Below are 55,364 nucleotides of genomic sequence, written 5' to 3' on the forward strand. Positions count from 1 at the left end.
GCCGATCGCGGGCAGGATCCGGTCATCGAGATGGACGTAAAGTGTGATCAGGAGGGTGTTGAGGTCGGTATTCACACATTGGGCTTAACACCCTCTGCCAACGATTAACAGCCTCCACGCCGTTCACAGCCAATCGGACTCACTCATCTAGTGTCCCGCGCCGTTGATTCGTTGTAGAAGTCGTCCGATGGAGGTGAGAATCTCGTCGGCGGTCTTGGTCCAGATGAAGGGTTTCGGGTTCTCGTTCCATGCTTTGATCCAGCCGCGGAGGTCTTTCTCCAGTGCTTGCACGCTGCGGTGATCTGAGCGTTGGAGGAGTTCGCGGGTGACTTCGGCGAAGAGCCGCTCGACTTGATTGATCCACGATGAGTACGTCGGCGTGAAGTGCATGTGGAACCGGGGGTGCTTTTCGACCCACGCTGTCACGGCCGGGTGCTTGTGTGTGCCGTAGTTGTCGCAGACAACATGCACATCCAGATGCTCGGGCACGTTCTGATCGATTTTCTGCAGAAACTTCTTGAACTCCACCGCACGGTGTCGGCGATGCGTGGACGCGATCACCGTGCCGTCAGCGACATTCATCGCCGCGAACAGGCTCGTCGTGCCGTGTCGGAAGTAGTCGTGCGTGCGCTTTTCGGGCATGCCCGGCATCATCGGGAACGCGGGCTGTGACCGCGACAGCGCCTGCACTTGAGATTTTTCATCCACCGAAAGAACGACGGCGGATTCGGGCGGGTCGAGGTAGAGGCCGACGATGTCGTAGACCTTCTCCACGAACAGCGGGTCGTTAGAGAGCTTGAATCCGTCCGCCTGGTGAGGTCTCAAACCGAACGCCTTCCATACCCGTCCGATCGTGGACTTCGACAGTCCGGTGCGCTCGGCCATCTTCGCCCGCGACCAATGCGTCGCGTTCGCGGGCGTCGACTCCAGCGTCGCGACCACGACATCCTCGACCTGCTCCGCAGTGATCGTCGCCGGGCGCCCCGGGCGAGGATCATCAACGAGACCGTCCAGACGGGCCTCCACGAACCGAGAGCGCCACTTCGTCACCGTGGGATCCGAGCAACCCACCAACGCGGCCACGTCCTTGTTCGACATGCCATCCCCACACGCCAACACGATCCGCGAGCGCAACGCGAGCGCCTGAGACGACTTACGACGCCGAGTCCAGCGCTCAAGCTGCTCCCGCTCCTCATCCGTCAGGATCAGTTCGGCCTTGGGTCGTCCAGTTCGCGCCATACTCCAATCCTACAACTTACAGACCGAATTTAAGGCGCAGGACACTAGCCGTCGGCCTCAACCTAACCCGCGGGGATTTCCATCACATCCCCACTCGCGAAGGCTCGTTAGCGTGACGGTGTCAACGGAGGGCAATTTCACTCTGATCGATCGTGCGCTCACAAGATACTGCGCGACCATCCAGAAGGGGTCGTGGTCAACATCGATGCCACAGCTTGATCTTCCCGTTTTCAACATGCACCCCTGTGGCATGCCTCACCACAACCCGCACCTAGCCCACTACACACGCCGACAGCATTGATCTTCCCCTTGTTCTTCTGAATGAACGTATGCTACCGTGTTAGATACACTGATTTCTGTAGTAGAAACATTTGGTGGTGAGCCTCATGCACGGCGGCGTGATCCTGTTCCGGGGAACCGGAGCCGACGCACGCCGCTATGTCGAGGCCGACCGCTCCCGCGCCGATGACTATTACCTCGGCGCGGATGCGTCTGTGGCCGCGTTCACCGCGCTCGACAACGTCGGGAACGTGACCGCCGCGCTCGGGCTCGACCCGGAAGCATATGCGGCGTGGGTGGATTGGGTGAACCCGGTCACGGGCGAGTCGATGGGCACGCCCCGTTTACCGGGTGTCGGGAAACAGGGGTCGCCGCGGTTTGCGGAGATGGTGGTGAACGCCCCGAAGTCGCTCTCGATTGCCGCAGCGCTCCACCCGGAGGTGTCCGCAGTTCTCGACCGGTCGCAGCAGGATGCGGTGGCGGAGATTCAGGCGTGGCTCGCCCTGCATTCCGTGACCCGTGTCGGGCCGCGGGGTAGGCAGGAGGTGGTGCCCGTCCAGCAGTTGCAGACGGTGGCGGTGTCGCATCGCACGTCGCGTGCGGGTGATCCGCACCGGCATATCCACTTTCAGATCGGCACCCGCGTGTGGGCGGCTGGGAAGTGCCGGGCGCTGGACACGGCGGCGTTGTTCCGGCAGCAGGGCGCGATCCGCGCGCTCGGCACCGCTGTGATCGCCGCGCACCCGGAGCTTGCGGAGGTGCTGGATCGGCACGGCTTGACCCTTGATCCGGTTTCGGGCGAGGTGGTCGAGCTCGAGCGGTTCAACGGCGTGATGAGCAAACGCGGCGAGCAGGTGCGCAGGCACTTGGAACGCTTCGAGGCGGAGTGGGAGGCGGCACATCCGGGCGAGACTGTGGGGCCGGTCGTCTCGGCCCGACTCGCGGCGAAAGCGTGGGCGTATGAACGGCCCGCGAAGAAGCCCACCACGCTCAGCGAAGAGCAGGCGTGGGCGACGGAGTTGCGAGAGGCCGGCTACGACCCCGAGACGTTGCGCCAGCCCGTGCGTCGTGCGCAAGTATCGCTGGATGACCTCTCCGTGCAGACCATCGCGAACCGGGCGCTGGATCGGTGCGCCGCAGGCAGTTCGGCGTGGACGCGGCACACGGTGCAGGAGCACGCGACCCGGATCATGACCGAGTACGGCATGCACGCTGCACCCGCCGAGATACGCGAGTTCGTGCGCATCACTACGGCGTTGGCGATGGAAGATTGCTTCTCGATCCTCCCACCTGGCGCACCGGCTCCGGAGCATGTGGCGCACCTGACGAGCCTGCGCGTGGTGCAGGCCGAGACGGAACTGCGCGACCTCCTGACCGCACGAGTGCCGAAGCGGGAACCGAAGCACCCCGACGTGCACGACGCAGCAAGGGCGCGGGGCCTGGATGCCGGGCAGGAGCGCGCCGCCGCTGCCGTTGCATCGACTGATCCGCTCGTGGTCGTGGAGGGTGCAGCGGGCGCGGGCAAGACCACGATGCTCGGTGTCGCAATCGAAGTCGCGGCGCAGCACGGACGTGCCGCACGGGTGGTTGCGCCGACGTTGCGCGCCGCGCAGGTCGCGCAGCAGGAACTCGGCGTGCCCGCGAGCAGTGTAGCGGCGCTCGTGCACGCGCACGGGTGGCGCTGGAACAGTGACGGCGTATGGACGCGCCTCGCACCCGGCGACACCGACCCCGAAACGGGCCGCACCTACCGCGGCCCGACCGAGGACGCGCGGCTCGTGCGGGGTGAGCGGGTGATCGTGGACGAGGCCGGGATGCTCGACCAGGACACCGCCCTCGCCCTCCTGACCGTCACCGCCGAGGCGGGCGCGACGGTCGCGCTGGTCGGGGATCGCGCGCAGCTCGCCGCGGTCGGTCGTGGCGGGGTGCTCGATATGGCCGCGCACATTCGGGGGCGCACGTTCGATATGGCCGAGGTGCACCGCTTCGCTGACCCCGCCTACGCCGAGGTCACAGTACGGATGCGCGACGGTAACCAGCCCGGCGAGGTGTTCGAGCAGCTTGCCGGGCTCGGTCTTGTTCGCCTGCACGACAGCGGCGACGAGGCGCGCGAGCACATCGCGCAGGAGCGGCAGGACAGCGACGCGATCACCGTCAGCACGAACGACGAGGCCCGCACCGTCAACGCCCGCATCCGCGAGGAACGAGTCTCCCACGGTGTCGTCGACGACACGACGACCGTGTACGGCAGCGACGGCCTGCCCATCGGGGCCGGGGATGTGATTCAGACGCGGAAGAACAACACCAGCATTGGGGTGGCGAATCGGCAGCAATGGGTCGTGCAGCACGTCGAGGACGACGGCGCACTCTCCGTACGCGAGGCAGGAAGCGGCCGGAAGCGGCAGCGCACCGTCAGACTCCCCGCCGACTATGTGGCCGAGCACGCGCACCTGTCGTATGCGGCGACCACTTACGGGGTGCAGGGCGCGACCGTGGCGGGGTCGCACACGCTCCTCACCGACGCGACCAGCGCCGCGGGTGTGTATGTCGGCATGACCCGCGGCCGCGAGGCAAACCTGTTGCACATCGTCGCCGAGAACCATGCCGACGCACGGGCGCAGTTCATCGAGGCGATGGAGCGCGACCGCGCCGACCGCGGACTTGCCGACGCGACCCGCCGCGCCGTCGAGGAAGTGGCCGGGCTGATCGAGAACGGCCCCGCGCGGTTCGTGAACGACGAGATAACGGCGCTCGACAAGCGTGCGGCAACGGCTGAAGCGCAAGCCGAACGCTGGCAACAGGTCAGCACCGCCCTTGCCGACCTCAGCGACCGCGAGACCGAGGTACGGGAGAGGGCGCGAGCGGCCGAGCAGACCGCACGGCAGCGCGCCGAGCAGGTGCGCGCCGAGGCCACCGCGCCGGTCGTCTCCGCGGCGAGAGGGGCACTCACCGCATGGGAGCAGGCCGACGCCGCTGAACAGGAAGCCAGCGAGCAGGTGCGGGCGGCGTCGTGGTTCGGGAAGCGCCGCGCCCGCGCCGCGCACGAGAACGCCCAAGCGCGAACCGCCGGAGCGCGCCAGCAGGTGACGAGCGGGTGGGGTGAACCGCCGAGATGGAACGAACGCGCCGATGCGTGGGTGGAGCGAGTCACCCGGCCCCGAATCGACAGCGACCCGCGCGTCCTCGACGCCGAACAGGAACACCGGGCGGCACGCGACGCGCTGCTGCACCGGCCAGAGCGCGCACACACGGAACGACTGGCAGCATACGCGCGAGTGTTCGGCGCGGAGACCGTGATCCGCAATCAGCAGACGTACCTCACCGCCAGCCCCGCGCAGCAAGCCGCACCAGCAGCAAAGACCGCGAAACAGGCGCGGGAGGAAGCCGCCCTGCTGCGCGCGCTCTCCCCGGCCGAGGCCGCAGAGAGGATCGAGCAGACCCGCGCAGCACAGGCCGCGTGGGAAGCTCGGCGTGCCGAGCGGGAGCGCGCCATGTCGCACGGCCATGAGGAGCGGCACCGGAGCGCGCCCCGGCACGACGGCCCGGCACGCGGCCTGTGACACTGCACGGGTGGGGCTGCCGCGGGCGCATCGCGCCCTTGCCCTCGGCTACCGTCCGAGGCTCGGGCCGCCCCGGTCGCCGCCGGGCGGGGCGTCGTGTCCGAACGCATCCAGCGGAGGCAGGGTGCGGCGGCGTTCGCGCGCGGTGTCCAGTTCCCGGTCGAGCACGGCAGGGTCACGGGTGCTCTTGCGTGTCGTGAAGCCCTGAGCATGTTCCTGCAGCAACCCCATCAGCCTGTCGTGCTGTTCGGCGTCCTCGACAGTGACGAGGCTCGGGCGAATCAGCGCGTCCAGGCCCGAGGGGTCTTGAACGATGGCGAGGGTGCGGGCGTGGGCGAACACGTCGCCGGGAATCTGCGACCAGTCGATGATCCATCCGGCATCGCGGGCGAGCTGGTTGAAGAAGACGTGCTGACTCCGGGTGTTCACATCCCGGAATGGATGGATCGCTGTCGTCTCGCCCCATACCCAGGCCAGCCCCTCAGAGAACTCGTCAGCGTCGAGCGCGCGCAGCCAGTTACTCCCGGCGAGGATACCGAAGATGCGCTCGGCCTCGGGCACGATGAACTGCGGGCGGCAGTGCGCGATACCGGTACCGCCGGGGTGGGTGTCGGTGTCGCGTATCTCACCGCCCCACGAGTACATATCCTGCGTCAGATAGGCGTGAATCGCTTGCAGGTGCGCAAGGTCGTACCCGCCGAGGATCGGATGCTCACGCAAGGCACCCATGCGGGCGCCAATGAAGTCGACCTCGGCGTCTTTCCAATCGTCATAGCCGGTGACGCCGAACTTGTTGACGAGAACGTCGCTGCCCGGATAGGTATACCGATCAGGCATCGCGACGCAATACGGTTCAGACGGTGCGGGCGGCCAGGCGTGCGCGGGTGCGAGCGGCGATCACTGCGACGGCCTCGTCTACGGTGATCTCTCCGCGCACCTGACGAGCCAGAAGCTGCACACCCTCGGGAGTCATTTCCTCGCCCGCGGTCTGCTGCCCGGCCTGCACTTCCGCAAGGACGCGCTGAACGTGCGCCTCGGATACGCGAGTCTTCGTAGCCATACGGGGTGCCTCCTTGTGGTCGGCGTTACGGGTTCAGTCTACGTCGCTCCGCCGACATTCCTCCGAGAACTCGGCGAGGGGGTGCCGAATCGGCACCGCCACAGCGCGCCGCCTACGACCCGTCGTGCTCGGGCGCGGTGTCGGCGAAGAGGGCGAGGAACTTCTCGCGGGGGATCACGATGCGACGCCCGAGCTTCACATGCGGGATCGTGCCCTCGTTGATGCTCGTGGTGATCGTGCGGGGATCGACCCCGAGCGCTTCGGCGGCTTCTTTGCGGGTGATGACCAGGCTGCGCCGCTTGCGGAGGTCGTCCATGTCCAGGGTGCTCTGCCGCATGAGGTCACCGTCCGATCCGATACAGGGAGATTGGGGGGTGCCTACCACGGTAGAAGCCAAACCTTGCTGTGTCAAGTACAACCGTGTATGTTCTTAGTATGGAAACAGAGAGGGTGCGGGGCAACCCGCCAGGACACACGAACCAGTACGTCGCCGGGAACATCCGCGCGGCCCGCCAAGCGATCGGCATGGACTTGCGCACCATGTCGAAGCTGCTGGACGACGCGGGGCGGAAACTCTCCCCGTCAGGGATCAGCAAGCTCGAAGCCGGGGATCGCCGCGTCGACGTGGACGACCTCACCGTGATCGCCTACCTGCTGCGCACCACCCCGGCGGCGCTCCTCACCCCACCCGACGCAGAAAGCGGCGTGACGGGAGTACCTGGGGAGTATCTGCCGGAAGAGATCGAGAAGTGGATGCAGGGTTCGCTCAAACTCACCCCGGAGGGGCTGCTGCACTACTGGCAGCAGGAATGGTTCGCTTGCCAGAACCGCATCCAGTATTACGAGTCCTCCCTCAACATCCCCGGCAGCGACCAACTCCCGAGCACCGAGACCTATAGGCAGCGCCTCGCGGAGCAGCGGGAACGCGCACGGTTCATCAGGGTGCGAGGTGAGCAGATCGACCCGACCGGGCGCGTATTCAGCGGCCCCGACTTCCTCGACCGCCTCGCCCCCGACAGCACCGAATAGCCGCCCCGGCGCACCTTGGCGCAACCGGCGACCCAATAGAAAGGATGCAGTGATGGCACGAAAGACCACGACCGCCGGGCACGAACCCGGCGCAAACACCACAGGCGAGGAGGTGAAACCAGCACGTCGTTCCCGTTCCCGGCAGCCCGGCTCGATCCAGGGCTACGAGACCGACAAGGGCAAAAGGTGGCGGTTCCAGATCTACTTCCTGAAAGACCCCGAGTACCCCGAGATGGGATCGCGCCGTCTCACCCGTTCCGGGTTCACCAGCACTGACGAAGCCAACGACGCCTTGCAGGAAGCGTTGAAGCAGCGAAAGCAGAACGAGAAGTTCGGAAACAAGGTGCCCACCATTGGCGCGTACGCGGATGAGTGGGCGGCCGGTTTGAAGCTCGCGGCATCCACGATCAAGGGGTACAAGAAGATCATCCGCAACCACATCAAGCCCCAGCTCGGCACGATCCGGCTCGACAAACTCACCGCCACCAGGATCGCCCGCCACTATCGCGACCTCGAAGACCACGGCCGCAAGGACGAGTACGGCAAGGGCAAGCCCCTGTCGGCCAACAGCGTCCACAAGGTGCATGTCGTACTCGGTGCGATCCTCGACGCCGCGATTGACGACGGACACCTGACCGTGAACCCGGCGAAGAAGAAGCGCACCGTCAAGGCCCCGACCACGAGTGAGGTGCGGGCGCAGAAACCCGAAATCGCCACTTGGACGGCCGAACAGCTCGCCCTGTTCCTCACCTGGAACCGCGATGAACTGGAAGACGAACTGTTCCCCATGTGGCAACTCATCGCGTACACCGGAATGAGGCGCAGTGAAGCCCTGGCGCTCAAGTGGAGCGATATCAACAGCAAGGCGATGCGGGTCAGTATCCGCCGCGCGGTCGACACCGACGACTGGACGAAGACCAAGCCCCCGAAGACCGGTAACGCCCGCGTGATCGACGTGGACGCCGAAACCCTCAAAGTCCTCGCGAGCTACAAGGTCGTCCGCGCCGAGGTCTCGTTCGAGCTGGCAAAAGCCGACGCCTATGTGTTCGGAGACGACGACGGCAAGCTCCGCTCACCCGATGCCATGACGAGCCGCTGGGATCGCCGCCTCAAGTGGGTGACCGCGAAGTACGACAGCCTGCACCGCGTCACCATCAAAGGTCTGCGTCACACCCACGCGACGCTGCTGCTCGAACTCGGCGAACACCCCAAGGTCGTCCAAGAGCGGTTGGGGCACTCAACGATCACCACGACGATGAACATCTACTCCCACGTCACCCCGACCATGCAGAGGTCGGCAGTAGACCGCTTCGCCGCCCACCTCGGGAACGCTTAGCACTTTTTCTAGCACTTCCGACGCGAATGACCCCCAACCCGGAGAACTAAATCCCAGGTCAGGGGCCATTTCATTCGTGTGCGCGAGGGGGGACTTGAACCCCCACGCCCGTAAGGACACTGGCACCTGAAGCCAGCGCGTCTACCATTCCGCCACTCGCGCGAACGTCTCGTTCCGAAGAAGTCAACTTCACGAGGATATCACGCACTTTCGCTGCAGAAGAACTCGGGAGGCTTCGACTCGCTTCGCTCGCTCACCCCGTTTCGTCTCGCCTTCGGCTCGCTCAACGACCCGCGGAACGGCCCTCACTTCCGGGAGGCTCGGCTCGCTCAACGACCCGCGGAACGGCCCTCACTTCCGGGAGGCTCGGCTCGCTCAACGACCCGCGGAGAAGCCCGTACCTCTTGAAGCTGCGGCACGCTCGACGCCCGTGAGAGGCGTCGCAGAGGCGCATATCCAGGTCACCTGGCTACGATGTTGCTACCGCCGCCATGCCAGAGGAGCCCAGTGGGACTACTTGACAGCTTTGAGAAGGGTCTTGAGCGCGCCGTCAACGGCGCATTCGCCAAGACCTTCCGCAGCGGCATCCAGCCGGTGGAGATCGCATCGGCGCTCCGCCGCGAAGCCGACATCAAGGCCGCCGTCGTCAGCCGCGACCGCATCATCGCGCCCAACAGCTACGTCGCGCGCCTCAGCGCCGACGACCTCGAACGGATGCAGGGACTCGGCGGCGCACTCACGGAAGAGCTGCACGCTCTGATGAACGCCCACGCCAAGGCCCAGGGCTACAGTTTCGCCGGCCCGGTCTCGATCGCACTCGAAGCGGACGAGAAGGTCGCCACCGGCACCGTCCGCGTGAACTCCGGCACGGCGGAGGGTCGCGTCAGCTGGCAGGCCGTCGTCGACGTCGACGGACGCCGTCACTCGATCACCAAGGCCCGCAGCGTGATCGGTCGCGGCAGCGATGCCGACATCACGATCGCGGATGCCGGCTCGAGCCGCAAGCACGTCGAGATCCTGTGGGACGGCGAGCGCGCCATGATGCGCGATCTCGGCTCCACCAACGGCACGAAGGTCAACGGCACCAAGGTGCGCGAGGCACCGCTGCCCACCGACACGACGATCACGATCGGGCGCACCGACCTGATCTTCCGGGTCGTCCCCGTGGCTGCCGACCGCCCTTCGACGGGCTCAGGGACCGGTTCGGCAGGCTCAGGGACCGGAGGGGCGAATCGATGAGTGAACTCGTCCTCCTGCTGCTGCGCATCGGCTTCCTGGTCCTGCTGTGGTTCTTCGTGTTCGGCGTCGTGTACTCACTGCGCGCCGACCTGTTCGGTGTGAAGGTGCGCAAGCTCCCCGCCGAAGCCGGTGCAGGCGCCCCCGCAGCGGCGCCCGCCCCGGCCAAGCCGAAGGCGTCGCCGCGCTCCGGTGGCGCCGCCAGGGTGAACAGCGTCTCCAAGCTCGTCATCACCTCCGGCCCCAAGGCAGGCCTCGAGCTTCCCCTCGGCACCGATCCGATGACGATCGGCCGCTCCAGCGAATCCGGTCTCGTCATCCGCGACGACTACACCTCCAGTCACCACGCCCGCCTGCTGCTGCGCGGCGACACCTGGGCCATCCAGGACCTCGACTCCACCAACGGCACCTACCTGGGCGGGAAGCGCATCTCAGGAGCGCCCGTCTCGATCGAGATCGGCGACGCCGTCAAGGTCGGCGCCACGACCTTCGAGCTGCGAGCCTGACGCCGGCATGGTCTTCGAAGGCTCGAGCGCCGCGATCTCCCATACCGGGAAGGTGCGCTCCAACAACCAGGACTCCGGCTACTCCGGCGCCAACCTCTTCGCGGTCGCCGACGGCATGGGCGGCCACGCGGGCGGCGATGTCGCGTCGAGCATCGCCATCCAGCGACTCGAGCGCCTGGATCACTCGTTCCCCGATGTCGACGAGGCCCAGGCGTCGTTGCAGGCCGCCGTCACCACGGCGGCGGGCGACCTCATCCGCGCCGCCAAGGAGCGCCCGGAGCTCGCCGGACTCGGCACGACGGTCAGCGCGATCATCATGGTCGAGGATCACGCCGTCATCGGCCACATCGGCGACTCGCGCATCTACCTGTACCGCGACGACGAACTGACCCAGATCACCGCCGACCACACGTTCGTGCAACGGCTGGTCGACTCGGGCCGCATCACCCCCGAGGAGGCGCGCTACCACCCGCGCCGCTCCGTGCTGATGCGCGTGCTCAGCGACATGGACCACGACCCCGAGCTGGACATGTTCGTCATGCCCACGCTCCCTGGCGACCGCTGGCTGCTGTGCTCCGACGGTCTCTCCGGCGTCGTCGACGAGCCGCACATCCTCAAGGCCATGCGACTCGGGCTTCCGCCAGGACGCACCGCCGACAACCTGCTCAAGCAGGCACTCGACGGCGGCGCCCCCGACAACGTCACGGTCGTGCTCGTCGAAGTGGGCGGCGTGCACCCGGTCTCCTCCGGCACCGCGACGATCGTCGGCGCGGCATCCACTCCGTCCGGCGTGCTGATCCCCGCCGCCCGTGTCGGACGCACGAACTGGCTGCACCCCGTGCGCCAGGCCGCGAACGAACCATCGCACTTCGAACCGGCCGCCGACTACCTCGAGGAACTCATCGAGGAAGATCGCCGCCGCGCGAAGCGCCGCCGGGTCGGCTGGTTCGCCGCGCTCCTGGTCGTTCTGCTCGCGCTCACCGGTGCGGGGATGCTGGCCTACAGCTGGACACAGACGCGTTATTTCGTGGGCGCGGACGAAGACAGCGTCGTGATCTTCCAGGGTGTCCAGCAGAACATCGGCCCCATCTCGCTGTCGACCGAGCTCGAGGACACCGGCATCCTGCTCGCCGACCTGCCGCCGTACCAGCGCGCCTCGGTGGAGCGGACGATCAACGCGCGCTCTCTGTCCGATGCCATGGCGATCGTCGACCGCCTGCGGGCCGGCTCCGAGGCCGTCACGGGCGAGACCCCGGCCCCGACGCCGCCTCCCGCACCCAGCCCGACTCCCACGCCCACCGCGACGAGCGGAGGGGGTGCCGGATGATGAGCACCGACGTCACCGCCGACACCGCGGTCATCAAAGCACTCAAGCGGATGCGACTGCCGCAGACGCAGCGCAACCGCGAGTTCTGGCTGCTGCTGTTCGCCTGCGCGATCAGCGGTGCCGCGCTGTGCCTGGTGCAACTCGGTGCGCTCGGGCTGATCGACCCCTTCATCCTGTTCATCGGCGGCGGGCTCGCCGTGCTGGCCTTCGCCCTGCACTTCGTGCTTCGCGTCGTGGCATCCGATGCCGACCCCTTCGTCCTGCCGATCGCGACGCTGCTCACCGGCCTGGGCATCGCGATGATCTACCGGATCGACATCGCGCTGAACAACACCGGGTGGGAGGCGTACTCGACCAAGCAGCTGGCCTGGACTGGTATCTCGCTCGCGGGCGCCATCGCGATCGTCATCCTGCTGCACAACTACCGGGTGCTGTTCCGCTACACGTACCTGTTCGGCCTCGCCGGAATCCTCCTCCTGCTGCTGCCGTTCGTGCCTGGACTCGGAGCATCCGGCTCGAACGCCGACGTGTGGGTCACCATCGGCGGCATCTTCGCCTTCCAACCGGGTGAGCTGGCCAAGATCTGCCTGGCGATCTTCTTCGCCGGCTACCTGGTGCGCACCCGGGAGAGCCTCACCTCGGTCGGCAAGGTCTTCCTCGGCATCACCTGGCCGCGCATGCGCGAGCTCGGACCCGTCATCGTCGTCTGGTTGATCTCACTCGGCATCATCGTGGTGCAACGCGACCTCGGCACCGGAGTGCTGATCTTCGGCATGTTCATCGCGATGCTCTACATCGCCACCGGCAAGACCAGCTGGGTGCTGATCGGCCTCGTCATGGTCGCCGCAGGCGTCGCCGTGGCCACCCAGATCCTCAGCTACGTGCAGGGCCGCTTCACGAACTGGCTCGATGCGTTCAACCCCGCGGTCGTCGATGCCGCAGGCGGCAGCTACCAGCTCGTGCAGGGCATCTTCGGTCTCGCACACGGCGGCCTGATCGGCACCGGCCTCGGTCAGGGACGCCCGACCGTGACCCCGCTGGCGCACAGCGACTACATCATCCCCAGCCTCGGCGAAGAGCTCGGGCTGATCGGCCTGTTCGCGATCCTCTCCCTGTACATGGTGTTCGTCAGCCGCGGCATGCGGATCGGCATCGCCGGCCAGGACGACTTCGGCAAGCTCCTCGCGACCGGACTCTCGTTCACGATCGCCCTGCAGGTGTTCATCATGGTCGGCGGCGTGACCCGTGTCATCCCGCTGACCGGACTCACCACGCCGTTCCTCGCCGCCGGCGGATCGTCGCTGGTCGCGAACTGGCTCATCGTGGCGCTGCTGCTGCGCATCTCCGACGGCGTACGCCGCCAGCCCAGGGTGGTGATCGGATGACGAAAGAGCTCCGCAGACTCAGCATCGTGATGCTGTTCATGTTCCTGTCGCTGTTCGCCGCGACCAGTTGGATCCAGGTCGTCGCGGCCGACGAGCTAGGGCAGGCCGACCGCAACACGCGCTCGCTGCTGGACAGCTACGAGATCCAGCGCGGGTCGATCATCGCCGACGGCGTGCAGATCGCGTACTCCGTGGCCAGCGAAGACGAGTTCCAGTACCAGCGCATGTACACCGACTCACCGATGTGGTCGAGTGTCACCGGGTTCTTCAACCCGGCGCTGCAGTCATCGACCGGCATCGAGAACGCGCTGAACGGCGATCTGTCCGGCACCGGCGCGAGCGCGTTCCTCGCCGAGATCGAGCGGATCGTGTCCGGCCAGGCGCAGACCGGGTTCAGCGTCGAGTTGACTCTGGATGCCGCGGCCCAGAAGGCGGCCTACGAGGCACTCGGCGGACTGCAGGGCGCCGTGGTCGCCATCGAACCCGCGACGGGACGCATCCTCGCGATGGTCTCCACCCCCGGCTACGACGCCAACGCAGTCGCGATGCACAGCGGCGCACAGGCAGAGGCCGCGTACGACGCACTCGACGCGCTGAAGCCGAACCCGCTGCAGAACCGCGCCATCCGCGGCAACCTGAACCCTCCCGGCTCGACGTTCAAGGTGCTCGTCGCCGCGGCCGCCTATGCGACAGGGGAGTGGACGCCCGAGTCGACTCTTCCGAACCCGGCCCGCTACGCGCTGCCCGGCTCGTCCTCTCAGGTCTCGAACGCCACGGGGGGCACGTGCGGATCCGGCTCGACCGTGACGATCGCCGATGCCATCCGCCTCAGCTGCAACATCCCGATGGCCGAGCTCGCGGTCGAGCTCGGCGATGCGAAGATCTTCGAGATGGCCGAGAAGTTCGGCTTCAACCAGAGCTTCTCCACGCCGCTCGAGTCGACGGCCTCCCGCTACCCGCGCGGACTCGACGACGCGCAGACCGCGCTCACCGGGTTCGGGCAGGGTCAGGTGACCGCGACGCCGTTGCAGATGGCGATGGTCTCGGCCGGAATCGCGAACGACGGCGTGGTGATGAACCCCCGGCTCGTGGATGCCGTGATCGGGAATGACCTGTCAGTGGTGCGTCAGTACGAGAACAGCGAGTTCGGTCGCGCCACGGAGGCGGACGTCGCAGACGATGTGACCGACGCCATGACGGCGAGCGTCGCGGACGGCGCCGCGACGGGTGCAAGAATAGACGGCATCGACGTCGCCGGTAAGACGGGGACGGCCGAGAACGATGGCGACGAGCCGTACACGTTGTGGTTCACCGGTTTCGCACCGGCGGACAATCCACAGGTAGCTGTGGCGGTCGTCGTCGAAGACGGCGGCGGAATGGGACAGTCGGGATCCGGTGACACGCTCGCCGCCCCGATCGCGAAGAAGGTCATTGAGGCGGTGCTTAACAGATGAGGCCGACGCAGGGTGTGTCGTTCGGTGGTCGATACGAGCTTCAGTCGCGTATTGCGATCGGTGGCATGGGCGAGGTCTGGGAAGCGACAGACCACGTCATCGGACGGACCGTCGCCATCAAGATCCTCAAGGACGAGTACATGGGGGATCCGGGCTTCCTCGAGCGCTTCCGCGCCGAGGCCCGTCATGCCGCACTCGTCAATCACGAGGGCATCGCCAGCGTCTTCGACTACGGCGAGGAGAACGGCAGCGCGTTCCTCGTCATGGAACTCGTCCCCGGTGAGGCCCTCTCCACACTGCTCGAGCGCGACGGCGCCCTGGGCGCCGACAAGACGCTCGACATCGTCGCGCAGACGGCATCCGCTCTTCAGGCTGCGCACGCGGCCGGCCTCGTGCACCGTGACATCAAGCCGGGAAACCTGCTGATCACGCCGGACGGCCGGGTGAAGATCACCGACTTCGGCATCGCCCGCATCGCCGATCAGGTGCCGCTGACCGCGACCGGTCAGGTCATGGGCACCGTGCAGTACCTGTCGCCTGAGCAGGCCTCCGGGCACCCGGCATCGCCGGCGACCGACACCTACTCGCTGGGCATCGTCGCGTACGAGTCCCTGGCAGGCAAGCGTCCGTTCACTGGCGAATCGCAGGTCGCGATCGCGATGGCGCAGATCAACGAGCAGCCGCCGCCGCTTCCGCCGACCGTGCCGATCCCGGTGCAGAACCTCGTGATGGCGATGATCGCGAAGAAGCCGGCGGACCGGCCTTCGTCGTCGGCCACTGTGGCTCGTGCAGCGCAGGCACTGCGGCGAGGCGACCTGAACTCCGCAGCGATCGCGGTTCCCGCCATCGCGACCGGTGGCATCGCGGGCGATGACGCCACCCGCATCCTCACCGCCACCGGCGATGACGGCACCACGCGCATCCTGCCGACAACCGCCGCGCTGCCCGCCGACGGCGACGGCACCGATGTCGAGGGAAAGAAGAAGAAACGCAGCCCCTGGACGTGGCCGCTGATCGCACTGATCGCGCTCATCGCCATCGTGCTCGCCGGCACGGTGTTCGCCTTGCTGAACCAGGGCGACCCCGAACCCGACCCGACGACCACCACCACCTCGGCGAACACGCCGACGCCCAAGCCGACCTCGCAGACGCCCACTCCGCCTCCTGAGCCGGATCGCGTCGATGTGGCATCGCTCAACCTGGTCGGCCTCGACTGCGCGGCCGCGACCACGACCCTGACGGACAACGGCTTCAGCGACATCACCTGCGTACCGGGTGATCCCGCCGGATCCGACGACCAGGTGGGCAAGGTCTACAAGGTCGAGCCGCTCGGGAACGTCGCGGTCGATCAGACCGTCACATTGACCACCTACGGTGACCGCGCTGCGCTGCCCGCACCGGCGGATGCTCCCGCGATCTCCGGCGACCCTGTCGCCGGTGGGACGGTCACCCTCTCGTGGGGAAGCGACTTCGTCTGCCCCAGCGGCACGAACCTCACCCGCTACACGGTGCAGCTCACCAACGGCACCTTCGTCTCCGGTGGCCCGAACTTCCCGCCGACGCAGCGCAGTGCCGAGGTGACCGTCGCCGACGCGGAGGGCCAGCAGCTGATCGCGACGTACACCGCGACGTGCGCGAGCACGGACGAGCGCGTGACGCCCTCGTCGCCGCCGCTCTCCGTGACCATTCAGCCGGCCTCCATCCTCCCCGGCGATGGGGACGAACTCCCCGAAGGCTGAGAGCCGTTTCAGGGGGCTGAGGGTAACCTTAGGAAGTCCATGCCGTTGTCATACCAGGGGGAGTCACCAGTGACCGCAGAGCCGCGCATCATCGCTGAGCGATATCGCGTGGATGAGCTCATCGGACACGGTGGCATGGCGAAGGTCTACCGCGGCTACGACGTCACGCTCGGGCGCGCGGTCGCCATCAAGATCCTCGATCCGAATCTCGCACGCGACACCGCCTTCCGCACCCGCTTCCGCCTGGAGGCGCAGGCTGCGTCGCGCATGTCGCACCCGTCGATCGTGCGCGTGTACGACGCCGGCGATCCGACGTCCGCTCCGCATGGCGCTCCCGCCGTCGGCTCCGCCGGCAGCGAGCCGTACATCGTCATGGAGCTGGTCCAGGGCCGCCAGCTGAAGGAGATCATCGCCGAGGGGCCGGTTCCCGTCGAGGATGCGGTGCGCTACGTCGACGGCATCCTCGAGGCGCTCGACTACTCGCACCGGGCCGGCGTGGTGCACCGGGACATCAAACCGGGAAACGTCATGGTCACCCCGGCCGGCCAGGTCAAGGTGATGGATTTCGGCATCGCCCGCGCGGTGTCCGACTCCTCATCGACGGTCGCCGAGACCACGCAGATCATCGGCACGGCGGCGTACTTCTCGCCGGAGCAGGCCAAGGGCGAGCCGGTCGATGCGCGCGCCGACCTTTACTCGACCGGCGTCGTGCTCTACGAGCTTCTCACCGGGCGTCAGCCGTTCCGCGGTGAGTCACCCGTCGCGGTCGCGTACCAGCACGTGAGCGAGACGCCGCTGGCGCCCACCGAGGTGAACGAGAGCTCCCCCGGCGCCCTCGACCCGATCGTGCTGCGTGCGCTCGCGAAGGATCCGTATCAGCGGTATCCGGATGCCGCGCACTTCCGCGCCGCGCTCGACGACGCCGTCGCGGGCAAGGCGCCGAGCAAGAAACAGCTCGGCGCGCTCACCAGCGAACTGTACGGCCCGAGCCCCCGCCAGGCGCAGGAGACCGCGCGGTCGCTGCGACAGCTCAGCAGCGACACGACGATGACGCGCACGCAGTCCGGGCCGCCGGTGGTGTGGATCTGGGCGGGTGTCGCCCTGCTCGCCGTGCTGCTGATCTCCGTGCTGGTCTGGGTGCTCATGATGCCTCGTGGCGAGCAGATCCCCACCTCGTCGCGCACCGTTCCCGACCTGATCGACGTGTCGTACGAGCGCGCACAACAAGATCTCGAAGATCTGGACCTGCAGTCCACGCTCGTGTACGAAGCGAACGCCTCGATCACCGAGAACAATGTCATCCGCACCGACCCGGAGGGCGGGCAGTCCGTCGAGGCCGGGCAGCGCGTCACGATCTATGTCTCCTCCGGCACCGAGACCGTCAAGGCTCCCACGCTCATCGGACTCTCTCAGGCTGCGGCCAAGGACGCCCTGGCCAAGGAGGGTCTCGAGCTCGGCACCGTGATTCAGCGCAACGATCCGAACAGCGCCGCCGACACGGTGCTGGAGGCGAGCGTCGAAGCCGGGGCGGAGATCGCACCGAAGACGGTCGTCGATCTCGTCGTCGCAAGCGGCAGCGTCACGCTGCCCGATGTCACGGGCTGGACGCTGGATGCCGCCAGCGCGAAGCTCGAGGAACTCGGCCTCACCGCGATCCCGACCGAGATGGCCGACTGCGCCGCGACCGACCCTGCGACCATCGCGTCGATGTCCGCCGCACCCGGCGATGTCCCGGTGCACTCCGAGGTGCAGCTGCGGTTCTGCACCGGCGCGGCGAAGTAACCACGCTCATTCGCTGGCTAGCCGGCCAGCGGATGCAGGCGGGCCGACAACTCGACGGCATCCGTTGATCCGACCTGCGCCAGCCAGTTCGCCAGCAGGCGGTAGCCGTGCGCGGTGAGCACGCTCTCGGGGTGGAACTGCACTCCCTGGATCGGAAGTTCGCTGTGCGTGATCGCCATCACAGTGCCGGATGCCGTGCGCGCGGTCACCCGGAGAGCTGTCGGCAGTTCGGCTTCGGCGAGTACGAGCGAGTGATATCGCCCGGCATCGAAAGGCGACGGGATGCCGTCGAACAAGGCCGAACCGTCATGCAGGACCGCGGACACCATGCCGTGCATGAGCTCCGGTGCCTCTGTGACCGCGGTGGCGAACGCGGCGCCGATCGCCTGATGTCCGAGGCAGACGCCCAGCAGCGGCATCCTTCGCTCGGCGGCGAGTGCGACGATCTCGACCGACGCCCCTGCGTCCTCGGGCCTGCCAGGCCCTGGCGAGAGCAGCACGGCGTCGAAGTCGGGCAGGAGGCGGGCGAAGCCCGCCGCATCAGCGGCATCCGCCTCGATCAACTCGACGACCGCACCGAGCTCTCGCAGATAGCCGACGAGCGTGTGCACGAAGCTGTCGTGATTGTCGACTACCAGCACCCGCACGCTCACTCCAGGTCGACCTCACCGGGCGTGATGAGCGGACTCACCCAGGGGAACACGTAGAAGAAGAGTCCATACACGATCGCGGCGACCACGATCAGCGCGATGAAAAGGCGCAGCCACCAGGGGCCGGGCAGGATGCGCCAGAGCGCTGCGTACATCTGATCCTCCTTACAGGGACGGGGACGCGATCTGATCGACGGAAGCCATCGAATCCGGGGCGCCCGCGGCGCGAGGCTGGAACCCCTCGAACACGGCGTATCCGACGATGCGCTCGGCGAGCGAATACAGGGGCGAGCATGCGGTCAGGGTGAGATACCGCTCTCCCGTGGCGGCTCCGGGCACCTGCGGAACATCGAGGAGCACGTCCACCTCGTTCGGCTGCACGTACTCGAGCGTGCGGAAGCGGTACGTGTACCAGCCCTCCTGCGTCTCCACGACGATCGCATCGTCGAGACGGAGCTTGTCCATCCGGTTCAGCGGAGCGCCCCACGTGGTGCGGTGGCCGGCCACCGAGAAGTTGCCGACCTCCCCCGGCATCACCGACTGGTCGTAGACGCCGATCCAGCCGTTGTCGAGCGTGACGGGACGCGTGGTTCCGCCCGCGATCGCCACGTTGTACTCGTCGCCGAACCGCGGGATGCGCAGCTGGGCGAAGGTCTCCCCCGCGGCCGGATGCGGCAGCACGGGTGGCTCGAACCAGGACTCGCCGTCTTCGTTCTCGACGACAGGCGGAGGCTCGGGGGCTGGTTGCTGCTCCCAGGTCGCGGAGACCGCGTTGCCCGCGTTGTTGCTCTGCGCACCGATGATCATGTCGCCGATCCACATCTGCCAGGCGACGAAGAGCAGAACGAGCACGCCGGCGGTCAGCAGCAGCTCACCCAGAACGCTGGTGAACGTGGCCCGCGAGCGCCGGCGAGGACGCCGAGAGCGCGCGCGCGTCGACGGACCTGCTGCACTCATAGGCGCGATCTTATCCCGCCTGGATGGACACCTTCCCTCGGAGCAGGCAGTCATCGCGGTCTTGGGTAGACTGACCCCATGGCACGAGACCGTAAGAGCGAAGAACCCGCTGTCGAGCGCGCGGAAGGCGAGGCTGCGCCCAACGCCGTGTGGTTCAAGCCCGTGATGCTCGGCTTCATGCTGCTGGGCCTGGCGTGGATCCTGGTGTTCTACATCTCCGGCATGCAGTTCCCGGTTCCCGGCATCGGTTCATGGAATCTCGCCATCGGACTCGGCATCGCGCTGATCGGATTCCTGATGACGACGCGGTGGCGCTGACTCGCCGCATCCCCTCTTTCTCCTGAAGGCCTCTCGCGTAGCGAGGGGCCTTCATCTGTCTGTCACGCCGGACCAAGGGAAGTTATCCACAGGGTTGTGCACAGGGTGGGGAGAATTACACCGATGTTATTCACAACGGGGGATAAGGGTGTTAACAACTTCTGACCGGGGGCGAAGGTGCCCCCGGTCCCGCTTCAGACGCCGACGAGGAGGGGCGGGACGATGAAGACCGCGGCGAGGAGGAGCGCGGCGAGGGCGATCAGCAACAGGATCTGCCAGGTGCGCTGACTGCGCTTGCGGGTGCGCAGGATGATCAGACCGACCAGGGCGCCGACGACCGCACCGCCAACGTGGGCCTGCCAGGCGATGTTGAATCCGGGGACGAAGCCGATCACGAGGTTGATGCCGAGCAGCACGAACAGACCCGTCATGTTGGCGCCGAGATGCAGGCCGATCACGAGCAGCGCGCCGAACAATGCGAACACGGCGCCGGACGCGCCGACCGTGGCCGTCCCTGGCGAGATGATGCCGACGGCCACGGAGCCGCCGAGACCGCCGAGCACGTAGAGCGCGAGGAAGCGCCATCGTCCGAGCATCGGCTCGAGGCTGCGGCCGATCATCCACAGCGCCAGCATGTTCAGGCCGATGTGCCAGATGCCGCTGTGCACGAGCACCGCGGTGATCAGACGCCAAGGCTGGAACGGCAATCCCGACAGGTCGGGGAAGAGATAGCCGACGTGGAACAGCAGCAGACCCGTGACGTCGAAGCCGGGAATGAGCTGCAGCAGGCCGACGAATGCCGTCACAGCGATGATCGCGTAGGTCATCATCGGGCGACCGGACTGAACGGCGGTGAGCGAGCCGCGCGCACGGGAGCGTCCGCCCCACTGTCGCTGAGCGCGCTTCTGCGCTGGAGTGCGGCTGCCGCGCTCGGCCTTCATGCACTCCGGGCAGATGACGCCGACAGCGGCCTGCGTCTGGCACTCGGGGCAGATGGTGCGCATGCACCGCTGGCAGAGCACGAAGCTCTGCCGATCCGGATGGCGGTAGCAGAAGTTGTCACGATTGCTCGTGAACTCGGGTGTCGTCATCCGGATCGGCCTGAGAAGTCTGAGGAGTCTGGACTCAGACGGCGGCGATGTCGACCGACTGCAGGACGACGTCCGCGAGCGGCTTGTCGCCCGCAGCGGTGGGAACAGCGGCGATCGCGTCGACGACCTTCCTGGAGGCGTCATCGGCGACCTCGCCGAAGATCGTGTGCTTGCCCTGCAGCCACGGGGTCGGGTCGGTCGTGATGAAGAACTGCGACCCGTTGGTGCCCTCGGCCTTGCCGGTGATCGCGTTGCGACGCAGGCCCGCGTTGGCCATGGCGAGGATGTAGGGCTCGTTGAAGTTGAGCTCCATGTTGATCTCGTCGTCGAAGTTGTATCCGGGGCCGCCGACGCCCTGCCCGAGCGGGTCGCCCCCCTGGATCATGAAGTTCGGGATGATGCGGTGGAAGATGACGTTCGTGTACAGGGCGCCTTCACCGGGCTTACCCGTTGCGGGGTGGGTCCATTCCTGGGTGCCGTCGGACAGGCCGACGAAGTTCTTGACGGTCTTCGGGGCGTGGTCGCCGAAGAGGTTGACGACGATGTCGCCGTGGTTTGTGTGCAGGGTTGCGACGTGAGAGTGCTGAGCCATGTCCCCATTGTCGCAGAGCTTGCAGTGTGCTGGCCGGAAGCGCGGTCACGCTATCGCGCGCGGCGAAGAATGACAAGGGTCGGCGCAATCACTGCCGGCATCCAGTCTCGTCTGGCAGTATGGAATCTCCGTACTCCAATGGACAGGAGAACACCGTGAGCATCAGCCGCAAGCGTAAGAAGCAACTGCGTCGTCTCCAGAACGACGCCAATCAGCTGTGGGAATCCCAGCAGGTCGTGGTCGGGCACGCCGCCGATGTCGCCCGTGAGGCCGGCCGTCAGCTCAGTGGCCTCGGTCGTGAGCAGGTGCTTCCTGTCGTGCAGGACGCCTACAACCGCCGTGTCGCCCCGGCTGTGGACCGCGGGGTGAAGCTCGGTCGCCACGTCGTGGACGACAAGGTCGTCCCGATCGTCGGCGGCGTCGTCGGCTCCGCGCTCTCCGCGTGGGACGTCGCGAACGCCAAGCGTCAGGGGCTCGAGTTCACCGGCGGACGCATCGTGAAGAAGAAGCAGGGCCCAGGCGTCGGCTCTGTCATCGCGATCATCCTCGGCGCGGCCGCAGCCGTCGGTGTGCTCTACGCCGCATGGCAGGCGCTGCGCACGGACGACGAGCTCTGGGTCGCTGACGACCCGCTCGCAGCCCCCGACGCGTGAGCCACGCCGGTTCCAGCGGATCAGTCCCTGATGGGGCTGATCCGCATTCGCGCGTGCGGGATGCCGCGGCCCAGCGTGGTCTCGACATCGAGATCCGCGAGCGCCCCCAGGCAGGCAGCCTGCATGAGGCCGCGGCCCTGCTCGGGATCGATCCGTCGGGCATCGTCAAGACGCTCGTCGTCAAGCGCGCCGACGACACCTACCTGTTCGCGCTGGTTCCCGGTGGACGGTCGATCTCGTGGCCGAAGCTGCGCGCCGTCGTCGGCGTCAACAAGCTGCGCCTCCCGGAGGCCGAGCTCGCACTGGCCGCGACCGGATACGAGCGCGGCACCATCGTCCCGATCGGCAGCACGACCGACTGGCCGATCTTCGCCGACGAGTCGATCGTCGGTCAGCGCGTCGCGATGGGCGCGGGTGCGCACGGCTACAGCCTCTTCGTCGACGCGGATGAGCTGATCGCCGCCTACGGCGCGACGGTCGCCGACATCACGGTTCCTGAGGAGCCGCGCTGACCCGCCCCGCGGAGGGTCAGAGGATCTCGGCCATCCGCAGAGCGATGTCGACGAGCTTGACGCGCTGGAGTTCTGCGAGCGCCGGCAGGGCGAACCAGCCCGCCATGTCGGTGGAGCCGTTCTCCTCGAAGCGCAGCTTGCCGCCGCTGATCTTGGCGCGGTAGACGATCCGCAGGGTGTGCAGCGGAGCATCCGATCGCTTCACCCGCCGCCCGGCGGGGATCACCCGGGAATGGATGCCGAGAAGCTCCTGCACGTGCACCGTGTAGCCGGTCTCCTCACGGACTTCGCGGCGAACGGCGTCTTCCGGGTCCTCCCCGGCTTCGAGTCCGCCTCCTGGCATCGTCCAGGCGACGCGACGACCTTCGGTCCACCGCGCGAGCAGTACTCTGTCGTCGTCATCAGTGACGACCGCATATGCTGCGACACGCAGATCCATGGCATCACACTACTGTCACTGCCGCGGAGATCAGATCACCTTTACGCCGGCGAGGTAGGTCGCCTGCACAACCGTCTCGGCCAACTCTGCGGCTGTGACGGTCACCGGATCGCGGTCGACCACGATGAAGTCCGCGAACAGCCCGGGCGCAAGACTTCCGACCTCGTGCTCGCTGAACAGCTGCCAGGCGGCATTCGTCGTCTGACCCGCGAGGGCCTGAGCGCGCGTGACGGGTGTGCCGCCCGGCATCCGGAATCCCGAGCGCGTGGTGCGCGTCTCGGCGACCGCCATGTTGCGGAACGGCTCATTCGGTGTGACCCAGCCGTCATTGTGGAACGTCGCGCGATGGCCGGCAGCGAACGCCGCGCCGGCATCCGCCCATGCACCGCCGTGCACGGCGCCGAAAAGGTCGTCGACGAGCACCTCGCCCCAGTAGGTGATGTGGTCGACGAACAGGCTGACGGTGACCCCGAGGGATGCTGCGCGCGCGAACTGCGCTGCCGTCATGGCCCCGCAGTGCTCGAGCCGGAAGCGGTGGTCGGTCAGAGCGTGCCGGGTGATGATCTGCCGGTACACGTCGAGGGTCGAGTCGATCGCCCGGTCGCCGTGGGCATGACAGGCGAGCTGCCAGCCACCCGCAGCGTAGGGCTCGGCGATCGCGAGGAGCTGTTGCGCCGTGTAGTTCGCGGTGCCGATGTGGTGCGGTTCGAGGCCGAGCGCACGCGTCGCGTCGGTGTCGAGGTAGGGGAAGGACGTCGCGATGTTGCCGATCCAGGGCGAGCCGTCCGACCAGGTCTTCACGCCGGTCTGGCGGAACATCGGATCGTCATCACCGCGCGGTGCTGCCGTGCCGCCGGGCCGTGACATCTCGTACCAGCGGAGGCGCACCGGCAGCCGACCCTGCGCGTGCAGAGACTGGATCAGCGGATTCAGGTCGGGATTCCACGACAGATCGGAGACGGTCGTGATGCCGCAGCGCGACAGATCGCGCAGGTGTGCGACGAGCAACTCGGGCAGGTGCTGCTGCGCACGAGCGAGCATGGGCGCGACGACCTGCTCGACCGCCGCTTCTTCGAACGCCACGCCGATGAGATCGCCATCCGCGTCGCGGGCGAAGCGGGCACCGGCGGGATCGGAGGTGTCGCGGTCGATGCCGGCAGCATGAGCGGCCGCGCTGTTGAAGTACGCCGAGTGCCCCGAGTTGTGAATGACCACGAGCGGAACGTCTCCTGCGAGCTCGTCGAGCCAGCGCATGTCGGGGTCGGGAAGCCCGCGCTGCAGTAGCGAATCCCAGCCGTTCGCGAACACGGCCTGCCCTTCGGCGTCAGCGACGGCCTTCTTCAGCGCCGCGAGCACACCCGCGGCATCCGGGATCGTGACCGGCCGGATGTCGACGACGAGGTCCGAGAGCAGGATCGACGAGTACGCGGGGTGCCCGTGCGGCTCGATCAGCCCCGGCATGACCCAGCCTCCCAGCGCCACGGTGTCGGCATCCGGATGCTGCGCCTGCAGCGCGGCGGCGGCGCCGAGCGCGATGATCCGCCCGTCCTCGACGGCGAGCGCCTCGACTTCGACATCCGCGCCGACGTCGGCGTCTCCGGCGAGGGGGCGGATGCGGCCGGTGAAGACTGTCGTCATGGCGTCAGTCTGGCAGGGATCGGGTCAGCGCTCGATCGACTCCAGCGCCGCGGCGAGCCTGGACACGGTCCCGTCGACGTCGGCGAGCTTGTCGAGGCCGAACAGCCCGATCCTGAACGTCGAGAAACCTTCCGGTTCGTCGCAGTGCAGCGGCACTCCGGCCGCGATTTGCAGCCCTTGCTCCTTGAACGCCGCACCCGACTTCAGCGCGGTGTCATCCGTGTGCACGACCACGACGCCGGGTGCGGCGAACTCGGTTGCCGCGACGGACGGGAATCCGCGCTCTGCGAGGAGCTCCCGCACCCGCGTGCCGAGCTCGATCTGCGCGGACCGCAACGCCTCGAAGCCGCGGTCGCGAGTCTCGATCATCGCGGCGAGGTTGTGGGTCAGCGGGTCGGTGGGCATGGTCGCGTGGTACGCCGCTCTACCCGCACGGTACTCGTCGGCGATGGACAGCCACTTGCCGAGATCGGCGGCGAAACTCGTCGAGACCCGCTCGCGCACAGCATCCGCTCCCGCCTCGCTGAGCATGACGAAACCGGCGCAGGGCGATCCGCTCCACCCTTTCTGCGGAGCGCTGAGCAGCACGTCGACGCCGAGCGCCTTCATGTCGACCCACATCGCTCCGGAGGCGATGCAGTCCAGCACGAGCAGCCCGCCGACCTCGTGCACGGCATCCGCCAGCGCCCGCACATACTCGTCGGGAAGGATCATGCCGGCAGCCGTCTCGACATGCGGGGCGAAGACCACCTCAGGGCGGCGAGCGCGGATCGCCGCGACCACCTCGTCGATCGGCGCCGGCGCCCACGTCGCCTGGATGTCGTCGGATTCCGGTCGCGCGGCGAGCACCGTGACGTCATCGCTGACACCGCCGGTCTCGAGGATCTGCGACCACCGGTAGGAGAACAGTCCGTTGCGTACGACGAGGGTGCGGCGGCCGGTCGCGAGCTGGCGTGCGACCGCCTCCATCGCGTAGGTGCCTCCGCCGGGCACGATGGCCGAGGTGTGGGCGTTGTACGCCGCACCGAGGATCTCGAAGGTCTGCTGCATCACCGAGATGAAGCGCGCTGACATGTGGTTCAGGGATCTGTCGGTGAAGACGACCGAGTACTCCAGGAGGCCATCGGGGTCGACATCATCGTGCGGCAAGCTCATGCGCCCAGCATCCCACAGCGCCTCGCGAACGGCGATCAGGCCGTGATGGATTTGAGGTCGACCGGCGTGCATGACAGTGTGGAAGACGGACCGAAGCTGTTTCACCCAGCGGAGATCACACACCATGGACATGAATTCCTTCGAGCTGCACACCCCGATCCGGGACGGTGACACGCTCTGACTTCCCCCGGCTCACTCGAGCCGAGCACGTCAGTTCAGGCCACGCATATCGATGCGCGGTCGGGTGAGACGAGCCTGATCCGTCCGCCTCGCGTCGACGAGGGGATCGAGCTGTGGCGCATCGCGCGCGACTCGCAGACGCTCGATCTGAACTCGTCGTACGCCTACGTGCTCTACGCCCGCGACTTCGCATCGACGTGCAGGATCGCACTGATCGGCGGTGAGCCCGCGGGCTTCGTCATCGGCTATCGCCGTCCGTCCGATCCCTCATGCCTGTTCATCTGGCAGGTCGCCGTCGACGAACGCTTCCGCGGGCTCCGCCTGGCCGGGCGGATGCTGGACGACCTGCTCCACGATCAGACGGCGCTCCCCCCGGTGCGCAGCCTGCAGACCACCATCACCGACGACAACGCCGCCTCGCAGCAGACGTTCCGCAGCCTCGCCCAGCGCTGGAACGACGCGCCGATGGTCGTCACCCCGCTCTTCGAGAGCGCACATCTGACGCACCCGTCGGATGCCGCGCATCACGAACCCGAACGGCTCTACGAGATCGGCCCGTCGATGTAGCCGTCACTTCCGCCCACCCGGGGCGGCGTGCACTCCCCGCACGTGATCTATCAAGGAGGAGAACACCCACAAGATGAATATCTTCATGCAGCTGGAATCAGAGGTTCGCAGCTACTCCCGCTCATGGCCCGTCGTCTTCGATCGCGCGGTCGGCAGCCTGATGTACGACGAGGACGGCAAGGAGTACCTCGACTTCTTCACCGGCGCCGGCGCCCTGAATTACGGGCACAACAATCCTGAGCTCAAGCGCGTGCTGCTCGACTACCTGGCTGATGACCGCATCGTGCACTCGCTCGACATGTTCACCTCGGCCAGGCGCGACTTCCTCGAGGCGCTCGACGAGGTGATCCTGAAGCCCCGTGACCTCGACTACAAGGTCGTGTTCCCCGGCCCCGGCGGCGCCAACGCGGTAGAGGCGGCCCTGAAGCTGGCGCGGAAGGTGACCGGCCGCGAATCGGTGGTGAACTTCACGAACGCCTTCCACGGGATGACCCTCGGCGCTCTCTCCGTCACCGGCAACTCGCTCAAGCGCGGCGGAGCCGGCGTACCGCTCGTGCACGCGACGCCTATGCCGTACGACGACTACTTCGACGGCGACTACCCCGACTTCTTCTACTTCGAGCGTCTGCTCGAGGACTCCGGCAGCGGACTCAACACCCCGGCCGCCGTGATCGTGGAGACCGTCCAGGGCGAAGGCGGCATCAACGCGGCACGCGCGGAGTGGCTGCGTCAGCTCGCGGCGCTGTGCAAGCAGCACGAGATCCTGCTGATCGTCGACGACATCCAGATGGGCTGCGGGCGCACCGGCGACTTCTTCAGCTTCGAAGAGGCCGGCATCGTTCCCGACATCGTCTGCCTGTCGAAGTCGATCTCCGGCTACGGCATCCCGATGGCGCTCACCCTCATCCGCCCCGACCTCGATGTCTGGCAGCCGGGGGAGCACAACGGCACGTTCCGAGGCATCAGCCCGGCGTTCGCGACGGCTGCGGCGGCGCTGCGCCGGTACTGGTCGGATGACGAGCTGCGCGACTCGACCATCACGAAGGGCGCGCGGGTCGAAGGATGGTTCAACACCTTCGTCGCGCGCTACCCGCAGCACGAGCTCATCGCCAAGGGTCGCGGCCTCGCCCGCGGTCTGCAGTTCCCCTCCGGAGAGCTGGCGGATGCCGTGTGCCAGGCGGCGTTCGAACGCGGGCTGCTCATGGAGACCTCTGGTCCTGAGGGCGAGGTCATGAAGATCCTCCCGGCCCTCACCATCACCGACGTCGAGCTCGAGCGCGGACTGCGCATCATCGACGAGTCGGTGCGCGCCGTGCTCGGCGAGCCCGACCCGCAGGCCGCCGATCACACGATCGATCACGACGCCGATCGCGCCGAGGGCGACGTCGCCGACCACCACAACGCACAGAGCAAGGAGCACACCCCCGCATGATCGTCCGCACACTCGATGAGATCACCGACACCGACGCCGACATCAAGACCGAGAACTGGCGCAGCAAGCGCATCGTGCTCGCGAAGGAGAAGGTCGGCTTCTCGGTGCACGAGACCACCCTGTACGCGGGCACCGTGAGCCGGTTCTGGTACGCGAACCACATCGAGGCGGTGTTCGTCGTGGAGGGTGAGGGAGAGATCACCGATCTCGGCACCGGTGAGACGCACCAGCTCGCGCCCGGGTCGCTGTACCTGCTGAACGACCACGACAAGCACGAGGTGCGGCCTCGCACCGAGATGCGCGTCGTGTGCGTGTTCAACCCGCCCGTCACCGGGCGTGAGGTGCACGACGAGAACGGCGTGTATCCGCTGGTCACCGAACCCGCGTGACCGGGCCGTTCGGCACCGACCACCTGCGGGAGGTGGCGCGTTGTGCGGCATACGGTTCGTCCGAGCAGCACAATGCGACACCTCCCACCCGGCCGGCGCTCCCGCGCACGGCTTCACCACCCGAACGAGAGACAGGAGAACGAAGCATGACCACCACGACGACGACCGCAGAGGACCTGTTCCCGACCCGCTTGCCGACTCCCACGGGCTTCATCACCCGCAGTCAGCCTGCCGTGTGGGGTTCGGAGGGCGACGGCCCGTTCACGGCATCCGAGCTGGAGGCCCACGACCGGCGCGGGTACACGGTGCTCGACGACTTCATCACCAGCGACGACGTCGCCCTCTACAGCGGTGAGCTCGACCGGCTCGCCGCGGATCCCGCGTTGAAGGACGACCCGCGGATGATCGCCGAGCGCACCACTGGCACGGTGCGGTCAGTGTTCGAGATCGAGAAGCTGAGCTCGGTGCTCGAGGCCCTCGCCCGCGATCCGAAGGTGCTCGACCGGGCGCGGCAGATCGTCGGATCAGAGGTGTACCTGCACCAGACGCGCATCAACTACATGCCGAGCTTCACCGGCACCGGGTTCTACTGGCACTCCGACTTCGAGACCTGGCATGCGGAGGACGGCATGCCGGTGCCGCGCGCCGTGAGCCTGTCGATCGCGCTGACCGACAACTACCCGTTCAACGGTGGGCTCATGGTGATGCCGGGGTCGCACCGCACGTTCGTACCGGCGGTCGGCGAGACGCCCGACAACAACCACGAGCAGTCGCTGCAGGCGCAGGAGGCGGGCGTGCCGAGCCACGTCGCCATCACGGCGATGGCCGACGAGTACGGCATCGACCAGTTCACCGGGGCCGCAGGTTCCGCGCTGTGGTTCGACTCGAACATCATGCACGGCTCCGGCAACAACATCACGCCCTATGCCCGCTCGAACGTCTTCATGGTGTTCAACAGCGTCGACAACGCGCTCGTCGATCCGTTCGCCGCGAAGAGCCCGCGCCCGGGCCACATCGCGAACCGCGACTTCACGCCGCTGGGCTGATCGGACGGCATGTGCGCGGGCGTCGGGCGCCGACGCCCGCGCACATGGGGTAGTGTCTTTCGCATGACAACCCGTTGGTATGCGTATTTCGAGTCGGCTCTGGAGGGGCCGGCGCTGATCTAGCGCACACCACACCTTCAGAGCCGACAAGCCAGAGCATTTGCTCTGGCTTTCGCCGTTTCATCGGCGGGCTCTGCATCCGGGGTCCGCCTGATCACAGGACAGGACCCATGAACACTCTTGATGCGACATCCGATCTGCACGTCTCGCAGTTCACGACTCTTCCCACCCCCGGCGACATCGCCGCCGAGCTGCCGGTCGGGGTGGAGCGCGCCGCGCTGGTCTCGCGCACGCGCGACCAGGTGCGCGCGATCATGTCCGGCGAGGACGACCGCCTGCTGGTCGTGGCGGGACCCTGCTCGATCCACGACCCCGCCGCAGGGCTCGAGTACGCCGGACGGCTGGTGCGTGAGGCCGAGAAGCACCGTGACGACCTGCTGATCGTGATGCGCACGTACTTCGAGAAGCCGCGGACGACGATCGGCTGGAAGGGACTGATCAACGACCCGCACCTCGACGGCAGCCACGACATCGAGGAGGGGCTGCGCATGGCACGCGGGTTCCTTCGCGACGTCACCGCGCTCGGGATGCCGTGCGCGACGGAGTTCCTCGAGCCGATCAGCCCGCAGTACACCGCCGACCTCATCACGTGGGGCGCGATCGGCGCGCGCACCACCGAGAGCCAGATCCACCGGCAACTCGCATCCGGTCTGTCGATGCCGATCGGCTTCAAGAACGGCATGGACGGCGGGCTTCAGGTGGCGCTGGATGCTGCGGCCGCAGCATCCGCCCCGCAGGCGTTCCTCGGCATCGGCGCGGATGGTCGCGCGAGTCTGGTGGCGACGACGGGCAACCCCGACACCGGTGTGATCCTGCGCGGCGGTGCCGACGGTCCCAACTACGGCGCCACTCACGTGGCGGAGGCGGCCCGCCGGCTGGATGCGGCGATGCTGGCACCGCGCGTGGTCATCGACGCGAGCCATGGCAACAGCGGCAAGGACCACCTGCGCCAGGCGATCGTGGCAGCGGAACTGGGCGAGCAGATCGCCGCAGGCGGCACGGCGATCGCCGGCGTGATGCTGGAGAGCAACCTCGTCGCCGGTGCGCAGAAGCTGGATGTGTCCACCCGCAGCCGTCTGGTCTACGGGCAGAGCGTGACGGATGCCTGCATGGGATGGGATGCCACGGAGTCTGCCCTCACACAGCTGGCGGAGGGGGTGCGGCGACGCCGCGCGTGAGCGAGCTGTGCGCCGGCGTCGATAGGAGGTTCTCGCACGTCACGAACGCCAGGAGCATGCGAAAAGCTCCCACCGGCATTGAACTGTTGGATGCCGGGGCTTCAGGCGGCGCGAACGTTCAGGAGCTGCCATCCTTCAGGGACCTTGGCGAGCAACGCGTCCATATCGTCGGCCTCGATCTGCTCGATGCGGTCGCGGCTCTGGAATGTGCCCTTCGCCTTGAGGATCGCGGCGCCCTTGATCATCACGACAGGAGCTGAGATGAGGTCGAACCCCTCCGGCCGGTGCGTGGCCAGCTGTGTCTGGACGCCGGCGAGATCTGCGGCCTCGACGTCGGCGGAGTGGGTTTCCACAGGACGCATCAGACCGATCAGCACACTTCGATCCTACGTCGATTGCAGGGAACGGCGAACTGCGCAAGACCAACACCTCGACGGGGCAGTACTCAATAGTCAGTTGCGGCTGAGCCCGCGCGACCCGCATCGCGAGAACAGCACGCACACCCAACGTCACCCGTCCTGACGAGTTCTCCTGGTGAGTTGACGGCTGCTTGCCTTCGCCCTACTTCCACAGAGCCGGATAACGTGTGTGAGCTCAGAGATGTTCGGGCAGGGGCGGTAACTCAACGCCACACCAGATTGTGCAGTTCCATGGCGCGCGTCAGGTCTGGATCATCGATGTCGACCACTCGCGCGTAGGTGCCGTGCAGGTGCGCGCTCGACGGATCGTCTCCAGGACGTTCGAAGATCGCCCACATCGTCAGCTCATCACCGTGACGTGACGCGAAGCGCACACCGTCGACGACTGGTGCGCCCTCGTTCGTGGTGAGCGCATAGACGATCGGCGACCTGCTGCGTGAGATCACGCGGCTGCGCGCTCTTGAGGGCGGCAGCGTCGAAGTCCGGATAGTCGAGGTCGAGTGCCAACTGAAGGAACGTCGGACGCAGTGCGGAGACCGTTTCGGACACGCGTACGTCAGCGAACGGACCTGTCAGTCGGGCAGCGCCCACCAGGCGCCCGCCGATCCACTCCCGGGGAATCGATCCGGGAGTGGGCACCGGGAACTCGGCGGCGTCCTCGGGATCCTCGGTGATGCCGGACAGAAGGTCAGTGTCGTCAGCGCCGAGGTCAGGACGGGCGTATGCGAGCACCTCGACGAAGCAGCCGTAGAGGCTGTCGCCCGCGTAGACCGTCCTGAACACGCCGTCTGCATCGTCCCAGCGGTTACGACCGGAGTACTGGTGGTCAACCCACGCCCAGGGGTCAGGAGCTCGGCCGATGCGCCAGACTGCAACACCTCCGGCGTCGACGACTGCGATCTGAGCAGCCGGCATCAGGCGCCGACGAAAGCAAGCGCCGCGGCGAGCACTCGGGGCCCTGCTTCCTCGAAGGGGTCCTCGTGCAGCACGCGCGCCGGCGAACGGTCGGCGAGGTGGGGGTTCATCCCCTGGAACCAGGTGGGAACGACAGCGTCGCCTTCGCTCTGGCCGATGAGGGTCACAACGCGGTGCGCCAGGCGCAGTCGTTCTTCGGTCGCGGATGTCGGGCGGCGAGCAGCTTCGGCCCACTCGCGCACGGTCCGGGTCTCGGAGACGCCCGCGATGTAGGCCACCAGCTTTGCGCCGAGGGCGACACGTAGGTCGTCGACGATCTCAGCAGTGGCGTGCCGGATCGAGTCGTTGTAGGCCTTCAGCCCTGCTGCTTCGATCACTGTGATCATGACCTTAGGATACCACCATCCCAGTCATGAGGACAGGCTAGATACCAACTACGATCCCACCCCAGGTATCATCGCACGACTGCCGCGAGCTCACGGCTTGGAGCGACGCACTATCTCCTGCGCCAGCTCGACGTCGCTGTAATCGGCAATGGTGTGATGGACGACAATGACAGCACCAGCGATGTCGCCCGCATCGAGGTGGCCGCCGACGAGAAGGGCTTCCAGCGGGTTCCGCCCGCATGCGCGGGCAACGTGCACTGCCTCGCGAGTAGTGGGGTGTCGCTCACCCCGGCGCCAGTAGCTCACCTTGGAGTCCGACACGTCCAGCCGCCGCGCGACCGACGCCCCCGGGGCGTGCTCGGTGATCTTGTTGAACGTTAGCCAACTACTATTTGAAGCGATGCCATCGGGTAGCTCCGACACCTCGTACGACATCTCGCAACGCAGAAAAATCAAGTCGACCCGGGTTTTGTTGCCCAACAATGCAGAACGCCCGGCAGCTGCGTGAGCAACGACCGGGCGTTCTATCCTGTGGAGCCTAGGAGATTCGAACTCCTGACATCCTGCTTGCAAAGCAGGCGCTCTACCAACTGAGCTAAGGCCCCGCGAGGGTGTTTAGTTGAGGTGAAAAGTGGGGCTACCAGGATTTGAACCTGGGACCTCTTCATTATCAGTGAAGCGCTCTAACCAACTGAGCTATAGCCCCGTCAACCTCCAAGACTTTACCGGAGATCGACGGAAAATCCGAATCGACGCCGGTCAGTCACCCGGCCGCAGAACCGCGCTGCCGGCAGAGACGCTGACCACGATCGAATTCCGCGCATTCGACGACGTCTGCAGCCCGTTGTCGAGCGATCCGGCACTGACATCCTGACGTACGTCGTACTCCTCATCAGGCAGTGTCAGTTCGAGCGATCCCGCGCTCACATCGACCTGCACGTCACGCGGTGCTGTCCCGGTGAGCTCAGCCTCCAGCCGTCCTGCAGAGATCGAGAAATCGGCGGTGGAGACGTCAGCCAGCTCGAACTCGGCGCGCCCCGCACTCAGATCCGCCTCGATGGTGTCCGCCGATCCCGTGATGAACAGTGCACCGGCGCCCACCTCGACGTCGATGTCACCGAAGTCACCCTGTACATCGAGACTTCCTGCGCCGAGCGAGACGTCGGCATCGAGCCTTTCACTGCGCAGCTCGTCGGGCAGGGTCAGAACCACACTCTGGTCGTCGTTGAACCAATCGCCGAACCACCACCCGAAGTTCATCTCCGGGCTGTTCACGACGAGTTCGTCACCGTCGCGCGACAGACTCCAACGGTCATCGCCACTGCCGGAGAGCTCCAGCTGTGCCTGCTCGACATCACCGAACTCAACCCGCACCGCCGCACCGCCGACATCGAGATCGATACCAGTGATGCCCGAGGCATCCATCTGCTGACGGGAATCGACCGGGGCACTCGCATCGTTGACGGCAGCGACTGCCGCCGTGCCTCCGGTCGCGAGGAGAGCGACGCCGCCGAACACGGCGATCGCGATCGCACCCGCTCGTGCCCCCGAGCCGCGCGGAGTCTGCGGGCCCTGTGCAGAACTGGCCGATGCCGGAGCGCCCGGAGCCGGCCCACCAGGAGCCGCGGCATTCGTCAACGGCGCCTGCTCCGCCGGCGGCGGGCTGAGGGGCACGTCGTGCCCGCCCTGGTTGTTCTCTGATTCGGCGTTCATCGTGCCGCTCCTGTCTGTGGCGTGTTCCCGAGCGGACCGTTGCCGCTGCCGGTGTTCTCGATGTGGGCGAGCGCGGCGAGCACTCGGCGGTTGCCGGCTTCGGGTTCGAGGCCGAGCTTCTGAAAGATCGACGTGATGTACTTCTCGACGCTGCCCTCGGAGAGGAACAACAGCCCCGCGATCGTCTGATTCGACTTGCCCTCGGCGATGAGCGAGAGCACGGTGCGCTCGCGCTCGGTGAGTTGCAGCATCCGGTCGTCACGGTTGCGACGGGTGAGCAACTGCGCGACGACCTCCGGATCGAGAACGGATGCTCCTTCCGCGATCCGCTCGACCGAGGCGACGAACTCGGCCACATCCGCGACACGGTCCTTGAGCAGATAGCCGAGTGGGCCGCCCTGCGCAGCGATCAGGTCACTCGCGTAGCGCTCCTCGACGTACTGCGAGAGCACGAGAAGTGGCAGCGATGGATGCGTCTTCCGCAGCCCGAGCGCCGCGCGGATGCCCTCGTCGGTGAACGTCGGAGGCAGTCGCACATCGAGGATGCACAACTCGGGGTCCGTCGTCCGCACCGCGTCGGTGAGGCCCTCGGTGTCCGGCAGGGCCGCGACGACCTCGTGGCCGGAGTCCTCGAGCAGTCGCACGAGGCCCTCGCGCAGCAGCACGGAGTCCTCACAGATCAGGATGCGCATGAGATCTGTCCTTTCGGTGCGAAGTGACGTTGCTGGTCGAGATGCGTACAGATCAGGATGCGCATGGCACGCTCACCTCCAGCGATGTCGGACCGCCCTGCGGGCTGTCGAGACGGAACGTGCCGCCGGCTGCGAGCACGCGGTTCGAGATCCCGTCGAGGCCGCCACCGGGCTGCACCTGCGCGCCGCCCATGCCGTTGTCCTCGACGCGGGCCCACAGCACGCCGCCTTCACGCAACCGCACGATCACCCGGCACTCGCTCGCCCGCGAGTGCTTGGCGGCATTGGTGAGCGACTCCGCGATCGAGAAGTAGACGGCGGCCTCGGCATCACGGCTGCAGCGTCCGTCCAGGCGCACGTCGAGGTGCACGGGGATGTGCGACCTGCTGGCGAGGGCGGAGAGCGCAGCATCCAGTCCTCGGTCGTCGAGAACAGACGCATGGATGCCGCGGGCGAGCTGTCGCAGCTCGGTGATCGCCGCCTTCGTCGAAGTGTGCGCTTCGCCGATCAGCTGCTTGGCGGCCGCCGGGTCGTCGTCGATCTTCTGGTGCGCGAGGCCCAGCGTCATGCCGACCGAGACCAGCCGGGGCTGGACGCCGTCGTGAAGGTCGCGCTCGATGCGCGTGCGCTCAACGTCGGCAGCACGCACGGCGCCTTCACGCTGTGCACTGGTCGTGCGCACCTGCTCGGTCAGTTCGGCCTCACGGTTGGGAACCACGAGTGCGCGGCTGATCGTGCGGTGCAGAAGCGCGAGGCCGATGATGCCGGCGGCAGCAGCGAGAACGCCGAGGATGCCGACCAGCACCGCCCACTCGACGCCGACCTGACCGACGCCGAACGCGAGCGGGATCGATACCGTCTCTGCGGTGCCGAGCGGCGCGAAGATGGTGATCGCCGCGAACACCAGCGCCCAGAAGAGCCGGAGCACCAGTGCACCGAAGATGCACGCGATGACGAAGCTCGCCACCGCCCGCCACATGCGCCCGTCGATGCTCTGGCGACCGAGCGAGCGGAGCCACCCTCCGAACCCCGGCCGCTGACGGCGGCGAGGCTGCAGGTCGGGGACATCGAGGCCGTACAGTCCTCTGATGCGAACGATCTCGAACCAGCCGAGCCCGAACAGGGCGTAGACGAAGCCCACCAGGAACAGCAGTCCGATTCCGAGGACGAAGAGCAGGGCCAGGCCGGTTCCGAAGGTGGCGGCCAGGATTCCGATGACGCCGCCGCCGAGCACGCCGAGCGCTGCAAGGTGCAGGATCGTGAAGAACAGCCGCAGCGGCGGCGCTTTCGCCGGCGCCGGAGACACCGCGGAGGGGACAGCCGGAGACACCGCGGAGGGGACAGTCTGAGTGGTCATGCCTCAAACGTAGGCCGCAGGCCGCAGGCCGCGACACCGTGTCACCCGGAGAGCTCCGTTCGGGTTTCCCCTACTACGACGATCTGATCTGCTTCACTGGAGCCATGACCGCACATGAGGGAGAACCGCACGTCGCCGGACTCGGACAAAGGTTGAACTGGCTGCGCGCCGGAGTGCTAGGCGCCAACGACGGGATCGTGTCCGTCGCGTCCCTCGTCGTCGGCGTGGCCGGCGCGACCACCGACAACGCGGCGCTGCTGACCGCAGGCCTTGCCGGTCTCGTCGGCGGCGCGATCTCGATGGCCCTCGGCGAGTACGTGTCGGTGAGCAGTCAGCGCGACAGCGAGCGGGCGCTCATCACGAAGGAACGTGAAGAACTTCGGACGATGCCGGATGCCGAGCTCGCCGAGCTCGCGGGTCTCTACCGTGACCGAGGGCTGAGCGATGAGACGGCGCTGAGGGTCGCAGAGGAGCTCACCGCGCATGATGCACTGACTGCGCACCTCGAGGTAGAACTCGGCATCGATCAGGAAGACCTGGTCAATCCCTGGCACGCGGCCCTGTCGTCTGCGATCGCGTTCACGCTCGGCGCCCTGTTGCCGCTGCTTGCCATCCTTTTGCCCCCGCCCGAGTGGCGCGTGCCCGTCACGTTCGTCGCAGTCCTGATCGCGCTCGCTGTGACGGGCGCGGTCGCCGCGCGAATCGGAGGATCACCACCGCTTCGGCCGTCGATACGCCTCGTGGCGGGCGGGGCGCTCGCACTGGCCGCCACCTGGCTGATCGGCACATTGCTCGGCACCGCCGGCGTCGTATGACGACGAAAGGGCGGATGCCGCAGCATCCGCCCTTCACTCGACCGTCGAGCGCGTCGAGAGTCAGTTCGAGGTGAAGCCGACGAGCAGCCCACCGGTGACCTTCACGGCCAGGTTGTAGATGCCGGCGCCGACGGCGCCCAGCACGGTGACCACGATCAGGTTCAGGATCGAGACGACCGCGGCGAACGCCATCACCTGGGGCAGTCCCATGAGTGAGGCGAGCGAGACCGATCCGTCGGTGATGTTGCCGACGAACTCGTCTGTCTGCGACATGATGCCGGTCGCCTGCAGCACGAGGAAGATCAGGAAGAACGAGACCATGGTCACGATCGCGAGCGCGACGGCGGCAAGGAACGACAGCTTCACAGCCGACCAGAAATCGACGTAGACCAAACGCAGGCGGACCTGCTTGCCGCCGGTCTTACGCGTCGATTTCTTCGCCAGCTTGTCGGCTACTGTGCTCATACGTCGTTGCTTTCCTCAGGGGTCTCAGTGTCGGGGTCAGCCTCGTCCAGTTCTTCGACGATGCGGCGTTCCCCATTACGTGCGATGGCGAGGATCCGGTCCTTCTCAGAAGTACGGGCGAACACCACTCCCATGGTGTCTCGGCCCTTGGCGGGCACCTCGGCCACGGCAGAGCGTACCACCTTGCCGCTGGACAGAACCACCAAGACCTCGTCGTCCTCGGACACGATCAGACCACCCGCGAGAGTGCCCCGGTCGTCGTTGAGTTTGGCGACCTTGATGCCGATTCCGCCGCGTCCCTGAACGCGATACGCGTCGACCGCGGTGCGCTTCGCGTAGCCCCCGTCGGTGACGACGAACACGAACGCGTTCTCGTCGGCGACGGATGCCGAGAGCAGATTGTCCTCGCCGCGGAAGCTCATTCCCTTCACTCCGGCGGTGGCGCGACCCATCGGGCGCAGCGCCTCATCCGTGGCGTTGAAGCGCAACGACATGCCATGACGGGAGATGAGCAGGATGTCATCGGTGTTGTCGACGAGCAGGGCGCTGACCAGCTCGTCCTCTTCGCGGAGGCGGATCGCGATGACCCCGCCCTGACGGTTGGTGTCGTACTCGGTCAGGCGGGTCTTCTTGACCAGGCCGTCGCGGGTCGCGAGCACCAGATACTCCGCCACGTCGTAGTCGCGGATGTCGAGCACCTGCGCGATGTTCTCGTCCGGCTGCAGGGCGAGGAGGTTCGCGACGTGCTGCCCCTTCGCATCGCGGCCCGCCTCAGGCACCTCGTACGTCTTCGTGCGGTAGACGCGACCCTTGTCGGTGAAGAACAGCAGCCAATGGTGCGTCGTCGTGACGAAGAAGTGCTCGACGATGTCGTCCGCGCGCAGCTGCGCGCCCTTGACGCCCCTGCCGCCGCGGTGCTGCGAGCGGTAGTTGTCGCTGCGGGTGCGCTTGATGTAGCCCTCACGCGTGACGGTGACGACCATCTCCTCTTCGGCGATGAGGTCTTCCATCGAGACGTCGCCGTCGAATCCCTGCAGGATGTGCGTGCGGCGGTCGTCACCGAAGCGCTCGACGATGCCGGTCAGCTCGTCGCGGATGATCGTGCGCTGGCGGGCCTCATCGGCGAGGATCGCCTTGAAGTCCGCGATCTTGAGCTCGAGCTCGGTGGCCTCATCAAGGATCTTCTGCCGCTCCAGAGCCGCGAGGCGACGCAGCTGCATGGTGAGGATGGCATCGGCCTGGTCGTCGTCGATGTCAAGAAGCGACTTGAGCCCTTCGCGGGCTTCGTCGACCGTGGGGGAGCGGCGGATCAACGCGATGACCTCGTCGAGCGCGTCGAGCGCCTTGAGGTATGCGCGCAGGATGTGCATGCGCTCCTCCGCCTTGCGCAGACGGAAGGTCGTGCGCCTGACGATGACGTCGATCTGGTGTGCGATCCAGTTCGTGATGAACCCGTCGAGCGCGAGCGTGCGCGGCACGCCGTCGACGATCGCCAGCATGTTCGCGCCGAAGTTGTCCTGCAGCTGGGTGTGCTTGTACAGGTTGTTCAGCACGACCTTGGCGACGGCATCCCGCTTGAGCACGACGACGAGGCGCTGACCGGTGCGGTCGCTGGTCTCGTCGCGGATGTCGGCGATGCCGGTGATCTTGCCGTCACGGGCGAGGTCGCCGATCTTCACCGCGAGGTTGTCGGGGTTCACCTGGTACGGCAGTTCGGTGATCACGAGGCATGTGCGGCCCTGGATCTCCTCGACGTTGACGACCGCGCGCATCGTGATCGAGCCGCGTCCGGTGCGGTACGCCTCGTGGATGCCTTTGGATCCGAGGATCTGCGCGCCGGTCGGGAAGTCAGGACCGGGGATGCGCTGGATGAGTCCCTCGAGGAGCTCCTCACGAGGCAGGTCGGGGTTGTCCAGCGCCCAGAGCGCAGCGGCCGACACCTCACGCAGGTTGTGCGGGGGGATGTTGGTGGCCATACCGACCGCGATGCCGACCGACCCGTTGACCAGCAGGTTCGGGAACCGGGCCGGCAGAACGTCGGGCTCCTGGGTTTGACCGTCGTAGTTCGGGGAGAAGTCGACGGTCTCCTCTTCGATGTCGCGCACCATCTCGAGCGCGAGTGGCGCCATCTTCGTCTCGGTGTACCGAGGAGCGGCGGCGCCCATGTTGCCGGGGGAGCCGAAGTTGCCCTGGCCGAGCGCGAGCGGGTAGCGCAGCGCCCACGGCTGCACGAGACGCACGAGGGTGTCGTAGATCGCGGTGTCACCGTGCGGGTGGTACTGACCCATGACCTCGCCGACCACGCGAGCGCACTTCGAGAACGCCTTGTCAGGACGGTAACCGCCGTCGTACATGCCGTAGATCACACGACGGTGCACGGGCTTGAGGCCGTCGCGCACATCCGGCAGCGCACGACCGACGATGACGGCCATGGCGTAGTCGAGATAACTGCGCTCCATCTCGAACTTCAGATCGACCTGGTCGATCTTGCCGTGCTCGTGGAAGGGTGTCGCGTCGGGGCGGTCTTCGTCAGTCATGTGTTTCTTTCGTTTGCCGAGCTTGTCGAAGCATCCGGTCCTCGCTCAGAGTTCCTGCGGGTCAGATGTCCAGGAAGCGGACATCCTTCGCATTGCGCTGGATGAAGCTGCGTCGGGATTCGACGTCCTCGCCCATCAGCACACTGAAGATCTCATCCGCGGATGCGGCGTCTTCGATGGTCACCTGGCGGAGGGTCCTGGTGGTGTGATCCATCGTGGTCTCCCACAGTTCCTTGGCGTTCATTTCGCCGAGACCCTTGTAGCGCTGCACGCCGTTGTCCTTCGGGATGCGCTTGCCGTTCTCCACCCCGTGCTTGAGCAGGGCGTCGCGCTCGGCATCCGAGTACACGTATTCGTGCGGCTGGTTCGACCATTTGAGGCGGTACAGCGGCGGCATCGCGAGGTAGACGAATCCGGCCTCGATGAGTCCGCGCATGTAGCGGAACAGCAGCGTCAGCAGCAGCGTGGTGATGTGCTGGCCGTCGACGTCGGCATCCGCCATCAGCACGATCTTGTGATAGCGCGCCTTTTCGATGTCGAAGTCCTCGCCGATGCCGGTGCCGAAGGCCTGGATCATCGCCTGGACCTCGCGGTTTCCCAGCGCCTTGTCGAGGCGCGCACGCTCGACGTTGAGGATCTTGCCGCGAAGAGCGAGGATCGCCTGCGTGTGCGGGTCGCGCCCCTGCACGGCCGATCCGCCTGCGGAGTCACCTTCGACGAGGAAGATCTCACTGATCGACGGATCCTTGCTGGTGCAGTCCTTCAGCTTGTCCGGCATCGCCGCCGACTCGAAGACGCTCTTGCGGCGCGCGGTCTCGCGCGCCTTGCGGGCGGCCATGCGAGCGGTGGCGGCATCGATCGCCTTGCGGATGACGTTCTTCGCCTGCGCGGGGTTGCGGTCGAACCAGTCACCGAGCTGATCGCCGACGACCTTCTGCACGAACGCCTTCGCCTCGGTGTTGCCGAGCTTTGTCTTGGTCTGTCCCTCGAACTGCGGCTCGCCGAGCTTGATCGAGATGACGGCTGTCAGGCCCTCGCGCACGTCGTCACCGGAGAGGTTGTCGTCCTTCTCCTTGAGCAGGTTGTTCGCGCGGGCGTACTTGTTGACGAGTGTCGTCAGTGCCGCACGGAAGCCCTCTTCGTGCGTACCGCCCTCATGCGTGTTGATGGTGTTCGCGTAGGTGAAGACGTTCTCGCTGTAGCCCGTCGTCCACTGCATCGCGACCTCGAGCGAGATCTTGCGCTCGAGGTCTTCCGACTCGAAGTCGATGATCTCGTCGTTGACGACCTCGGCGTGACGCACCTTGTTCAGGTATTCGACGTAGTCGACAAGGCCCCGCTCATAGAGGAAGAGGTCGGCCCGCTGCTTGGTGACAGTGGTGCCCTCTTCTTCCACCTCGTAGGTCGCGCCCTCGCGTTCGTCGCGCAGTTCGATGCTCAGGCCCTTGTTCAGGAAGGCCATCTGCTGGAACCGCGTGCGCAGAGTTTCGTAATCGAACTCGACGCCTTCGGTGAAGATCTCGGGGTCCGGCCAGAACGTGATGTCCGTACCGGTCTCTTCGGTCTGAGCGCCCTGGATGAGTCCCTGCTCCTGCGGAACACCGCCGTGACTGAAACTGTGGTTCCAGATGTGGCCCTGACGCTTGATCGTGATGTCGAAACGCGTGGAGAGCGCATTCACGACCGACGAGCCGACACCGTGCAGACCGCCCGAGACCGCATACCCGCCACCGCCGAACTTGCCACCGGCGTGCAGGATCGTCAGCACGACCTCGACACTCGACTTGCTCGGGTCTGAGGAGTGCGGGTCGACGGGGATGCCTCGGCCGTTGTCGACGACCCGGACTCCGCCGTCGGCCAGGAGCGTGACGAGGATCGTGTCGGCATGTCCGGCCATCGCCTCATCGACCGAGTTGTCGACGATCTCCTGAACCAGGTGGTGAAGTCCTCGGGGCCCGGTGGAGCCGATGTACATACCGGGGCGTTTGCGAACGGCCTCGAGACCTTCGAGGACCTGAATCTCGTTTGCGCCGTACTCACCCTGCTGCTTCTGCTTCGGGCTGATGGTTCGCTCAGTTTCGGGGGTGCCCCCGGTTGTCGATTCAGGCTCGTCAGCAGGGGTTTCAGGCGTCATCAGAGGTGATTCTCCACATCGATATCTCGAATCCCCAGTCTAGCCTGTTCGGGAGGAGATGATGTGGCTATACGGCCGTGTGTGGCCCTGAAATCGATCGGGATGCCTCGCTTGGTGCCCTACCCGTAGGTATCGCGTGGACCACGCCCTGGGACGGCTCTCGGGCCCCATTTCCAAGAGGGGACGTCGGGCCCGATAAATCGAAGGTTGTTCACACCCGCCTGCGGGTAGCGTCTGCCGATCTCGGTGAGGATGGTCGCCCGCATGAACTGGAGGTTCTTCGCCCAGGCCGTCGAGTCGCATTTGACCGTCAGCATCCCGTTCTCCAACGACACCGGTTCGGAATGCTTCGCGGTGTCCGAACCGGCGAGATCCGCCCACTGCCTGACCAGGTCTTCGCGAGCCAGCGTGATCTCCCAGCCGGACTCCCGGCTGAGTTTGTCGAGCACGGCGCCGAGGACACCGGGGTCGCGCCCAGGTGTGAACGGGGCGTTGTCATCGTCGTCACGGATGCGACGCTTGCGCTTCCAGGATTTCGAGCTCGGCTTCAGGCCGCGCAGGCGCAGGTAGGTCGCGACCGTCTCGGGGACGTCGGATGCCGCGTCACTCACCGTCGTCCTCCTCGCCGTTGTCTGGGCCGTTGTCTGTGCTGCTCTCGTTAGTGCTCTCGGGAGTGCTCTCGGGAGCGGTTTCGTCAGAACCGGCGCGGTCGTCTGTGATCGTTCCGGCGTCGATGCGAACGACATGACGATGCAGCGCCTCTGGAATATCCTCCTCGACCGCGGCGGTCACCACCACCTGCTCGTAGCCGACCGTGAGACCGGCGAGCCGCTGTCGCCGATCCGCGTCGAGCTCGGCGAACACGTCGTCGAGGATCAGCACCGGGTCGCCGGCGGGCGATTCCGCGCGCAGCAGTTCGGCGGATGCCAGGCGCAGCGCGAGTGCGACCGACCAGGATTCTCCGTGCGAGGCATACCCCTTGACCGGGAGCGAGCGCACCCTCAGCAGCAGATCGTCGCGATGCGGACCGACGAGAGTCAGTCCGCGGTCGAGTTCCTGCGTGCGTTTCGCCTCCAGGGCCGCACGGAACATCTCGGCGATCTCGCCGCGTGAATCCGACGAGCCCACCTCGCCCTCTTCCGGGTCACCGCCTCGCACCGACAGCGCCCACTCGATCTGCGGGGAGTGATCCGCACCGGCGATCGCCGTGTATGCGTCGGCCAGCGGCTGTTGCAGATCGGTCGCGAGGCGCAGCCGCTGATCGATGATCTCGGATCCGAGCGCGACGAGCTTGTCGTTCCAGACGTCGAGAGTCGCGAGGGCTTCGCCGCGGATGCCGCGGGCACGGGCCGACTTCAGCAGCGCGGTGCGCTGCTTGAGCACACGGTCGTAGTCTCCGAGGACGCCGGCCATCCGCGGAGTGCGCTGAATGAGCAGCTGATCGGCGAAACGTCGTCGGGACGACGGATCACCGCGCACGATCTGCAGATCTTCCGGGGCGAACAGCACGACGTGCGCGTAGCGCGGAAGCTCATGCGTCTTCGAGGGCGAACCGTTGATGCGCGCCTTGTTCGAACCCTGCCTGTTGATCTGCACCTCGGCGAGCACTTTTCGCTCGCCGACCGAGAGACGCGCACGGATCACGGCATATTCCTGACCGTCTCTGACCATCGGCGCATCCGACGATACCCGATGCGAACCCAGCGTCGCGAGGAAGACCACGGCTTCCGCGAGATTCGTCTTGCCCTGACCGTTTCGGCCGACCAGAACGTTGGGCCCAGGGAGCAGGGCGAGTTCAGCGGTCGCATAATTGCGGAAATCCACCAGGCTCAGATGCTCCACAATCACGGGTTCACCCTACCTTTTGCCACGGACAAGACGCCGGGCCGGCGACAGAGGTCAGCGGAGAAGAAGGTTGGGCTGGAGAAGGTACTTGAACGAGTCGCTGCCCACCTGGTCGACCGAGGTCTGGCTGGTGATCAGCACCGGGCTGAGTTTGTTCGCGTTGTCACTCGAGGTGAACGTCACGCGTACGAACTCGCTCTTGACCGCACTGAGCGCTTCGGTCAGGTACTGCGGGTTCAATCCGAGAATCACGTCGTCGCCGCCGGAGAGATGGGCATCCACCGACTCGGATGCGCGCGCCTGCTCACTGCCCGAAGCATCCATCGTCACGCTGTCGGATGTGAAGGTGAAACGCAGCGGAGCAGCGCGATCGAGCACCAGCGCGACGCGTCGGACTGCCTCGATCAGGTCGGCGGTGTTGACGACCGCGTAGTGCTCGGTCTGCTCGGGGAACAGCCGACGAACCGGCGGGAAATTGCCCTTGATCAGGAGGGAGGTGACGGTCTTGTTGCCCGCGGTGAACGCGATGATCTCACGATCGCCCTCCCCCGAGAACGAGACCTGGATCGTGCCGGCGTGCCCGAATGTCTTGCCGACCTCGGTCAGCGTGCGGGCGGGGACCAGCGCAGTCTGCTCGGGAGCATCGCCGTCCCAGGGCACATCACGAAGGGAGACCCGGTAGCGGTCGGTGGCCACGAGGATGAGATTGTGACCCGACACTTCGAGCTGCACACCGGTGAGCACGGGAGTCACGTCATCGCGCGACGCTGCGAAGCCCACCTGGGCGATCGCGGTGCCGAAGTCGTCTGCAGGGACCACGCCGGAAGATCCGGAGACCTCGGGAATCGAGGGATATTCCTCAACCGGCATGGCAGCCAGGGTGAACCGTGCCGATCCGCAGGTGACCGTGATGCCGCCGTCCTCCTCGACGGCGATCTCGATCGGTGCGTTCGGCAGTCGGCTGGCGATGTCGGAGAGCAGTCGGCCGTGAACGAGAATCGTGCCAGGTGTGTCTACCGTCGCCTCGATCGTCGTGCGGGCGGATGCCTCGTAGTCGAATGCCGAGAGTGTGAGCCCCTGCTCGCCTGCTTCGATCAGGACACCGGCGAGGATCGGCTGCGGGTTGCGTTGGGGCAGCAGTTTGACGACGAATGAGACAGCTTCGCTGAAGACATCGCGGTTGACCTGGAACCTCACGGGCGCTCCCTCGTCGTAATCACAAGAACTGAGACGGGTGGACCCCCGTCAGGGGTTCCCATCGTATCCCCACAGCAGCGATGCGCCATACGACGACTTCTCCCGTTCTTGAGGTGATCGGATCCGGCTCTCAGAGGGTTAACTCCTTAATGGTGTTAACCGCTGTGGAAACTGTGGATAACTCGGTGGATATCAATCGCGAGTAAGGAACTACATGCGTGTGAGATGTGGAATCAGTGAGGAATCCGCACTAAAACAGGGTGTGGGTGACATCGATGTGATTCGGAGTTATCCACAGGATGTCGCGATCGACACACATTCGTCCCGAACTCGACACGTATTCATCCACAAGTTATCCACATGTGTAAACCGGCATTTATCTGATGCGTCGCGGCCCTGTCAACTCTCCGACAGGATGTTTGTCAGCGTCGGCCGAGCTGCGTGGTGATCTCGGTGACCTGGTTGTAGATCGAGCGACGTTCCTTCATCAGCTCGCTGATCTTCTTGTATGCGTACATCACGGTCGTGTGGTCGCGATTGCCGAACAGCTGCCCGATCTTCGGCAACGACAGGTTCGTACGCTCGCGGCAGAGATACATCGCGATCTGGCGAGAGGTCGCGATCTGCTGCGAACGACTCGATCCGTACAGGTCGTCGACCGTGAGCTTGAAGTACTGCGCGGTCGCCGTGATGATGTCGGTCGGCGAGATGATGTTGTCCTCCGCCGTGTCGACGATGTCGCGGAGCACGGTCTGGGCGAGGGAGATGTCGAGCGACGACCGATTCAGGCTCGCGAAGGCAGAGACGCGGATGAGCGCGCCTTCCAGTTCGCGGATGTTCGACGACACCACGGTCGCGATGTACTCGAGCACCTCATCGGGGATGTGCAGGGCCTCGCTCTGCGCCTTCTTGCGGAGGATCGCGATGCGCGTCTCGAGGTCGGGCGCCTGGACATCCGTGATCAGGCCCCACTCGAAGCGGCTGCGCATCCGATCTTCGAAACCGGTGAGGTGCTTCGGTGCGACATCACTGGTGATCACGACCTGCTTGTTGTGGTCGTGCAGCGTGTTGAAGGTGTGGAAGAAGGCCTCCTGCGTCTCGGCGCGACCCTGAAGGAACTGGATGTCGTCGATGAGGAGGATGTCGACGTCACGGTACCGGGCCTGGAATGCGGAGCCGCGGTTGTTGGCGATCGAGTTGATGAAGTCGTTCGTGAATTCCTCGCTGGAGACGTATCGGACCTTGACCCCCGTGTAGAGGGACTGCGCGTAGTCGCCGATCGCGTGGAGTAGGTGAGTCTTGCCGAGGCCGGAGTCGCCGTATATGAACAGTGGGTTGTACGCCTTCGCCGGCGCCTCGGCGACGGCGACCGCGGCCGCGTGCGAGAAACGGTTGGACTGTCCGATCACGAAATTGTCGAACGTGTACTTCGGGTTCAGCCTGGATTCATGGCGCATCGGCGTTGGCTGTTCCATGGGCGATTCGCTGCGTGGCATGTCGGACCGACTGAAGTCTGCGACGACGATCGGCGCAGTGGGCTGCTCGGCGAGCTCATGGTTCACGACCACGCGGAATGCGGTGACCTCGTCACCCAGGTGAGTCAGTGCCTCCATGATCGGCATGCGAAGGCGCTTGTTGATCTGCGCCGCAGTGAGGTCGTTCGGCACGTCGAGGTAGAGGGTCGCACCCATGACCCCGGCTGGAACCACGAGACTGAGGAACCCCTGCAATTGGGGTGTGACGCGGTCGTCGTGGTCGAGGAGATCCGCCACCTGCGCCCAGATCGGAACGTCGGGCTGGGCAGGAGAGGACATGTTGCTCCGGGCAAGGGCTCGCGGAGGGTAGGCCTGATCGGCTGTTCCCCCCTGTGGATAACTTCGGATGCCACGGTAGTCATCCGCGCTGTGAACGGCAACCTGCCTGTGGAAAACTTCGGGTGTGTTGCGGAGCCCGCGAGTGTCGAGGTTGTGGATAATTGCCGTGCGGAGTCTTGATGCTCGAACCGGTCGTGGCGTGGAGATTTGCCCTCTGCGCCGGTAAGAAGTACCCTTAATCGGTTGACTTATGTCCGAAATCGGGCAGTTCCCTATGTCTCCGGTCGTACACATCCGGTGACAGCGTTCCCGGAGTGATCCCATGACCAAGCGTACGTTCCAGCCCAACAACCGCCGCCGCGCCAAGAAGCACGGTTTCCGCGCCCGTATGCGCACGCGCGCCGGCCGTGGCATCCTCTCTGCTCGCCGCGCGAAGGGCCGCACCGAGCTCTCGGCGTAAGCCTCGTGCTCGCCCGTCCGTTCCGACTGACGCGAGGCACCGACTACAGATCGGTCGTCCGTCGCGGTGTTCGGTGCGGGGGCGCCCGTGTCGTCACTTCCATGCTGGTGACCGGTGAGGCACGTGAACCCAGGTTCGGGTTCATCATCAGCAAGCAGGTGGGCACCGCTGTGATCCGCAACACCGTGCGTCGACGGCTCAAAGCCGTGTGCGCACGGGTGATCGCAGACGTTCCCGAGGGCACGGATGTCGTCATCCGTGCCCTTCCTGCATCCGCGACCGCCAGTTTCGCTGAGCTCGATGCCGATGTGACCCGGTGCCTGGCGCGTCTGAGTCGCGAACGAGCGTCGGTATGAGTGCACTTCCCTCCTACGCCATCGGCTCGGCGCATCTGCATGGCGACGACGTCTTGCGAAGCATCCCGCTCGTGCCGCGGAATCTCGTCCTCGGGTTTCTGGCCGGCTACCGCGCCGTGATCTCGCCTCTCTACGGAGACGTCTGCGCGTACTACCCGTCCTGCTCGGCCTACGCTGTAGGTGCGGTGCAGCAGCACGGTGCGGTGAAGGGAGCGGTGCTCTCGGCATGGCGGATCCTGCGCTGCAACCCCTGGACCAAAGGCGGCGTCGACGACGTTCGTCCTCACGACCATTTCCGATACGACTTGACCGCTCGAGGTTTCGTCGTACCTTCCCGAAAGGACTGATCAGTGGGTCTTGACCTTCTGCTCGCCTCTGCGACACCTGCTCCCGATTCCGGCGGGGGTGGCTTCGACCTGCTCGGAACCATCCTCTGGCCGTTGAAGTGGGCTGTTGAGCTCATCCTGGTCGCCTGGCACTGGCTGTTCACCACCATGGGACTTCCGGAGGCATCCGGTATCACGTGGATCCTCTCTATCGTCGGCCTGGTCATTGTTGTTCGTGGCGCAGTATTTCCCCTGTTCGTGCGGCAAATCAAGAGCCAGCGCAAGATGATGGAAATCGCTCCTGAGATGAAGAAGGTCCAGGAGAAGTACAAGGGCAAGAAGGATCAGCTCTCGCGTGAGGCGATGAGCCGCGAGACGATGGCTCTGTACAAGAGGCATGGCACATCACCGATGTCGAGCTGCCTTCCGTTGATCGTCCAGATGCCGATCTTCTTCGCGCTGTTCAGCGTGCTCAACGACGTCACCAAGCACGCACAGAACAACCTCGGCGGTGTCGGGCTGCTCAGCCCCGAGTTGACGAAGCAGTTCTATGACGCCACGATCTTCGGGTCGGTATCGCTGCACGGGACACTCGGCCAGGCGGTGGAGACCCAGAACACGATCGCCATCGTGCTGCTGGTCATCCTCGTCGTACTGATGATCGGATCGCAGTTCTTCACCCAGCTGCAGATCATCTCGAAGAACCTTTCGCCTGAGGCCAAGACCGGCCAGGCGTACCAGATGCAGAAGATCATGCTCTATGTGCTGCCGCTGGGCTTCATCTTCTCCGGTGTCTTCTTCCCGCTCGGTGTGGTCGTGTACTGGTTCATCTCGAACCTGTGGACCATGGCGCAGCAGTTCCTCGTCATCCGCGAGATGCCGACTCCTGGCTCCGAAGCAGCCAAGGCCCGCGAAGAGCGTCTCGCTCGCAAAGGCAAGGCGATCGATTCCTCTGGCAAGGTCGTGCCCATGTCGGTCTACGAGGCGGAGCAGAAGCGGATGCTGGATGAGGCCGAGAAGGCGAAGCAGAACACTCCGAAGCGCCAGCAGCCCGTGGGTAAGAAGCGAGCCAAGAAGAAGGGCCCCAACGCATGACCGGTGAGAACGTCGTCGAGCGAGCCGTTGATCGTTCTGAGCCGACTGTCGAGCAGCTCGAGCATGAGGGCGATGTGGCTGCGGACTTCCTTGAGGAGCTTCTCGACATCGCAGACATCGATGGAGATCTGAACCTCGACGTTCGTCAGGGACGGGCCTATGTCTCGGTCGACGCTGAGGGAGAGGAGATCTCCGTGCTCGCAGACCCTGACACTGTGCAGGCTCTGCAGGAGATCACCCGCCTCGCGGTGCAGAGCAAGACTGGTTCCTTCTCGCGCCTGATCCTCGATGTCGGTGGATCGCGTGATGCACGTCGCCGGCAGCTCGAGAAGCTGGTGGATGCTGCGGTCGTGAAGCTCGACGAGGGTGCATCGCAGGCGTCGCTTCCTTCGATGTCCAGCTACGAGCGCAAGCTGGTGCATGACATCGTCGCTGACCGCGAGTTGGTTTCGGAGTCATACGGCGACGGCGCGGATCGCCACACGGTGATCCGTCGTCGCTGATGTTTCACGTGAAACATCGTGGGGGAGCGGGATGACTTCGCTCGAGGCGGAGCCGGATGCTGCCGCGACACTGTTCGGCGAACGGATCGAGCTCGCTCGTCGATTCACGAGCGCTCTCTCAGCGCAGGGCGAAGAACGTGGTCTGATCGGACCTCTTGAGCTTCCTCGTCTGTGGACCCGCCACGTTCTCAACAGCGCTATCGCTGCGCCGATCTTCCACGGGATGGCTGTAGACATCGGTTCCGGTGCTGGCCTTCCGGGCATTGTCCTCGCGATCGCGCGGCCGGACGTGAGGTGGACGCTGGTGGAGCCGATGGAGCGGCGTGTCACCTGGCTCAACGAGCAAGTTGAAGAGCTCGGTCTGGACAACGTGGAAGTGCTGCGGGCACGCGCTGAAGAAGTACGCGCGATTGGAACATTCGACTTCGTCACGGCACGCGCCGTCAGTGCGCTGCGCACACTGATCCCCCTCACGGCGCCGTTACTGCGCGACGGGGGAGAACTCGCGCTGCTCAAGGGCGTGAACGCGCCGGCTGAGATCGACGCCGCTGCCAAGCAGATTAAGAAGTACCGGCTCAGTGACGTGCGCGTCGAAGTTCTGGGTGAAGGCGTGCTTGATGAGACGACGCGGGTGGTTCGGGCGGCAGTTCGGGGCTGACTGGTTCTGACTGGTTCTGACCGGTTCGGGGATGTCCGTACTTTCGGGCGCAGGGATGCCCGACTCTCTCGCAGAACGGGTACTCTCCCCGCAAGCGGCGGCCCCTCCCGATGCTCGTTCACCCGGCATCCCTGCGCCCTGTCCTGCACGGAGCGGGAGCGAGTTTTGCCACTCACTCGGGTGCGCATGTTTCACGTGAAACATCACGGCCAAAACGAGCTGATTTTGCAACCTGGTGACGGGACTGGACGTAAGCTGTCTCGACAGAGGAGGAGCCACGCCGGTGTCGCGGCCTATTGCTGCTTGCTCCTTCGGCATCCATGAACACCCCGCCGGCGCTAGTGAGCGAGCTCAACCACGCGATCAGAAGCTGCGACCAGTGATGTTTCACGTAAAACACTCGGTCGTCTGGATTCATCAGGGATGTGCCGATGTGCAGTCGTGTTCTGGATGCGACTCTTGACAGAATCCGGAGCGTCTCTGCTTCGCAGTCGACTCGATGCTCGTTCCGTCGGCTTCGCGTCCGCCGCCATCGTAACCAGGGGAGTTCAGGTCAGTGCTCGGGGAATGGACGCTATGTTTCACGTGAAACATCGGGCTGCCCCACATGGAGCGTCAGTCGCGGCGCTGCGGTGCGGCGAGCACGAACCACGCGCAGAACCACGTTGGTGATGAGGAGCGCGAAGGCGATGGGGATGGTTCCGGCTGTGGTGACCGAGATCACCAACAGCATCCACATCGGCGCGACCCATGACGACACCAGAGAGAAGAGTGTGTTCGTGATATCCAACGCGGTACTGAGCGCCGCGACTGCAAACCCGCACCACACAGCACTAACCAGAGTGGGGAGGATCGCGTGTAGACCTCTTGAGGTCGACTTGCGGAGCATGCGGCCGGAGGCGATGACGAGCCCGACCCAGACGCCCAGCCCTATCGCGCCCAACCCGTAGCCGTATACGCCCTCGGTGGGGTCGGGATCGGATGCCCCCAAGCTGACCATGGCAACGCCGAGCATGAGTGCCAATGTCGCGAACGAGGTGATGACTCCCACGCTTGTCCAGACGATAGCCGCGTCGATACGCGATGAAGCCCGCCCCTGCTCACTCATGTCGTCACTGTACTGCCGCCCGTCTCGTGCACGTTCTGATTCGCAGATGTCATGTGAAACATCGCAGGGCGGGAGCACCCTGACTCAAGTATGGGTGAGGGGTGCGAGATGCCGAGCGAACGAGCATCGGGAGGGGTCCCAGCTTGCGGGAGGGTACCCGCTTTGCGAGAGAGTCGGCATCCCGCACCCCGGCAGTTTCGCCTCCACAGGTGCACGTCGGTTCGCAACGTCCGTCCCAGCGATTAGAGTGGAACACGGTCCCGAAAGGAGTGGATGTTTCACGTGAAACAGTCTGAAAAGGCAGCACCGAACAGTACTTTCGGGGTAGACACTCCACTGGCACGCGAAATCGCTGATCTGAGCGCGCGCCGACGTGCGCTGGAGGCGACATCAGTCCAGTTCGACGGGAACACGCGTGTTCTCACGGTCTCGAACCAGAAGGGCGGGGTCGGTAAGACGACGACCGCGGTCAACATCGCATCCGCTCTGGCAAGCTTCGGCGCCAGGGTTCTGGTCATCGATCTCGATCCGCAGGGGAACGCATCGACAGCCCTCGGCGTACCGCACAACGCGGAGACGCCGAGCGTCTACGACGTCCTGATCGATGACGTTCCTCTGGCAGAAATCGTTCAGCAGAGTCCGGAGTCACCGAACCTCCTCTGCGCGCCCAGCACGATCCATCTCGCAGGAGCAGAGATCGAGCTCGTCTCCCAGGTCGCCCGCGAGCACAGACTGCGCAACGCCCTCAATGCATACCTGGACGAGAACGCCGTCGACTTCGTCATCATCGACTGCCCTCCATCACTGGGGCTACTGACGATCAACGCATTCACCGCGGCATCCGAGGTCTTCATCCCGATCCAGTGCGAGTACTACGCACTCGAGGGTCTGAGTCAGCTGCTCGGCAGCATCCAGATGATCCAGAAGCACCTCAATCCGGACCTGCACCTCTCCACGATCCTGCTCACCATGTACGACGGGCGCACGCGACTGGCGCAGCAGGTGGCGGATGAGGTGCGCACGCACTTCCCCGATCAGGTACTGCACACGGTCATCCCGCGTTCGGTGCGAGTGTCGGAGGCGCCGAGTTTCGGCCAGACGGTGATCGCGTACGACGGAACATCCGCCGGAGCGATCGCATATCGCGAGGCCGCTGTAGAGATCGCGTCGCAAAAGACGCAGAGCAAGGAGAACTGATGGCCAAGCGCACCGGATTGGGCCGAGGAATCGGCGCACTCATCCCCACGGCGGATCAGTCGGAGCGTCCGGTCGACGTGTTCTTCCCCGGCGCATCTCTGCGACCAGCCGCAGACATGACGATCACAATGACCGACGAGCTGCCCGCAGACGCCCCCGATCTTGCTGCGGTGCCCGGCATCCACTTGATTCAGATCGACCCGAAGCTGATCGTGCCGAACCCGCGGCAGCCGCGCACGCACTTCGACGAGGACGACCTCGCCGAGCTCGTGCACAGCGTGCGTGAGTTCGGCGTGCTGCAGCCGGTGATCGTGCGCAAGAACACCGACGGCGAGTACGAACTGATCATGGGGGAGCGCCGCACGCGCGCTGCCCGCGACGCCGGCCTCGATGCGATCCCGGCGATCGTGAGAGAGACCGCCGACGAGAACCTTCTGCGCGACGCGCTGCTCGAGAACCTGCACCGCTCGGAGCTCAACCCGTTGGAAGAGGCTTCGGCTTACCAGCAGCTGCTCGAGGACTTCGGCATCACTCAGGAAGAACTCGCGACGCGCATCGGCCGTTCGCGTCCGCAGATCAGCAACACGATCCGGCTTCTCAAGCTGCCTGTTCCCGTGCAGCAGCGTGTCGCCGCCGGCGTTCTCTCGGCCGGTCATGCGCGGGCCCTGCTCTCGCTCGACAGTCCCGAGGCGATGCAGAAGCTCGCAGACAAGGTGATCAACGAAGATCTCTCCGTCCGCGCGACTGAGGAAGTGGCCAAATCTTCGCCCTCCGCTGGGACGAAGAGTCCCAAGCCGCAGCCTGGCGCACGCCGGGCCTACCTCGACGAGGTCTCGGGAAAGCTCGGCGACCGGCTCAACACCCGGGTTAAGATCAGTCTTGGGGCAAGAAAAGGCCAGGTGGCGATTGAATTCGCATCAATTCAGGATCTCAACCGCATCCTTTCCGAACTCGGCGAAGAAGGCTACGGATCCTGAATATCTGACCGTGTCATCGCGGTGAGACTGCATGACCTCCTAGAGTGAGCACAGACGGGGGAGGGCACATGTCAGAGAAGAAGCGCACGTCCGGACGCTTCAGCGCCAGAGTCGTCGGAATCAGCATCGCCGCCGCACTCGGCGGTTTCCTGTTCGGCTTCGACACCGCCGTGATCAACGGAGCGGTGGATGCTCTCGCCGGAGCGTTCGACCTCGGCCCAGCGCTGCAGGGCTTCGCCGTGTCGTCTGCACTCCTGGGTTGCGCGGTCGGAGCGTGGTTCGCCGGAAGCCTGGCGAACAAGCTCGGACGCATCCCCGTGATGGTGATCGCCGCGGTGCTGTTCCTCGCCTCGTCGATCGGCTCGGGCTTCGCATTCGGAGTCATCGACCTCATCGTCTGGCGCGTGATCGGCGGCATCGGAGTCGGTGCAGCATCCGTCATCGCCCCGGCGTACATCGCCGAAGTGTCACCGGCGAAGGTACGCGGCCGGCTCGGGTCTCTGCAGCAACTCGCGATCGTGACAGGTATCTTCACCGCGCTGCTCTCCAACGCCCTCCTGGCGAGCATCGCCGGTTCCGCGGCGGATGTGCTGTGGTTCGGGATCGAAGCCTGGCGTTGGATGTTCATGGTCGAGTCGATCCCGGCCATCGTCTACGGCGTCATGGCATTGCGCCTGCCGGAATCGCCACGGTTCCTGGTCGCTCGTGGGCAGATCGACAAGGCGTCTCAGGTGCTGTTCGACTTCACCGGCGAGACTGACGTGAACGTGAAGATCGAAGAGATCCGCTCGACTCTGAATGCGGAGAAGAAGGAGTCTCTGAGCGACCTGCGCGGGGATCGCTTCGGGTTGAAACCCATCGTCTGGGTCGGCATCCTGCTGAGCGTCTTCCAGCAGTTCGTCGGCATCAACGTGATCTTCTACTACTCGACGACGCTGTGGCTGTCCGTGGGGTTCGACGAGTCCCAGGCCCTGATGACATCGGTGATCACCTCGATCACGAACATCGTCGTCACGATCGTCGCGATCCTTCTCGTCGACAAGGTCGGCCGACGTCCGATGCTGCTCACGGGGTCCATCGGCATGGCCGTGACGCTGGGCATGATGGCGGTGGCATTCTCGTTCGGTACGCTGCAGGACGGCAGTGTCGTGCTCCCGCAACCGTGGTCGCTGATCGCACTGATCTGCGCCAACGGCTTCGTCGTGTTCTTCGGTGCGACCTGGGGTCCGCTCGTCTGGGTGCTGCTGGGGGAGATGTTCCCGAACAGCATCCGTGCCGGCGCCCTCGCCGTCGCCGCGGCCGCGCAGTGGATCGCGAACTTCTTCATCTCGACGACTTTCCCGGCCTTCGCGGAGATCGGGCTGACGTTCGCGTACGGGTTCTATGCCTTCTTCGCCGTCGTGTCGTTCTTCTTCGTCTTCTACCAAGTGCCCGAGACCAAGGGCCGCGAGCTCGAGACGATGACGGATGTTGTGAATCTTCCGCGCCGGGGCGGCAGTAAGCGCGCGTAGGCTTGAACCATGTCAGAAGCCGTTCCGCGCCGTGC

Annotated in this window: 57 protein-coding genes and 3 tRNA genes (1 of these 60 cut by a window edge); 29 read left to right on the top strand and 31 right to left on the bottom strand. The window is 65.8% G+C overall.

Going from position 1 to position 55,364, the window contains the following annotated elements; genetic code table 11:
* Nucleotides 1-147: 147 nt before the first annotated feature.
* Entirely contained in the window at nucleotides 148-1,239 is a 1,092-nt protein-coding gene (locus tag J1M43_RS01145) for an IS630 family transposase (RefSeq protein WP_009376884.1), read from the bottom strand.
* A 386-nt stretch (nucleotides 1,240-1,625) separates the two neighbouring features.
* Between J1M43_RS01145 and mobF the strand changes: the two genes are divergently transcribed.
* Nucleotides 1,626-5,078 carry a MobF family relaxase gene (gene mobF / locus J1M43_RS01150; RefSeq protein ID WP_206477276.1) on the top strand — a complete coding sequence of 1,151 codons (3,453 nt, stop codon included), beginning with the start codon at nucleotides 1,626-1,628 and terminating at the stop codon, nucleotides 5,076-5,078.
* A gap of 48 nt (nucleotides 5,079-5,126) precedes the next feature.
* Here the strand turns inward: mobF and J1M43_RS01155 are convergent, their stop codons facing one another.
* The 3 genes from J1M43_RS01155 to J1M43_RS01165 form a co-directional block, all read right to left on the bottom strand.
* Complete coding sequence (locus J1M43_RS01155; RefSeq protein WP_206475470.1) at nucleotides 5,127-5,915, bottom strand: Fic family protein; 789 nt, start codon at nucleotides 5,913-5,915, stop codon at nucleotides 5,127-5,129.
* Nucleotides 5,916-5,931: 16 nt separating this feature from the next.
* A complete protein-coding gene (locus J1M43_RS01160) occupies nucleotides 5,932-6,138 on the bottom strand; it encodes a hypothetical protein (protein WP_206475471.1) in 207 nt (68 codons plus the stop codon).
* Between the two features lie 112 nt (nucleotides 6,139-6,250).
* Entirely contained in the window at nucleotides 6,251-6,475 is a 225-nt protein-coding gene (locus J1M43_RS01165; protein WP_124970892.1) for a helix-turn-helix domain-containing protein, read from the bottom strand.
* 98 nt (nucleotides 6,476-6,573) lie between these two features.
* On the opposite strand from J1M43_RS01165, the gene J1M43_RS01170 reads away from it, so the two are divergent.
* The gene (locus J1M43_RS01170) at nucleotides 6,574-7,167 is read left to right on the top strand and encodes a helix-turn-helix domain-containing protein (protein ID WP_206475472.1); all 594 of its coding nucleotides are present in this window, start codon (nucleotides 6,574-6,576) and stop codon (nucleotides 7,165-7,167) included.
* Nucleotides 7,168-7,219: 52 nt separating this feature from the next.
* Nucleotides 7,220-8,503: a tyrosine-type recombinase/integrase gene (locus J1M43_RS01175; RefSeq protein WP_206475473.1), complete on the top strand. Its 1,284-nt coding sequence runs from the start codon at nucleotides 7,220-7,222 to the stop codon at nucleotides 8,501-8,503.
* Nucleotides 8,504-8,582: 79 nt separating this feature from the next.
* Here the strand turns inward: J1M43_RS01175 and J1M43_RS01180 are convergent.
* Nucleotides 8,583-8,665, bottom strand: a tRNA-Leu gene (locus tag J1M43_RS01180).
* A 345-nt stretch (nucleotides 8,666-9,010) separates the two neighbouring features.
* Between J1M43_RS01180 and J1M43_RS01185 the strand changes: the two genes are divergently transcribed.
* Genes J1M43_RS01185 through pknB form a run of 7 tightly spaced genes read left to right on the top strand, consistent with a single transcriptional unit; the run spans nucleotide 9,011 to nucleotide 17,932 of the window.
* Nucleotides 9,011-9,742 carry a DUF3662 and FHA domain-containing protein gene (locus J1M43_RS01185; protein WP_206475474.1) on the top strand — a complete coding sequence of 244 codons (732 nt, stop codon included), beginning with the start codon at nucleotides 9,011-9,013 and terminating at the stop codon, nucleotides 9,740-9,742.
* Entirely contained in the window at nucleotides 9,739-10,245 is a 507-nt protein-coding gene (locus tag J1M43_RS01190; RefSeq protein ID WP_206475475.1) for an FHA domain-containing protein, read from the top strand. Before J1M43_RS01185 ends, J1M43_RS01190 begins: the two co-directional genes overlap by 4 nt.
* Nucleotides 10,246-10,252: 7 nt before the next feature.
* The gene (locus J1M43_RS01195; RefSeq protein WP_052166823.1) at nucleotides 10,253-11,572 is read left to right on the top strand and encodes a PP2C family serine/threonine-protein phosphatase; all 1,320 of its coding nucleotides are present in this window, start codon (nucleotides 10,253-10,255) and stop codon (nucleotides 11,570-11,572) included.
* On the top strand, nucleotides 11,572-12,957 hold the full coding sequence (locus tag J1M43_RS01200) for an FtsW/RodA/SpoVE family cell cycle protein (RefSeq protein WP_033105566.1): 1,386 nt from the start codon (nucleotides 11,572-11,574) through the stop codon (nucleotides 12,955-12,957). The genes J1M43_RS01195 and J1M43_RS01200 overlap by 1 nt, the downstream gene beginning before the upstream one ends.
* Nucleotides 12,954-14,411, top strand: a complete 1,458-nt coding sequence (locus J1M43_RS01205; protein WP_206475476.1) for a penicillin-binding protein 2 — start codon at nucleotides 12,954-12,956, stop codon at nucleotides 14,409-14,411. Before J1M43_RS01200 ends, J1M43_RS01205 begins: the two co-directional genes overlap by 4 nt.
* Nucleotides 14,408-16,150, top strand: a complete 1,743-nt coding sequence (locus tag J1M43_RS01210; protein ID WP_241245171.1) for a serine/threonine-protein kinase — start codon at nucleotides 14,408-14,410, stop codon at nucleotides 16,148-16,150. The genes J1M43_RS01205 and J1M43_RS01210 overlap by 4 nt, the downstream gene beginning before the upstream one ends.
* Before the next feature lie 39 nt (nucleotides 16,151-16,189).
* The gene (gene pknB / locus J1M43_RS01215) at nucleotides 16,190-17,932 is read left to right on the top strand and encodes a Stk1 family PASTA domain-containing Ser/Thr kinase (RefSeq protein WP_206475477.1); all 1,743 of its coding nucleotides are present in this window, start codon (nucleotides 16,190-16,192) and stop codon (nucleotides 17,930-17,932) included.
* A 17-nt stretch (nucleotides 17,933-17,949) separates the two neighbouring features.
* Here the strand turns inward: pknB and J1M43_RS01220 are convergent, their stop codons facing one another.
* From J1M43_RS01220 to J1M43_RS01230, 3 genes are read right to left on the bottom strand one after another with little or no spacing between them, the layout of a single operon-like run.
* Entirely contained in the window at nucleotides 17,950-18,579 is a 630-nt protein-coding gene (locus J1M43_RS01220; RefSeq protein ID WP_307823191.1) for a gamma-glutamyl-gamma-aminobutyrate hydrolase family protein, read from the bottom strand.
* A 2-nt stretch (nucleotides 18,580-18,581) separates the two neighbouring features.
* A complete protein-coding gene (locus J1M43_RS01225) occupies nucleotides 18,582-18,737 on the bottom strand; it encodes a hypothetical protein (protein WP_033105569.1) in 156 nt (51 codons plus the stop codon).
* A 10-nt stretch (nucleotides 18,738-18,747) separates the two neighbouring features.
* Complete coding sequence (locus J1M43_RS01230) at nucleotides 18,748-19,539, bottom strand: class E sortase (protein WP_206475479.1); 792 nt, start codon at nucleotides 19,537-19,539, stop codon at nucleotides 18,748-18,750.
* Nucleotides 19,540-19,617: 78 nt separating this feature from the next.
* Between J1M43_RS01230 and J1M43_RS01235 the strand changes: the two genes are divergently transcribed.
* Nucleotides 19,618-19,857, top strand: a complete 240-nt coding sequence (locus J1M43_RS01235; protein WP_033105571.1) for a cell division protein CrgA — start codon at nucleotides 19,618-19,620, stop codon at nucleotides 19,855-19,857.
* Between the two features lie 194 nt (nucleotides 19,858-20,051).
* Here J1M43_RS01235 and J1M43_RS01240 read toward each other — a convergent pair whose 3' ends face one another.
* Nucleotides 20,052-20,948: a rhomboid family intramembrane serine protease gene (locus J1M43_RS01240; RefSeq protein WP_206475480.1), complete on the bottom strand. Its 897-nt coding sequence runs from the start codon at nucleotides 20,946-20,948 to the stop codon at nucleotides 20,052-20,054.
* 34 nt (nucleotides 20,949-20,982) lie between these two features.
* Nucleotides 20,983-21,540, bottom strand: coding sequence for a peptidylprolyl isomerase (locus J1M43_RS01245; RefSeq protein ID WP_206475481.1), 558 nt, complete (start codon nucleotides 21,538-21,540; stop codon nucleotides 20,983-20,985).
* Between the two features lie 119 nt (nucleotides 21,541-21,659).
* On the opposite strand from J1M43_RS01245, the gene J1M43_RS01250 reads away from it, so the two are divergent.
* Both J1M43_RS01250 and J1M43_RS01255 read left to right on the top strand, forming a co-directional pair.
* Entirely contained in the window at nucleotides 21,660-22,193 is a 534-nt protein-coding gene (locus J1M43_RS01250) for a DNA helicase (RefSeq protein WP_240545476.1), read from the top strand.
* Between the two features lie 53 nt (nucleotides 22,194-22,246).
* The gene (locus J1M43_RS01255) at nucleotides 22,247-22,705 is read left to right on the top strand and encodes an aminoacyl-tRNA deacylase (RefSeq protein ID WP_206475482.1); all 459 of its coding nucleotides are present in this window, start codon (nucleotides 22,247-22,249) and stop codon (nucleotides 22,703-22,705) included.
* A gap of 16 nt (nucleotides 22,706-22,721) precedes the next feature.
* Here J1M43_RS01255 and J1M43_RS01260 read toward each other — a convergent pair whose 3' ends face one another.
* From J1M43_RS01260 to J1M43_RS01270, 3 genes are read right to left on the bottom strand one after another with little or no spacing between them, the layout of a single operon-like run.
* A complete protein-coding gene (locus tag J1M43_RS01260) occupies nucleotides 22,722-23,144 on the bottom strand; it encodes an NUDIX hydrolase (RefSeq protein ID WP_206475483.1) in 423 nt (140 codons plus the stop codon).
* 30 nt (nucleotides 23,145-23,174) lie between these two features.
* A complete protein-coding gene (locus J1M43_RS01265; RefSeq protein ID WP_206475484.1) occupies nucleotides 23,175-24,782 on the bottom strand; it encodes an amidohydrolase in 1,608 nt (535 codons plus the stop codon).
* Nucleotides 24,783-24,806: 24 nt separating this feature from the next.
* Nucleotides 24,807-25,937 (bottom strand): aminotransferase class V-fold PLP-dependent enzyme, encoded by a 1,131-nt coding sequence (locus J1M43_RS01270; protein WP_206475485.1) that lies wholly within the window; start codon nucleotides 25,935-25,937, stop codon nucleotides 24,807-24,809.
* Nucleotides 25,938-26,195: 258 nt separating this feature from the next.
* Here J1M43_RS01270 and ectA point away from each other — a divergent pair, with 258 nt between their 5' ends.
* From ectA to J1M43_RS01295, 5 genes are all read left to right on the top strand, one after another.
* Nucleotides 26,196-26,684 (top strand): diaminobutyrate acetyltransferase, encoded by a 489-nt coding sequence (ectA, locus tag J1M43_RS01275; protein WP_200880996.1) that lies wholly within the window; start codon nucleotides 26,196-26,198, stop codon nucleotides 26,682-26,684.
* 73 nt (nucleotides 26,685-26,757) lie between these two features.
* On the top strand, nucleotides 26,758-28,116 hold the full coding sequence (ectB, locus tag J1M43_RS01280) for a diaminobutyrate--2-oxoglutarate transaminase (RefSeq protein WP_084595654.1): 1,359 nt from the start codon (nucleotides 26,758-26,760) through the stop codon (nucleotides 28,114-28,116).
* A complete protein-coding gene (locus J1M43_RS01285; RefSeq protein ID WP_033105579.1) occupies nucleotides 28,113-28,505 on the top strand; it encodes an ectoine synthase in 393 nt (130 codons plus the stop codon). Before ectB ends, J1M43_RS01285 begins: the two co-directional genes overlap by 4 nt.
* A gap of 146 nt (nucleotides 28,506-28,651) precedes the next feature.
* The gene (gene thpD / locus J1M43_RS01290) at nucleotides 28,652-29,551 is read left to right on the top strand and encodes an ectoine hydroxylase (RefSeq protein ID WP_206475486.1); all 900 of its coding nucleotides are present in this window, start codon (nucleotides 28,652-28,654) and stop codon (nucleotides 29,549-29,551) included.
* 230 nt (nucleotides 29,552-29,781) lie between these two features.
* A complete protein-coding gene (locus tag J1M43_RS01295; protein ID WP_206475487.1) occupies nucleotides 29,782-30,849 on the top strand; it encodes a 3-deoxy-7-phosphoheptulonate synthase in 1,068 nt (355 codons plus the stop codon).
* Between the two features lie 101 nt (nucleotides 30,850-30,950).
* On the opposite strand, the gene J1M43_RS01300 is transcribed toward J1M43_RS01295, so the two are convergent.
* The 10 genes from J1M43_RS01300 to J1M43_RS01340 form a co-directional block, all read right to left on the bottom strand.
* Nucleotides 30,951-31,226, bottom strand: coding sequence for a hypothetical protein (locus tag J1M43_RS01300; RefSeq protein WP_033105582.1), 276 nt, complete (start codon nucleotides 31,224-31,226; stop codon nucleotides 30,951-30,953).
* Nucleotides 31,227-31,471: 245 nt separating this feature from the next.
* The gene (locus tag J1M43_RS16935) at nucleotides 31,472-31,606 is read right to left on the bottom strand and encodes a hypothetical protein (protein ID WP_274607423.1); all 135 of its coding nucleotides are present in this window, start codon (nucleotides 31,604-31,606) and stop codon (nucleotides 31,472-31,474) included.
* Between the two features lie 10 nt (nucleotides 31,607-31,616).
* On the bottom strand, nucleotides 31,617-32,183 hold the full coding sequence (locus J1M43_RS01305; RefSeq protein ID WP_206475488.1) for an RES domain-containing protein: 567 nt from the start codon (nucleotides 32,181-32,183) through the stop codon (nucleotides 31,617-31,619).
* Complete coding sequence (locus J1M43_RS01310; RefSeq protein WP_033105583.1) at nucleotides 32,183-32,569, bottom strand: hypothetical protein; 387 nt, start codon at nucleotides 32,567-32,569, stop codon at nucleotides 32,183-32,185. Before J1M43_RS01310 ends, J1M43_RS01305 begins: the two co-directional genes overlap by 1 nt.
* A gap of 90 nt (nucleotides 32,570-32,659) precedes the next feature.
* Nucleotides 32,660-33,049 (bottom strand): helix-turn-helix transcriptional regulator, encoded by a 390-nt coding sequence (locus J1M43_RS01315; protein WP_206475489.1) that lies wholly within the window; start codon nucleotides 33,047-33,049, stop codon nucleotides 32,660-32,662.
* Between the two features lie 52 nt (nucleotides 33,050-33,101).
* Nucleotides 33,102-33,174, bottom strand: a tRNA-Ala gene (locus J1M43_RS01320).
* A gap of 27 nt (nucleotides 33,175-33,201) precedes the next feature.
* A tRNA-Ile gene (locus J1M43_RS01325) sits at nucleotides 33,202-33,275 on the bottom strand.
* 53 nt (nucleotides 33,276-33,328) lie between these two features.
* Complete coding sequence (locus J1M43_RS01330; RefSeq protein ID WP_206475490.1) at nucleotides 33,329-34,282, bottom strand: DUF4097 family beta strand repeat-containing protein; 954 nt, start codon at nucleotides 34,280-34,282, stop codon at nucleotides 33,329-33,331.
* On the bottom strand, nucleotides 34,279-34,974 hold the full coding sequence (locus J1M43_RS01335) for a response regulator transcription factor (protein ID WP_033105585.1): 696 nt from the start codon (nucleotides 34,972-34,974) through the stop codon (nucleotides 34,279-34,281). Before J1M43_RS01335 ends, J1M43_RS01330 begins: the two co-directional genes overlap by 4 nt.
* A 52-nt stretch (nucleotides 34,975-35,026) precedes the next feature.
* Nucleotides 35,027-36,331 (bottom strand): histidine kinase, encoded by a 1,305-nt coding sequence (locus tag J1M43_RS01340; RefSeq protein WP_206475491.1) that lies wholly within the window; start codon nucleotides 36,329-36,331, stop codon nucleotides 35,027-35,029.
* 104 nt (nucleotides 36,332-36,435) lie between these two features.
* On the opposite strand from J1M43_RS01340, the gene J1M43_RS01345 reads away from it, so the two are divergent.
* Nucleotides 36,436-37,146 carry a VIT family protein gene (locus J1M43_RS01345; RefSeq protein ID WP_206475492.1) on the top strand — a complete coding sequence of 237 codons (711 nt, stop codon included), beginning with the start codon at nucleotides 36,436-36,438 and terminating at the stop codon, nucleotides 37,144-37,146.
* Nucleotides 37,147-37,206: 60 nt separating this feature from the next.
* Here the strand turns inward: J1M43_RS01345 and J1M43_RS01350 are convergent, their stop codons facing one another.
* The 7 genes from J1M43_RS01350 to dnaA form a co-directional block, all read right to left on the bottom strand.
* Nucleotides 37,207-37,611 carry a DUF3566 domain-containing protein gene (locus J1M43_RS01350; protein ID WP_033105587.1) on the bottom strand — a complete coding sequence of 135 codons (405 nt, stop codon included), beginning with the start codon at nucleotides 37,609-37,611 and terminating at the stop codon, nucleotides 37,207-37,209.
* Nucleotides 37,608-40,148 (bottom strand): DNA gyrase subunit A, encoded by a 2,541-nt coding sequence (gene gyrA, locus J1M43_RS01355; protein ID WP_206475493.1) that lies wholly within the window; start codon nucleotides 40,146-40,148, stop codon nucleotides 37,608-37,610. Before gyrA ends, J1M43_RS01350 begins: the two co-directional genes overlap by 4 nt.
* Before the next feature lie 61 nt (nucleotides 40,149-40,209).
* Nucleotides 40,210-42,282: a DNA topoisomerase (ATP-hydrolyzing) subunit B gene (gene gyrB / locus J1M43_RS01360; RefSeq protein WP_033105589.1), complete on the bottom strand. Its 2,073-nt coding sequence runs from the start codon at nucleotides 42,280-42,282 to the stop codon at nucleotides 40,210-40,212.
* Between the two features lie 119 nt (nucleotides 42,283-42,401).
* On the bottom strand, nucleotides 42,402-42,893 hold the full coding sequence (locus J1M43_RS01365) for a DUF721 domain-containing protein (protein ID WP_033105590.1): 492 nt from the start codon (nucleotides 42,891-42,893) through the stop codon (nucleotides 42,402-42,404).
* Nucleotides 42,886-44,130: a DNA replication/repair protein RecF gene (recF, locus tag J1M43_RS01370; RefSeq protein ID WP_206475494.1), complete on the bottom strand. Its 1,245-nt coding sequence runs from the start codon at nucleotides 44,128-44,130 to the stop codon at nucleotides 42,886-42,888. Before recF ends, J1M43_RS01365 begins: the two co-directional genes overlap by 8 nt.
* Nucleotides 44,131-44,181: 51 nt before the next feature.
* A complete protein-coding gene (gene dnaN, locus J1M43_RS01375; protein ID WP_206475495.1) occupies nucleotides 44,182-45,324 on the bottom strand; it encodes a DNA polymerase III subunit beta in 1,143 nt (380 codons plus the stop codon).
* A 422-nt stretch (nucleotides 45,325-45,746) separates the two neighbouring features.
* Complete coding sequence (dnaA, locus tag J1M43_RS01380; protein WP_372460273.1) at nucleotides 45,747-47,462, bottom strand: chromosomal replication initiator protein DnaA; 1,716 nt, start codon at nucleotides 47,460-47,462, stop codon at nucleotides 45,747-45,749.
* Here dnaA and rpmH point away from each other — a divergent pair.
* From rpmH to rsmG, 6 genes are read left to right on the top strand one after another with little or no spacing between them, the layout of a single operon-like run.
* Nucleotides 47,461-47,598: a 50S ribosomal protein L34 gene (rpmH, locus tag J1M43_RS01385; RefSeq protein WP_033105593.1), complete on the top strand. Its 138-nt coding sequence runs from the start codon at nucleotides 47,461-47,463 to the stop codon at nucleotides 47,596-47,598. The genes dnaA and rpmH overlap by 2 nt on opposite strands.
* Nucleotides 47,599-47,603: 5 nt before the next feature.
* Nucleotides 47,604-47,954, top strand: coding sequence for a ribonuclease P protein component (gene rnpA, locus J1M43_RS01390; protein WP_084595662.1), 351 nt, complete (start codon nucleotides 47,604-47,606; stop codon nucleotides 47,952-47,954).
* Nucleotides 47,951-48,301, top strand: a complete 351-nt coding sequence (gene yidD, locus J1M43_RS01395) for a membrane protein insertion efficiency factor YidD (RefSeq protein ID WP_033105594.1) — start codon at nucleotides 47,951-47,953, stop codon at nucleotides 48,299-48,301. The genes rnpA and yidD overlap by 4 nt, the downstream gene beginning before the upstream one ends.
* A gap of 3 nt (nucleotides 48,302-48,304) precedes the next feature.
* Complete coding sequence (gene yidC, locus J1M43_RS01400; protein WP_033105595.1) at nucleotides 48,305-49,375, top strand: membrane protein insertase YidC; 1,071 nt, start codon at nucleotides 48,305-48,307, stop codon at nucleotides 49,373-49,375.
* Nucleotides 49,372-49,878: a R3H domain-containing nucleic acid-binding protein gene (locus tag J1M43_RS01405; RefSeq protein WP_033105596.1), complete on the top strand. Its 507-nt coding sequence runs from the start codon at nucleotides 49,372-49,374 to the stop codon at nucleotides 49,876-49,878. Before yidC ends, J1M43_RS01405 begins: the two co-directional genes overlap by 4 nt.
* Before the next feature lie 31 nt (nucleotides 49,879-49,909).
* The gene (gene rsmG, locus J1M43_RS01410) at nucleotides 49,910-50,536 is read left to right on the top strand and encodes a 16S rRNA (guanine(527)-N(7))-methyltransferase RsmG (RefSeq protein WP_206475496.1); all 627 of its coding nucleotides are present in this window, start codon (nucleotides 49,910-49,912) and stop codon (nucleotides 50,534-50,536) included.
* A gap of 574 nt (nucleotides 50,537-51,110) precedes the next feature.
* On the opposite strand, the gene J1M43_RS01415 is transcribed toward rsmG, so the two are convergent.
* Nucleotides 51,111-51,644, bottom strand: coding sequence for a hypothetical protein (locus J1M43_RS01415; protein WP_033105598.1), 534 nt, complete (start codon nucleotides 51,642-51,644; stop codon nucleotides 51,111-51,113).
* A gap of 273 nt (nucleotides 51,645-51,917) precedes the next feature.
* Here J1M43_RS01415 and J1M43_RS01420 point away from each other — a divergent pair, with 273 nt between their 5' ends.
* From J1M43_RS01420 to J1M43_RS01435, 4 genes are all read left to right on the top strand, one after another.
* On the top strand, nucleotides 51,918-52,841 hold the full coding sequence (locus J1M43_RS01420; protein ID WP_033105599.1) for a ParA family protein: 924 nt from the start codon (nucleotides 51,918-51,920) through the stop codon (nucleotides 52,839-52,841).
* On the top strand, nucleotides 52,841-53,818 hold the full coding sequence (locus J1M43_RS01425) for a ParB/RepB/Spo0J family partition protein (protein ID WP_206475497.1): 978 nt from the start codon (nucleotides 52,841-52,843) through the stop codon (nucleotides 53,816-53,818). Before J1M43_RS01420 ends, J1M43_RS01425 begins: the two co-directional genes overlap by 1 nt.
* 68 nt (nucleotides 53,819-53,886) lie before the next feature.
* The gene (locus J1M43_RS01430; RefSeq protein WP_206475498.1) at nucleotides 53,887-55,329 is read left to right on the top strand and encodes a sugar porter family MFS transporter; all 1,443 of its coding nucleotides are present in this window, start codon (nucleotides 53,887-53,889) and stop codon (nucleotides 55,327-55,329) included.
* 9 nt (nucleotides 55,330-55,338) lie between these two features.
* On the top strand, nucleotides 55,339-55,364 hold the beginning of the coding sequence (locus J1M43_RS01435) for a hypothetical protein (protein WP_033105601.1). Its footprint extends 310 nt past the window's final position; only the first 26 of its 336 coding nucleotides appear in the window; the start codon lies at nucleotides 55,339-55,341; the stop codon falls past the right edge of the window.

Source organism: Microbacterium sp. KRD172 (genome assembly GCF_017168295.1).
Classification (GTDB): Bacteria; Actinomycetota; Actinomycetes; order Actinomycetales; family Microbacteriaceae; genus Microbacterium; species Microbacterium profundi.

Bases quoted from the DNA above. Each gene is read 5' to 3' on its own strand.
- J1M43_RS01330 (WP_206475490.1), bottom strand. From the start codon at position 34,282: ATGAACGCCGAATCAGAGAACAACCAGGGCGGGCACGACGTGCCCCTC.
- J1M43_RS01170 (WP_206475472.1), top strand. From the start codon at position 6,574: ATGGAAACAGAGAGGGTGCGGGGCAACCCGCCAGGACACACGAACCAG.
- J1M43_RS01230 (WP_206475479.1), bottom strand. From the start codon at position 19,539: ATGAGTGCAGCAGGTCCGTCGACGCGCGCGCGCTCTCGGCGTCCTCGC.
- J1M43_RS01200 (WP_033105566.1), top strand. From the start codon at position 11,572: ATGAGCACCGACGTCACCGCCGACACCGCGGTCATCAAAGCACTCAAG.
- J1M43_RS01350 (WP_033105587.1), bottom strand. From the start codon at position 37,611: ATGAGCACAGTAGCCGACAAGCTGGCGAAGAAATCGACGCGTAAGACC.
- J1M43_RS01265 (WP_206475484.1), bottom strand. From the start codon at position 24,782: ATGACGACAGTCTTCACCGGCCGCATCCGCCCCCTCGCCGGAGACGCC.
- rsmG (WP_206475496.1), top strand. From the start codon at position 49,910: ATGACTTCGCTCGAGGCGGAGCCGGATGCTGCCGCGACACTGTTCGGC.
- J1M43_RS16935 (WP_274607423.1), bottom strand. From the start codon at position 31,606: ATGTGGGCGATCTTCGAACGTCCTGGAGACGATCCGTCGAGCGCGCAC.
- J1M43_RS01415 (WP_033105598.1), bottom strand. From the start codon at position 51,644: ATGAGTGAGCAGGGGCGGGCTTCATCGCGTATCGACGCGGCTATCGTC.
- J1M43_RS01340 (WP_206475491.1), bottom strand. From the start codon at position 36,331: ATGACCACTCAGACTGTCCCCTCCGCGGTGTCTCCGGCTGTCCCCTCC.
- J1M43_RS01420 (WP_033105599.1), top strand. From the start codon at position 51,918: ATGTTTCACGTGAAACAGTCTGAAAAGGCAGCACCGAACAGTACTTTC.
- J1M43_RS01165 (WP_124970892.1), bottom strand. From the start codon at position 6,475: ATGCGGCAGAGCACCCTGGACATGGACGACCTCCGCAAGCGGCGCAGC.
- J1M43_RS01310 (WP_033105583.1), bottom strand. From the start codon at position 32,569: ATGATCACAGTGATCGAAGCAGCAGGGCTGAAGGCCTACAACGACTCG.
- J1M43_RS01245 (WP_206475481.1), bottom strand. From the start codon at position 21,540: ATGGCTCAGCACTCTCACGTCGCAACCCTGCACACAAACCACGGCGAC.
- J1M43_RS01240 (WP_206475480.1), bottom strand. From the start codon at position 20,948: ATGACGACACCCGAGTTCACGAGCAATCGTGACAACTTCTGCTACCGC.
- mobF (WP_206477276.1), top strand. From the start codon at position 1,626: ATGCACGGCGGCGTGATCCTGTTCCGGGGAACCGGAGCCGACGCACGC.
- J1M43_RS01335 (WP_033105585.1), bottom strand. From the start codon at position 34,974: ATGCGCATCCTGATCTGTGAGGACTCCGTGCTGCTGCGCGAGGGCCTC.
- J1M43_RS01235 (WP_033105571.1), top strand. From the start codon at position 19,618: ATGGCACGAGACCGTAAGAGCGAAGAACCCGCTGTCGAGCGCGCGGAA.
- J1M43_RS01295 (WP_206475487.1), top strand. From the start codon at position 29,782: ATGAACACTCTTGATGCGACATCCGATCTGCACGTCTCGCAGTTCACG.
- J1M43_RS01145 (WP_009376884.1), bottom strand. From the start codon at position 1,239: ATGGCGCGAACTGGACGACCCAAGGCCGAACTGATCCTGACGGATGAG.
- pknB (WP_206475477.1), top strand. From the start codon at position 16,190: ATGCCGTTGTCATACCAGGGGGAGTCACCAGTGACCGCAGAGCCGCGC.
- J1M43_RS01195 (WP_052166823.1), top strand. From the start codon at position 10,253: ATGGTCTTCGAAGGCTCGAGCGCCGCGATCTCCCATACCGGGAAGGTG.
- J1M43_RS01270 (WP_206475485.1), bottom strand. From the start codon at position 25,937: ATGAGCTTGCCGCACGATGATGTCGACCCCGATGGCCTCCTGGAGTAC.
- J1M43_RS01305 (WP_206475488.1), bottom strand. From the start codon at position 32,183: ATGCCGGCTGCTCAGATCGCAGTCGTCGACGCCGGAGGTGTTGCAGTC.
- J1M43_RS01260 (WP_206475483.1), bottom strand. From the start codon at position 23,144: ATGGATCTGCGTGTCGCAGCATATGCGGTCGTCACTGATGACGACGAC.
- thpD (WP_206475486.1), top strand. From the start codon at position 28,652: ATGACCACCACGACGACGACCGCAGAGGACCTGTTCCCGACCCGCTTG.
- J1M43_RS01190 (WP_206475475.1), top strand. From the start codon at position 9,739: ATGAGTGAACTCGTCCTCCTGCTGCTGCGCATCGGCTTCCTGGTCCTG.
- J1M43_RS01425 (WP_206475497.1), top strand. From the start codon at position 52,841: ATGGCCAAGCGCACCGGATTGGGCCGAGGAATCGGCGCACTCATCCCC.
- J1M43_RS01285 (WP_033105579.1), top strand. From the start codon at position 28,113: ATGATCGTCCGCACACTCGATGAGATCACCGACACCGACGCCGACATC.
- rpmH (WP_033105593.1), top strand. From the start codon at position 47,461: ATGACCAAGCGTACGTTCCAGCCCAACAACCGCCGCCGCGCCAAGAAG.
- gyrA (WP_206475493.1), bottom strand. From the start codon at position 40,148: ATGACTGACGAAGACCGCCCCGACGCGACACCCTTCCACGAGCACGGC.
- J1M43_RS01210 (WP_241245171.1), top strand. From the start codon at position 14,408: ATGAGGCCGACGCAGGGTGTGTCGTTCGGTGGTCGATACGAGCTTCAG.
- J1M43_RS01345 (WP_206475492.1), top strand. From the start codon at position 36,436: ATGACCGCACATGAGGGAGAACCGCACGTCGCCGGACTCGGACAAAGG.
- J1M43_RS01160 (WP_206475471.1), bottom strand. From the start codon at position 6,138: ATGGCTACGAAGACTCGCGTATCCGAGGCGCACGTTCAGCGCGTCCTT.
- yidD (WP_033105594.1), top strand. From the start codon at position 47,951: ATGAGTGCACTTCCCTCCTACGCCATCGGCTCGGCGCATCTGCATGGC.
- J1M43_RS01205 (WP_206475476.1), top strand. From the start codon at position 12,954: ATGACGAAAGAGCTCCGCAGACTCAGCATCGTGATGCTGTTCATGTTC.
- dnaA (WP_372460273.1), bottom strand. From the start codon at position 47,462: ATGGGATCACTCCGGGAACGCTGTCACCGGATGTGTACGACCGGAGAC.
- J1M43_RS01175 (WP_206475473.1), top strand. From the start codon at position 7,220: ATGGCACGAAAGACCACGACCGCCGGGCACGAACCCGGCGCAAACACC.
- J1M43_RS01430 (WP_206475498.1), top strand. From the start codon at position 53,887: ATGTCAGAGAAGAAGCGCACGTCCGGACGCTTCAGCGCCAGAGTCGTC.
- J1M43_RS01225 (WP_033105569.1), bottom strand. From the start codon at position 18,737: ATGTACGCAGCGCTCTGGCGCATCCTGCCCGGCCCCTGGTGGCTGCGC.
- J1M43_RS01405 (WP_033105596.1), top strand. From the start codon at position 49,372: ATGACCGGTGAGAACGTCGTCGAGCGAGCCGTTGATCGTTCTGAGCCG.
- J1M43_RS01250 (WP_240545476.1), top strand. From the start codon at position 21,660: ATGGAATCTCCGTACTCCAATGGACAGGAGAACACCGTGAGCATCAGC.
- ectB (WP_084595654.1), top strand. From the start codon at position 26,758: ATGAATATCTTCATGCAGCTGGAATCAGAGGTTCGCAGCTACTCCCGC.
- J1M43_RS01155 (WP_206475470.1), bottom strand. From the start codon at position 5,915: ATGCCTGATCGGTATACCTATCCGGGCAGCGACGTTCTCGTCAACAAG.
- gyrB (WP_033105589.1), bottom strand. From the start codon at position 42,282: ATGACGCCTGAAACCCCTGCTGACGAGCCTGAATCGACAACCGGGGGC.